At 34.8% G+C, this 57,671-nt stretch carries 56 protein-coding genes (2 of these 56 running past the window's edge); 42 read left to right on the top strand and 14 right to left on the bottom strand.

The genetic code is table 11. The features are described from left to right. Both AC806_RS10780 and AC806_RS10775 read left to right on the top strand, forming a co-directional pair. Window positions 1–89: the 3' end of an ABC transporter ATP-binding protein gene (locus tag AC806_RS10780; RefSeq protein WP_069029309.1), read on the top strand. The gene continues 613 nt to the left of window position 1, outside the view; 89 of the gene's 702 nt are visible here — the last part of the coding sequence; its start codon lies beyond the left edge, outside the window; its stop codon occupies window positions 87–89. Window positions 90–98: 9 nt separating this feature from the next. Next, entirely contained in the window at window positions 99–3,053 is a 2,955-nt protein-coding gene (locus AC806_RS10775; RefSeq protein WP_069029308.1) for an ABC transporter permease, read from the top strand. 45 nt (window positions 3,054–3,098) lie between these two features. Here the strand turns inward: AC806_RS10775 and AC806_RS10770 are convergent, their stop codons facing one another. Next, window positions 3,099–3,650, bottom strand: a complete 552-nt coding sequence (locus AC806_RS10770) for a hypothetical protein (RefSeq protein ID WP_014125769.1) — start codon at window positions 3,648–3,650, stop codon at window positions 3,099–3,101. A gap of 148 nt (window positions 3,651–3,798) precedes the next feature. Here AC806_RS10770 and AC806_RS10765 point away from each other — a divergent pair, with 148 nt between their 5' ends. Both AC806_RS10765 and AC806_RS10760 read left to right on the top strand, forming a co-directional pair. Then, a complete protein-coding gene (locus AC806_RS10765) occupies window positions 3,799–4,434 on the top strand; it encodes an NAD(P)H-hydrate epimerase (RefSeq protein WP_069029307.1) in 636 nt (211 codons plus the stop codon). A gap of 6 nt (window positions 4,435–4,440) precedes the next feature. Then, entirely contained in the window at window positions 4,441–5,760 is a 1,320-nt protein-coding gene (locus AC806_RS10760; RefSeq protein WP_069029306.1) for a replication-associated recombination protein A, read from the top strand. A 658-nt stretch (window positions 5,761–6,418) separates the two neighbouring features. Here AC806_RS10760 and AC806_RS10755 read toward each other — a convergent pair. Together AC806_RS10755 and AC806_RS10750 are read right to left on the bottom strand one after the other, a co-directional pair. Beyond that, window positions 6,419–7,525, bottom strand: a complete 1,107-nt coding sequence (locus tag AC806_RS10755; protein WP_069029305.1) for an IS4 family transposase — start codon at window positions 7,523–7,525, stop codon at window positions 6,419–6,421. 116 nt (window positions 7,526–7,641) lie between these two features. Further along, window positions 7,642–8,487 (bottom strand): nuclease-related domain-containing protein, encoded by an 846-nt coding sequence (locus tag AC806_RS10750; protein WP_069029304.1) that lies wholly within the window; start codon window positions 8,485–8,487, stop codon window positions 7,642–7,644. A 156-nt stretch (window positions 8,488–8,643) separates the two neighbouring features. Between AC806_RS10750 and AC806_RS10745 the strand changes: the two genes are divergently transcribed. The 16 genes from AC806_RS10745 to AC806_RS10670 all read left to right on the top strand — a co-directional run bounded on the left by AC806_RS10745 (window position 8,644) and on the right by AC806_RS10670 (window position 26,655). Continuing rightward, a complete protein-coding gene (locus tag AC806_RS10745; protein ID WP_069029303.1) occupies window positions 8,644–9,621 on the top strand; it encodes a glutathione S-transferase family protein in 978 nt (325 codons plus the stop codon). Window positions 9,622–9,770: 149 nt separating this feature from the next. Then, the gene (locus AC806_RS10740) at window positions 9,771–10,715 is read left to right on the top strand and encodes an AAA family ATPase (protein ID WP_069029302.1); all 945 of its coding nucleotides are present in this window, start codon (window positions 9,771–9,773) and stop codon (window positions 10,713–10,715) included. Next, window positions 10,712–11,716 carry a DUF58 domain-containing protein gene (locus AC806_RS10735; RefSeq protein WP_014125761.1) on the top strand — a complete coding sequence of 335 codons (1,005 nt, stop codon included), beginning with the start codon at window positions 10,712–10,714 and terminating at the stop codon, window positions 11,714–11,716. The genes AC806_RS10740 and AC806_RS10735 overlap by 4 nt, the downstream gene beginning before the upstream one ends. Window positions 11,717–11,720: 4 nt before the next feature. Continuing rightward, window positions 11,721–13,880, top strand: a complete 2,160-nt coding sequence (locus tag AC806_RS10730; RefSeq protein WP_069029301.1) for a transglutaminase-like domain-containing protein — start codon at window positions 11,721–11,723, stop codon at window positions 13,878–13,880. A 323-nt stretch (window positions 13,881–14,203) separates the two neighbouring features. Next, window positions 14,204–15,157, top strand: a complete 954-nt coding sequence (locus AC806_RS10725; protein WP_231960494.1) for a CAP domain-containing protein — start codon at window positions 14,204–14,206, stop codon at window positions 15,155–15,157. A 147-nt stretch (window positions 15,158–15,304) separates the two neighbouring features. Beyond that, window positions 15,305–15,853 (top strand): GNAT family N-acetyltransferase, encoded by a 549-nt coding sequence (locus tag AC806_RS10720; protein ID WP_069029299.1) that lies wholly within the window; start codon window positions 15,305–15,307, stop codon window positions 15,851–15,853. 200 nt (window positions 15,854–16,053) lie between these two features. Then, a complete protein-coding gene (locus AC806_RS10715) occupies window positions 16,054–17,997 on the top strand; it encodes a beta-glucoside-specific PTS transporter subunit IIABC (RefSeq protein WP_069029298.1) in 1,944 nt (647 codons plus the stop codon). A 304-nt stretch (window positions 17,998–18,301) separates the two neighbouring features. Then, window positions 18,302–18,859: a LysM peptidoglycan-binding domain-containing protein gene (locus AC806_RS11775; protein WP_083207585.1), complete on the top strand. Its 558-nt coding sequence runs from the start codon at window positions 18,302–18,304 to the stop codon at window positions 18,857–18,859. Window positions 18,860–19,139: 280 nt separating this feature from the next. Further along, window positions 19,140–19,961 carry an undecaprenyl-diphosphate phosphatase gene (locus tag AC806_RS10705; protein WP_014125755.1) on the top strand — a complete coding sequence of 274 codons (822 nt, stop codon included), beginning with the start codon at window positions 19,140–19,142 and terminating at the stop codon, window positions 19,959–19,961. Between the two features lie 307 nt (window positions 19,962–20,268). Next, on the top strand, window positions 20,269–21,693 hold the full coding sequence (locus AC806_RS10700; RefSeq protein ID WP_061841248.1) for a DASS family sodium-coupled anion symporter: 1,425 nt from the start codon (window positions 20,269–20,271) through the stop codon (window positions 21,691–21,693). Between the two features lie 63 nt (window positions 21,694–21,756). Beyond that, on the top strand, window positions 21,757–22,755 hold the full coding sequence (locus AC806_RS10695) for an isocitrate/isopropylmalate dehydrogenase family protein (RefSeq protein WP_014125752.1): 999 nt from the start codon (window positions 21,757–21,759) through the stop codon (window positions 22,753–22,755). Between the two features lie 231 nt (window positions 22,756–22,986). Continuing rightward, window positions 22,987–23,568, top strand: a complete 582-nt coding sequence (locus AC806_RS10690) for a TetR/AcrR family transcriptional regulator (protein ID WP_014125751.1) — start codon at window positions 22,987–22,989, stop codon at window positions 23,566–23,568. 104 nt (window positions 23,569–23,672) lie between these two features. Next, the gene (locus AC806_RS10685) at window positions 23,673–23,990 is read left to right on the top strand and encodes a hypothetical protein (RefSeq protein WP_041591861.1); all 318 of its coding nucleotides are present in this window, start codon (window positions 23,673–23,675) and stop codon (window positions 23,988–23,990) included. Between the two features lie 342 nt (window positions 23,991–24,332). Then, window positions 24,333–24,932 carry a LysM peptidoglycan-binding domain-containing protein gene (locus tag AC806_RS11770; RefSeq protein ID WP_082786943.1) on the top strand — a complete coding sequence of 200 codons (600 nt, stop codon included), beginning with the start codon at window positions 24,333–24,335 and terminating at the stop codon, window positions 24,930–24,932. A gap of 246 nt (window positions 24,933–25,178) precedes the next feature. Next, window positions 25,179–25,820 (top strand): uracil-DNA glycosylase, encoded by a 642-nt coding sequence (locus tag AC806_RS10675; RefSeq protein ID WP_069029297.1) that lies wholly within the window; start codon window positions 25,179–25,181, stop codon window positions 25,818–25,820. Window positions 25,821–26,163: 343 nt separating this feature from the next. Next, window positions 26,164–26,655, top strand: coding sequence for a CvpA family protein (locus AC806_RS10670; RefSeq protein WP_069029296.1), 492 nt, complete (start codon window positions 26,164–26,166; stop codon window positions 26,653–26,655). Window positions 26,656–26,808: 153 nt separating this feature from the next. On the opposite strand, the gene AC806_RS10665 is transcribed toward AC806_RS10670, so the two are convergent. Then, a complete protein-coding gene (locus AC806_RS10665; RefSeq protein WP_014125746.1) occupies window positions 26,809–27,570 on the bottom strand; it encodes a MerR family transcriptional regulator in 762 nt (253 codons plus the stop codon). Between the two features lie 193 nt (window positions 27,571–27,763). On the opposite strand from AC806_RS10665, the gene AC806_RS10660 reads away from it, so the two are divergent. Further along, window positions 27,764–28,216 carry a helix-turn-helix domain-containing protein gene (locus AC806_RS10660; RefSeq protein WP_014125745.1) on the top strand — a complete coding sequence of 151 codons (453 nt, stop codon included), beginning with the start codon at window positions 27,764–27,766 and terminating at the stop codon, window positions 28,214–28,216. Between the two features lie 38 nt (window positions 28,217–28,254). Then, the gene (locus tag AC806_RS10655; RefSeq protein WP_130705985.1) at window positions 28,255–29,358 is read left to right on the top strand and encodes an alpha/beta hydrolase; all 1,104 of its coding nucleotides are present in this window, start codon (window positions 28,255–28,257) and stop codon (window positions 29,356–29,358) included. A 57-nt stretch (window positions 29,359–29,415) separates the two neighbouring features. Here AC806_RS10655 and AC806_RS10650 read toward each other — a convergent pair whose 3' ends face one another. Continuing rightward, window positions 29,416–29,976: an LOG family protein gene (locus AC806_RS10650; protein WP_061841244.1), complete on the bottom strand. Its 561-nt coding sequence runs from the start codon at window positions 29,974–29,976 to the stop codon at window positions 29,416–29,418. A gap of 86 nt (window positions 29,977–30,062) precedes the next feature. On the opposite strand from AC806_RS10650, the gene AC806_RS10645 reads away from it, so the two are divergent. Both AC806_RS10645 and AC806_RS10640 read left to right on the top strand, forming a co-directional pair. After that, window positions 30,063–30,380 carry a MazG nucleotide pyrophosphohydrolase domain-containing protein gene (locus tag AC806_RS10645; RefSeq protein ID WP_061841243.1) on the top strand — a complete coding sequence of 106 codons (318 nt, stop codon included), beginning with the start codon at window positions 30,063–30,065 and terminating at the stop codon, window positions 30,378–30,380. Between the two features lie 63 nt (window positions 30,381–30,443). Continuing rightward, entirely contained in the window at window positions 30,444–31,211 is a 768-nt protein-coding gene (locus AC806_RS10640; RefSeq protein WP_061841242.1) for an aminoglycoside adenylyltransferase domain-containing protein, read from the top strand. A 311-nt stretch (window positions 31,212–31,522) separates the two neighbouring features. On the opposite strand, the gene AC806_RS10635 is transcribed toward AC806_RS10640, so the two are convergent. Beyond that, a complete protein-coding gene (locus tag AC806_RS10635) occupies window positions 31,523–32,053 on the bottom strand; it encodes a type 1 glutamine amidotransferase domain-containing protein (RefSeq protein ID WP_014125739.1) in 531 nt (176 codons plus the stop codon). Between the two features lie 161 nt (window positions 32,054–32,214). After that, a complete protein-coding gene (locus AC806_RS10630; protein WP_069029295.1) occupies window positions 32,215–33,318 on the bottom strand; it encodes a 5-methyltetrahydropteroyltriglutamate--homocysteine S-methyltransferase in 1,104 nt (367 codons plus the stop codon). Window positions 33,319–33,521: 203 nt separating this feature from the next. Between AC806_RS10630 and yghU the strand changes: the two genes are divergently transcribed. The 5 genes from yghU (at window position 33,522) to AC806_RS10605 (ending at window position 38,858) form a co-directional block, all read left to right on the top strand. Then, complete coding sequence (gene yghU / locus AC806_RS10625; protein WP_069029294.1) at window positions 33,522–34,307, top strand: glutathione-dependent disulfide-bond oxidoreductase; 786 nt, start codon at window positions 33,522–33,524, stop codon at window positions 34,305–34,307. Between the two features lie 212 nt (window positions 34,308–34,519). After that, the gene (locus tag AC806_RS10620) at window positions 34,520–36,019 is read left to right on the top strand and encodes an ABC transporter substrate-binding protein/permease (protein WP_069029293.1); all 1,500 of its coding nucleotides are present in this window, start codon (window positions 34,520–34,522) and stop codon (window positions 36,017–36,019) included. 12 nt (window positions 36,020–36,031) lie between these two features. Then, complete coding sequence (locus tag AC806_RS10615; protein WP_069029292.1) at window positions 36,032–36,766, top strand: amino acid ABC transporter ATP-binding protein; 735 nt, start codon at window positions 36,032–36,034, stop codon at window positions 36,764–36,766. A 24-nt stretch (window positions 36,767–36,790) separates the two neighbouring features. After that, complete coding sequence (locus AC806_RS10610) at window positions 36,791–37,924, top strand: aminotransferase class I/II-fold pyridoxal phosphate-dependent enzyme (protein WP_069029291.1); 1,134 nt, start codon at window positions 36,791–36,793, stop codon at window positions 37,922–37,924. A 109-nt stretch (window positions 37,925–38,033) separates the two neighbouring features. After that, a complete protein-coding gene (locus AC806_RS10605; RefSeq protein ID WP_061841236.1) occupies window positions 38,034–38,858 on the top strand; it encodes a Cof-type HAD-IIB family hydrolase in 825 nt (274 codons plus the stop codon). Window positions 38,859–38,863: 5 nt separating this feature from the next. Here the strand turns inward: AC806_RS10605 and AC806_RS10600 are convergent, their stop codons facing one another. Then, entirely contained in the window at window positions 38,864–40,282 is a 1,419-nt protein-coding gene (locus tag AC806_RS10600) for an anion permease (RefSeq protein WP_069029290.1), read from the bottom strand. 190 nt (window positions 40,283–40,472) lie between these two features. Here AC806_RS10600 and AC806_RS10595 point away from each other — a divergent pair, with 190 nt between their 5' ends. Continuing rightward, window positions 40,473–41,726 (top strand): AI-2E family transporter, encoded by a 1,254-nt coding sequence (locus tag AC806_RS10595; RefSeq protein WP_061841234.1) that lies wholly within the window; start codon window positions 40,473–40,475, stop codon window positions 41,724–41,726. An 89-nt stretch (window positions 41,727–41,815) separates the two neighbouring features. Beyond that, a complete protein-coding gene (locus AC806_RS10590; protein ID WP_014125729.1) occupies window positions 41,816–42,643 on the top strand; it encodes an exodeoxyribonuclease III in 828 nt (275 codons plus the stop codon). 429 nt (window positions 42,644–43,072) lie between these two features. On the opposite strand, the gene AC806_RS10585 is transcribed toward AC806_RS10590, so the two are convergent. Further along, window positions 43,073–44,104, bottom strand: a complete 1,032-nt coding sequence (locus tag AC806_RS10585) for a D-alanine--D-alanine ligase family protein (protein ID WP_069029289.1) — start codon at window positions 44,102–44,104, stop codon at window positions 43,073–43,075. A gap of 154 nt (window positions 44,105–44,258) precedes the next feature. Here AC806_RS10585 and AC806_RS10580 point away from each other — a divergent pair, with 154 nt between their 5' ends. The 3 genes from AC806_RS10580 (at window position 44,259) to AC806_RS10570 (ending at window position 46,623) form a co-directional block, all read left to right on the top strand. Further along, window positions 44,259–45,365, top strand: coding sequence for an IS4 family transposase (locus AC806_RS10580; RefSeq protein WP_069029288.1), 1,107 nt, complete (start codon window positions 44,259–44,261; stop codon window positions 45,363–45,365). A 357-nt stretch (window positions 45,366–45,722) separates the two neighbouring features. Next, complete coding sequence (locus AC806_RS10575; protein WP_041591859.1) at window positions 45,723–46,001, top strand: autorepressor SdpR family transcription factor; 279 nt, start codon at window positions 45,723–45,725, stop codon at window positions 45,999–46,001. Beyond that, complete coding sequence (locus tag AC806_RS10570) at window positions 45,991–46,623, top strand: SdpI family protein (RefSeq protein ID WP_014125725.1); 633 nt, start codon at window positions 45,991–45,993, stop codon at window positions 46,621–46,623. Before AC806_RS10575 ends, AC806_RS10570 begins: the two co-directional genes overlap by 11 nt. A gap of 140 nt (window positions 46,624–46,763) precedes the next feature. On the opposite strand, the gene AC806_RS10565 is transcribed toward AC806_RS10570, so the two are convergent. Both AC806_RS10565 and AC806_RS10560 read right to left on the bottom strand, forming a co-directional pair. Beyond that, a complete protein-coding gene (locus tag AC806_RS10565) occupies window positions 46,764–46,979 on the bottom strand; it encodes a hypothetical protein (RefSeq protein WP_041591858.1) in 216 nt (71 codons plus the stop codon). Window positions 46,980–47,282: 303 nt separating this feature from the next. Next, a complete protein-coding gene (locus tag AC806_RS10560; protein ID WP_002331383.1) occupies window positions 47,283–47,963 on the bottom strand; it encodes an IS6-like element IS1216 family transposase in 681 nt (226 codons plus the stop codon). A 141-nt stretch (window positions 47,964–48,104) separates the two neighbouring features. On the opposite strand from AC806_RS10560, the gene AC806_RS10555 reads away from it, so the two are divergent. From AC806_RS10555 to AC806_RS10535, 4 genes are all read left to right on the top strand, one after another. Beyond that, a complete protein-coding gene (locus AC806_RS10555; RefSeq protein ID WP_014125723.1) occupies window positions 48,105–48,281 on the top strand; it encodes a hypothetical protein in 177 nt (58 codons plus the stop codon). 997 nt (window positions 48,282–49,278) lie between these two features. Continuing rightward, the gene (locus AC806_RS10545; protein WP_069029287.1) at window positions 49,279–49,896 is read left to right on the top strand and encodes a CadD family cadmium resistance transporter; all 618 of its coding nucleotides are present in this window, start codon (window positions 49,279–49,281) and stop codon (window positions 49,894–49,896) included. An 18-nt stretch (window positions 49,897–49,914) separates the two neighbouring features. Next, on the top strand, window positions 49,915–50,262 hold the full coding sequence (locus AC806_RS10540) for an ArsR/SmtB family transcription factor (protein WP_014125720.1): 348 nt from the start codon (window positions 49,915–49,917) through the stop codon (window positions 50,260–50,262). A 224-nt stretch (window positions 50,263–50,486) separates the two neighbouring features. Continuing rightward, window positions 50,487–51,206, top strand: a complete 720-nt coding sequence (locus AC806_RS10535) for a protein rep (protein WP_083207584.1) — start codon at window positions 50,487–50,489, stop codon at window positions 51,204–51,206. A gap of 22 nt (window positions 51,207–51,228) precedes the next feature. Here the strand turns inward: AC806_RS10535 and AC806_RS10530 are convergent, their stop codons facing one another. Next, the gene (locus tag AC806_RS10530; protein WP_002331383.1) at window positions 51,229–51,909 is read right to left on the bottom strand and encodes an IS6-like element IS1216 family transposase; all 681 of its coding nucleotides are present in this window, start codon (window positions 51,907–51,909) and stop codon (window positions 51,229–51,231) included. An 87-nt stretch (window positions 51,910–51,996) separates the two neighbouring features. On the opposite strand from AC806_RS10530, the gene AC806_RS10525 reads away from it, so the two are divergent. Continuing rightward, window positions 51,997–53,034, top strand: a complete 1,038-nt coding sequence (locus AC806_RS10525) for an IS4 family transposase (RefSeq protein WP_231960493.1) — start codon at window positions 51,997–51,999, stop codon at window positions 53,032–53,034. Window positions 53,035–53,223: 189 nt separating this feature from the next. Further along, window positions 53,224–53,889 (top strand): class I SAM-dependent methyltransferase, encoded by a 666-nt coding sequence (locus tag AC806_RS10520; protein WP_014125693.1) that lies wholly within the window; start codon window positions 53,224–53,226, stop codon window positions 53,887–53,889. 114 nt (window positions 53,890–54,003) lie between these two features. Here the strand turns inward: AC806_RS10520 and AC806_RS10515 are convergent, their stop codons facing one another. Next, window positions 54,004–55,296, bottom strand: a complete 1,293-nt coding sequence (locus AC806_RS10515) for an acyl-CoA thioester hydrolase/BAAT C-terminal domain-containing protein (RefSeq protein WP_069029286.1) — start codon at window positions 55,294–55,296, stop codon at window positions 54,004–54,006. Window positions 55,297–55,353: 57 nt separating this feature from the next. Beyond that, the gene (locus AC806_RS10510; protein ID WP_069029285.1) at window positions 55,354–56,367 is read right to left on the bottom strand and encodes a phosphotransferase; all 1,014 of its coding nucleotides are present in this window, start codon (window positions 56,365–56,367) and stop codon (window positions 55,354–55,356) included. Window positions 56,368–56,761: 394 nt separating this feature from the next. Between AC806_RS10510 and AC806_RS10505 the strand changes: the two genes are divergently transcribed. Both AC806_RS10505 and AC806_RS10500 read left to right on the top strand, forming a co-directional pair. Next, entirely contained in the window at window positions 56,762–57,280 is a 519-nt protein-coding gene (locus AC806_RS10505) for a helix-turn-helix domain-containing protein (RefSeq protein ID WP_069029284.1), read from the top strand. A gap of 289 nt (window positions 57,281–57,569) precedes the next feature. Further along, window positions 57,570–57,671, top strand: partial view of a serine hydrolase gene (locus tag AC806_RS10500; protein WP_014125683.1) — the start only. Its footprint extends 780 nt past the window's final position; only the first 102 of its 882 coding nucleotides appear in the window; the start codon lies at window positions 57,570–57,572; its stop codon lies beyond the right edge, outside the window.

The raw sequence follows: 57,671 nt of genomic DNA, 5'->3' as shown, positions 1-57,671 counted from the left end.
CTGATCGTGTTGTTCGTATGAGTGACGCTAAGATCAACGAAGTTGAAACAAATGAACAACCAAGCGATATTGCAGCTATTGAATGGTAGGTGAAAAGGATGCATAAGAAAAAACTTTGGAAAGACATTAGGCGATCAGTTACCGGTTCTTGGGGAAGATTTTTTTCCATTTTAAGTTTAATGGCTTTGGGAACATTTGCCTTTGTAGGCTTAAAAGTTACGGGTCCTGATATGCGAGCTACAGCTGAGAATTTTTACGATCAAACGAATTTAGCTGATATGACGCTAACTTCGACCTGGGGGTTAGATGATTCTGATCAAGATCTTTTAGCTAAAGCTGATAAGCTAGACAAGGTAGAATACGGTTATCTAGAAGATGTGACAGTTAAAGATACGGATACAAGTATGCGCATCTTTTCGGCACCAGAAGATCTTTCACAATATGAAGTTGTCAAAGGAAACATGCCCCAAAATAAAAACGAAATTGTTTTAGACTACCAACAACAAGGGAATTATAAAATAGGGGATGAAATCAAGCTCAGTCAAGAGGAATCAGAAGACTCCGATGATAACGAAGAATCTGCACAAGATATTCTAGATAGAACTTCTTATAAAGTTGTAGGTTTTGTGAAATCCAGTGAAATCACAGAAACATCAAACATTGGGCAAACCACAGTTGGTACAGGACAGTTAGACAGTTATGGTGTGGTACCAGAAGAAAACTTTGATTCTGATGTTTATATGATCGCTCGAATGGATTTTTCTGATACACAAAATTTAAATGCCTATAGCGATAATTATGATCGATTGATTCGTAAGCATCAAAAATCTGTGGAAGAGTTATTTGCAGATCAAGATGAAAAACGTTTAAACGACGTTAAAGAAGATCAACAAAAAGAAATAGATGACGGCTGGGACGAAATAAATGATACAAAACAAGAATTAGCAGACGCCCAATCACAATTAGAAGATGCCAAAGACCAGATCCAAGACGCACAAGCCGAAATCGATGATAATCAAGCAGAACTAGATGAAGAGGTTACACAAGCGCAAAGCCAAATTGAGGATAGTCAACAACAACTTGAGCAAGGAAGATCGTCTGTTGCCACAGCACAAAACCCAGCGGTTGCAGAAGAAGAACTCAGAAATAAAGAAGCAGAATTGACGCAAGCCAAAAATAATTTGGCGAATGAACAAGCTCAAGGCCAACAACAACTTGATCAAGCGCAAGAAGAATTAGCTGATCAACAAGAAGAATACGAAGAAAACAAAGCAGACTATGAAGATCAAAAACAAGAAGCAGATGAAGAGATACCTGATAAAGAGCAAGACTTAAGAGACGCTCAAGATGAACTTGATGACTTAGAAGCACCGGATTATACTTTTGAAGACCGTAAAGATGGGAATCCAGGTTATAAGCAATATCTAGAAAACTCTCAACGGGTGGACATTTTATCTAATATATTCCCAGTATTCTTATTTGCTATTGCAGTTTTAGTAAGTTTAACGACAATGACGCGTTTTGTAGATGAGGAGCGCATTAATTCAGGAACATTAAAAGCGCTAGGTTATAGTAATTGGGATGTTAAGAAGAAATTTGTTGTGTATGGCATCATTTCTAGTGCCCTTGGTGCATTAATAGGAACAGCTTTAGGTCATACATTACTACCGACAGTTATTTTTGAAGCATATGCAGCTTCTTCTACTTTTGACCAAGTCACACTAAACTTTTCACCCTTTTATACATTCATCGGTTTTGGAATTGCGATAATATGTACAACTTTACCGGCATATCTAGTGGCAAATCGAGAACTAAAAGAAAAGACAGCGCAATTATTAGTCGCTAAACCACCTAAAAAAGGTTCTAGAATTTTATTGGAACGTATTACACCGATTTGGAATCGTATGAGTTTTACTTATAAAGTGACGGCTCGTAATTTATTCCGTTATAAAAAACGTATGTTTATGACGATTTTTGGTGTAGCAGGTTGTGCCGCATTATTGGTCACGGGTTTTGGAATCAGGGATTCTTTAACGGGTATTGTGGATCATCAATTTGATGATTTAGTTAAATACGATTTAATTGTTAGTAAAACTGATGATTTATCTGATGATGAACAAGAACAATTAGATGAAAAATTAGATCAATCTGACATCAGTAATGATACTGACGTGCATTATGAGGAATTAAATGTACGAGCTGGCGAAAATAATGACACACAAGATATTACAATGTTAGTTCCTGATGATGAAAGAGCCTTTGATCAAGATGTTGAAATGGTTAATCGTCAGTCACAAAAACAATTATCCTTGCCTGATGATGGGGCCATTTTCTCTGAAAAACTGGCCGATTTACTAGGGGCCGAAAAAGGTGATACTGTAAGCTTGGATGATGAAGACGGACAAAGTCATAGCGTAAAAGTCGCCGGTGTTACTGAAATGTATATGGGACATTATATATATATGAATCAAGAAGCTTATCAAAACTCTTTTGATTCTGCTGGTGATCCTAATGGTTATCTGGTAACCTTAAATAATACGACACAAGATAACATTGATGAACAATCATCCTCATTTATGGATTTAGATGGTGTTCAAGGTGTAGTTCAATCTAGTGCGATTAGCGAACAGATAGATAATGTGATCGATGGTTTGAATAACGTGATATTAGTATTGATCACTTGTGCTACTTTACTTGCTTTGGTGGTTATTTATAATTTAACAAATATCAATGTTTCCGAACGTATCCGTGAATTATCCACGATCAAAGTATTAGGATTTTACGATCGAGAAGTTACGATGTATATTTATCGGGAGACTATCCTACTTTCTATCTTAGGGATTCTAGCCGGCTATGTTGTGGGTTATTACTTACATGGCTTTATTATGCAGACACTACCTCCAGATGATGCAATGTTTAGTCCTGGCTTACAGCTTTCTAACTTCATTTTATCTGCCGGTATTACACTATTGATTACTTTCATTCTAATGTTTGTTATCCATAGGAAATTAAAAAATATCGACATGTTAGAAGCACTGCAATCCGCAGATTAAATATGAAAAATGCCGCATTCTCGAAATTGAGAATGCGGCATTTTTTTAAAATAATCCCCAAGGATGTAATTGCTTACTATATTTTTTATATAGTTTGTCATTAAATTTACCTTCTACTAAGTAGCTATAAATCAATACATTGGGGAAATAAATACCTAAATTAAGTAATTTTTGATAATCTTCAGGGGCTAATTCTTTGGCAATCGCTAAAGCTGTAGCAGAGCTGCGGCTTACGCCGGCATCGCAATGAACCACAAAATGACTATCTTTGTACTTTTCGATAAAATCATGTGTTTTTTTGAAATCATCTTCATCAAAAATATGATAGTTATTATCAGGGTATAGACGATCAAACATTGCTCGGATTTTTCCACTTTTTTGATCAATATCATCGATCGGAAGTTCTAAAACAGCTTTATAACGGTTTTTTACACTATCAGGCATCGGTGTTGCCATCTGTCCTCGATCGTATCCGGCGTAAGAAATCAAAACAGAATTTGATAAAGGCTCATAATCAAGAGCTTCTGGATGCGATAGTGCGATAGCCTTCATATCTTTATTGATTTGATGGCCACGAAGGTTATAAGTTGTATCCATAAAAATCGCTCCTTTCCTAAATTGAAAACGTATCCTATATTTCTATGGTATCTGTTTCTAAACAATTGTTCAAATTTGTGAATTAAATGGCTCTTTTTGGCATTTAACTTATGGCCGTGATAGGATAAAAATAAAGGAGATGAAGAGAATGAAAACCTTAACGGCAGACGAAATGTACCAATACGAAAACAAAGTCATAAATGAAAAGGGCGTTGCCTCTATTGTGTTGATGGAGTGTGCTTCGCGTGCAACTGTGGTGCAGATGAAACAAAGGATAACTAAAAAAGATACTATCGTTATCGCTGCCGGAGGTGGAAATAACGGCGGCGATGGTATAGCAGTAGGACGAATTTTACATAACGAAGGATTTCAAGTGGAAATTTTGCTAGTAGGAAATCCTGATCATTATTCTGACCAAAATCGTCTGCAGCAAAAAATAGCGAAAGAATATGGGGCTATGATTAAAACGGATTTGGCAGAAGTTGATTTTACCAAGGGAACAGTGATTGTTGATGCATTATTTGGTATTGGCTTAAACCGACCGGTAAAAGGCCAGGCGTTAAAAGTTATAGAGAAAATAAATGCGAATAAACAAGCTCGTATTTACGCTATTGATGCACCATCTGGTATTTCTTCTGTAGAGGGAAAAATCTTAGGGACTTGTGTGATAGCAGATGAGACGATTACCTTTGGTTTTTATAAATATGGCATGGAGAAAAAAGAATTAGAGAATTATTTTGGCCATATCACTGTGGATGATATTGGATTTTTCTATGAGGAGTGAGCAAAGATGGAACAAGGATCACTTTTTTCAAATCGAAAAAGCACAACCCCTTTAGCTAGTAGCGTACGTCCTAAAACAATTGGTGACTTTGTAGGGCAAGAACAACTATTGGGTCAAGGAAAAATTTTACGTGAAATTATTGAACAAGATCAAGTCTCTTCCATGATTTTTTGGGGCCCTCCTGGTGTCGGAAAAACCACCTTAGCAGAAATTATTGCACGACAAACTAAAGCAAATTTTATTACAGTCAGTGCAGTCAATAGTGGCATTAAAAAGATAAAGGGCTTGATGGAACAAGCGGAAACAAATCGTGACTACGGCGAAAAAACGATTATTTTTGTAGATGAGATTCATCGTTTTAATAAAGCGCAACAAGACGCCTTTTTACCTTATGTAGAACAAGGAAGTATTATCCTAATAGGTACAACAACGGAAAACCCGTCTTTTGAAGTGAATTCTGCTTTATTGTCACGTTGTAAAGTATTCGTTTTAAAGGAATTAACTGTTTCTGATATTGTTAGATTATTAAAGAATGCTATCAAAAATCCCGATGGTTTTGGTAACTATCAAATAACAATTGATGATGATGCGATAGAAGCCATTGCTCGTTTTGCTAACGGCGATGCAAGAAATGCTTTAAACACCTTGGAAATGGCAGTTTTGAATGGCGAAAAAGACGGTAAAAGTATCACTATAACAACAGATGCTTTGGAACAAATTATCAACAAAAAGTCACTACTTTATGATAAATCCGGGGAAGAGCATTATAATATTATTTCTGCTTTGCATAAATCGATGCGTAACAGTGATGTTAATGCAGCGATTTATTGGCTAGCGCGTATGCTCGAAGGCGGAGAAGATCCTCTTTATATTGCCAGACGTCTCGTTCGTTTTGCCAGTGAAGATGTCGGATTAGCAGATACCCATGCATTAAACCTTGCGGTAAATGTTTTTCAAGCTTGTCAATTTTTAGGAATGCCTGAGTGTGACGTTCATTTGACAGAACTTGTAATTTATTTATCGCTTGCTCCTAAATCAAATGCTGTGTATAAAGCTCGGTTGAATGTCGCACAAGATATCAAAGAATCTGTCAATGAGCCCGTTCCTTTACAAGTCAGAAATGCTCCTACTAACTTGATGAAGGATTTAGGCTATGGAAAAGATTACCAATACGCACACGAACAAGAAGATAAATTGTCGACAATGAAGACGATGCCTCCTTCATTAGAAGGTCATGAATATTACTTTCCAACAGAGGAAGGAAAAGAAGATCGTTTCAAAAAACAACTAAACTATATCAAAAAATGGCATGAAGAGCATGATTAAGAGAATATAAACTAGTTTATTGGCCTAAAGTCAGTTGAAATAAAGGCCAAAGGCAAAGCAGTTGGCCCAAAGTAGTACTAAGTTTAGGACAATGGTAAAGCAAATGGCCCAAACTTAAGGTAGGGAAGGGCCGTAAGTTAAGTATTTGGCCCAAAGCTGGCTTAAGGAAGGGCCTGTAATTACTTTATTGGCCCAAAGTTAGCCTGAAAAAAGGCCAAAAGCCAAGTCATTGACCTTAAATTAAACCTAAAAATTTAAAAAAATTGCTGATCCTAAATTATACCAAGTAAAAAAGTAACTCCTCCGATGCTTTTACCACCGGAAGAGCTTAGTATAGTTTTATCATCATTACTTCCAATACTTTCTTTGTTCAAGTTTTTCGAAGTAGTCTATTTTATTTTCAAACCAATAAGGAAATTGGCAGCCTTTATTGACATATCGTATATGTCTTTTACCAAAATTTTCTTCTGGTTCGAAATGTTTATTCAATATATTTTTAATCACTAGTGGTGCATTAATATAATCAGAATATTCAGATTTTAACTTTTTCTAAAAAATGACAAAAAAATCAAATGCTTACGCAAGGGATGACTTTTCCAGAAAAAATTTTTTCATTATTTATCTGAATACTGTTGCAACGACGACAAATGCTATTTCGTCACGTAGGAACGAGTAATACCCACAATTCTTCAAAAGGTTGAAAAAGCAGATGTTTTAATAGGCGCTTGATTTGGAACGGGGATTTCTTACTTCCTGTCTCTACTTTGAGTAAATACGTCAATAGACTGGCAATCATGGCGAGAATGATTTGATTGCTTACCCCTTTTTCACTGTGTGAAAATAGCTTTTTAATCGTCATATGTTGCTTGATATGCTTAAAAAATAGTTCAATTTGCCATCTCGCTTTGTACATGTCGGCCACTTCTTGGGCGGTCACATCAAAACGGTTGGTGACAAAGCGTAATTGTTTTCCTTTTTCATCCTGAATCGTGACCAAGCGAAACGGGGAAGTGAAATAAACCTGAGTGCCTAACACTACCATTTGGTCACGCAAAATGTTTTTACTCTGAGAAGGTTCATAAGTTTCTAGGACATGAACTTTGGCATTTTTCTTCACTCTTGTGACGAAAAAGTAGCCGTCAGCTTCCATCTCGTCCAGTCGCTCGTAATCAATATAGCCACGATCAAAGATATAGGTCGCTTCCGGTTGATTGACAAAAACTTCTAAGTGATTGTCATCATGTTCTACCGCATTCGTGACTTCAAACTGATCCGGATACAAGTGCTCTTTATCCATAAAACAGAGTTTTAAGTGAAGCTTGATCCCCGCTTTGGTTGAGCGAAAGTCTGCCCAAGGGTACCGAGTGGTATTTAACGAAAAAGTGGAAGAATCCACGAGATAGAGTGCGTTTCGTTTGGTCACCGGTATTTTTGACCGTGCTTTTTCCAGTAACTGTGCGAAAATCGCCCACAAAATTTCGTCGTCCATCTGGGCGAGCTCACGGGAAAGCTGCGAATGACTAATGGCATCTAACTCCATGGTCTGTTGTAGATCAGGGGAAACAAACGCTGTATCTATTTCACGTAAACTTTCGCACTCATTGTCGATGCCATAGAGAAACACTTTCAAAAAGTGTTCAAAATCAAACTTTTTATGATACTTGTCGGCTTGAGAAATTTTCTCACGAATAGAAAAAGGTAATTTTTTTAAAATAATATTCGAAAACCATTTATTAAAAGCTGAAATTGTTTTATACTTATCCATGTGTTTGTCCTTTGTATTGGTCTTGGATAAGTCATCCAAGACCAGTATAAAGGATTTTTTTATGGATGGAAATAGTGTGAAACATAATGAGTGAATTTAAAATGTTTCATGCACCACTAGTGATTTTTAATATATTTTTCTTTATAGTTATCACCCACAAATGCTAGTATGTCTGATCTTTTGAGTGAACGATTATGCATAATTGTGCCATATTCACAAATTGTTCGAGCATAGGCTGTTTCTTTTGGTTCAATAAAGCTGCAAGAAGCGCAAATTAAGGTATAACGTTTGTGTATTATATGAAAACTGCCGCAGTTTTGACATCGAATGCCTTTTTTTAATTGTGCTAGTCTTTTTTCTGAACAGATGTAATCAGTCCGATAGGAAGGGATGGTATGATTTTGTATCACAGTGTGCCAACCGTTTGTTGGACATTTTCGGTAATTCTCATTTAAATTCATTAACCATAGGGGAATTTTTTCGTAGGTTAATGTTGTTTCAGTTACTTCGTCTTCGATCGTAATTTCTGATTGGGGATTCATAAATATCAAGACACCTTCAACTTTCATATTAATATGAAAGTCATCCAACAATCGTTTGGTGATTCTCTTAGCGCGATGCAGCTGTTCATAAATATTATGAGATAAAAGTTTTTGTTGTGTATACCATGCGTTATTAACGTAAGTGTATTGTCCATGATAATTTTTAATATCAATAAGGATAATCGTGTGATCGTTGACGACTATTTTATCCATTTGCAAAATATTTTCTTGATAACTTAATGTTATATCATCAATAATGGGAAAGGGTTTGTCTAAAAAGTAAGAACATAATTTATCAAAATCCGTTTCCCCCTTGTGGCCAAGTTTCGATCGGTGATAAACATTTGCTTCTTCTTTTGTTAATTCACCTCGATGATTCACTTCTTCCAACCATTGTAGTTTATGACTCTTTTTGCGCATAATATCCTCTCCTAACAGGGCTTTATTTACTAGTACGCAAAAAATGTCAGTTTCTTTTTATAAACTTTTTTCAATTCTAATAAAAATAAGACGATTTTTTGGGATTTGACCAAGGAAATCGCTATAATAAAAGAAAAGAGAGGAAAGGAGATTATTATGGGATTATTAGTAGACGGCAAGTGGTATGACCAATGGTATGATACCGAAAGTACAGGGGGGCGTTTTATTCGTAGTGATTCGCAGTTTCGTAATTGGGTAACCAAAGATGGCAGCGCAGGACCAACAGGCGAAAGTGGCTTTAAAGCAGAGCCAGATAGATATCATTTATATGTTTCTTTAGCTTGTCCTTGGGCAAGTCGTACGTTAATTATGCGTAAGTTAAAAGGTTTGGAAGAGATGATTCCACTATCTGTCGTAAATCCATATATGGGAGAAAATGGCTGGACTTTTGCAGAAGATAAAGGTGTTATTAAAGACCCGATAATCAATGCGGACTATTTATACCAAATTTATACCCATGTAGATCCGAATTATAGTGGTCGTGTTACTGTTCCTGTTTTATATGACAAAAAGCAAAATAAAATCGTTAGTAACGAATCTTCTGAAATTATGCGAATGTTCAATTCAGCTTTTGACGATATCGGAGCTGAAGCTGGCGATTATTATCCTAAAGAACTGCGAGCAGAAATTGATGCGATCAATGATAAAGTTTATAACAATGTAAATAATGGGGTATATAAAACAGGATTTGCGACAAAACAAGAAGTTTATGAACAGGAAGTCAAAAATTTATTTACTGTTTTAGATGAACTAGAAGAACGCTTGAGCCAACAGCCATATTTAGTAAGTGATCAATTAACAGAAGCTGATTGGCGTTTGTTTACCACCCTCGTTCGTTTTGATAGTGTTTACTTTGGTCATTTTAAATGTAATATCCATGCGTTGACGGATTATAAAAATCTATGGCGCTATACCAGAGAATTATATAATTATCCAGGAATTAAAGAGACAGTAGATTTTTATCATATTAAAAATCATTATTACAGAAGTCATCCAACGATTAATCCGAATGGAATCGTGCCTGTAGGTCCTAAATTGGATTGGCGTTTGTCCGAAGAAGATAGGAAAAAATAGAAGATGTAAAAGCGCACCGGCATTTTTTTGTTCGGTGTGTTTTTATTCTTAAACTTTTAGAAAGCGTTTGACACGAACCCTAGTTCATACAGTATAATAAAAAGACTAGAAGAGATCTCTATCTTTTTTGTAAGGAAGAAGGTGTTATTATGCAAGAAGAAGTAACAGGTAAAATTCCACGTTTAATTGATGAGGTCGAAAAGATCATTTTTGGCAAACGGGAATCTATTCGGCTAACGATTGCTGCTTTATTAGCAGGAGGACACGTTCTTTTTGAAGATGTTCCAGGTGTAGGTAAGACGATGATGATTAAAACATTAGCTAAGGCAATAAGTGGTACGTTTTCGCGCGTTCAATTTACCCCAGATTTGTTGCCTAGTGATATTACAGGAGTGACCATTTTTAATTCACAAACGAATCAGTTTGAATTTCGACAAGGTCCGATTTTTACTACAATTTTATTGGCAGATGAAATCAACCGGACGACGCCTCGCTCCCAGGCAGCTCTTTTAGAAGCCATGTCAGAAAGAGCAGTAACTATTGATAATCATACCCACCTACTTTCTTCACATTTTTTTGTTCTAGCGACGCAAAATCCGATTGAATTTGAAGGGACGTATCCTTTACCAGAAGCACAATTAGATCGTTTCTTATTTCGTTTATCGATTGGTTATCCTTCTTTTGATGATGAATTAAATTTGATGTTAAAACCTCAGCAAGAAGAAGTTGAAATCAATCAAGTGATTACATCAGAAGAAGTTGAGGAACTAAAAAATATCGTTGCTCAGGTATATGTGGATAAGCAAGTCGCTAAATACGGGCTAGAACTCATTACTGCTAGTCGTAATCATCCAGAAATTGTTTTAGGTATTAGTCCTAGAGGAAGTTCAGCTTTTATTCAAGGGGCACGCGCTTATGCATTAACACAAGGGAGAAATTATGTTACGCCTGAGGATTTACAAAATATTTTACCTGCGACATTTGGTCATCGATTACGATTAGAAGGTGGCTATTATGATGAACAGCGGCTTAACTCTGTGATGGAGCAATTGATAGAGGAAGTGCCTGTACCTATACGGCAGGTGAGAAGATGAAATACCTTCAGCAAACTTGGCACTTTTTAGCTTTTTTATGTGTCTATTTATTATTTGTTAGTTATGCTTTAGCTTTTCCTTCTGACACTGCATGGACCTTACTTCTGTTTTCTACATTGGTGGTTTTATTAGAGGTTTTTAGCCTAATAGGAAGTCTTCAAAATCTTGAATTTAAAGCGTCGCATTATCTATTGGCTCATGTAGACGAAATAGTTCCAGTAGAAATTACGATGAATAAACAGCCAAAAAAATTACTCTGGCTAATGGTCTGTAAAGTGTCTTCACCTCAGTATTTAGAAGATTTTACTTATTCATTTTATTATGGTCAGAAAAAGTCATTACAGATAACTTGGCAACCCTATACACGTGGTATCGTACAAAAACAGACGATGCATATTACAGCTTCCGATTTGTTTAGTTGGTTAAAAAAAGAAAGCACAAATTCATTTACGGTACATTGGTTGGTATTGCCGGCTGTTCATCCTTTAGGAAAAGTAGCGGCAAATTTTTTTCAAAAACAGTTAATACTTAATAAACAAAATTTTGGCGAACCTTCCTTTAAAATTAAGAAATTTCGGCCCTATCAATCAGGAGATCGACTAAACCAAATTGATTGGAAACTTTCAAGTAAGCAGCAAGAATTAGTTTTACGCGAATACGAACAAGAACAACCAATAGAAACTATTTTTTTATTTTACGGCAAGAATAGCGCCTCCTTTGAAGCTATGTTAAGTTTATTTTATTCTTTTTGGCAAGAGTTTCAAAAGGATAAAGCGCGATTTGTCCTTTTAGGAGAACAAGGAGCTAGCTCAACTAATTTAACACAAGAGGACTTTTCAACTATTCAACCTTTAAATGAGGAAGTTGAACTTCCTGATTTTGGAAAAAAACAGATCATCCATTTTATTCCAGAAATGAACCAGCAAGCAGAAGTTTTTTCTGCCAGTCGTTGGGTTCAAGTGTATGATTACCAGCAGCTGTTGCAACAACTGAAGGAGTGAGGCGATGCGTAGAAGAATTTATGACAAAATAGCTCCAATGGTTCTTTCTTTTCTTACCTTCTCATTGGCGTTTTACCAACTTTTAAAGATTTACCATATGGAAAGCTTATTTAGTCAGAATCTTGTGATTATTGCTCTTTTTTGTTTAGTTGCGGGATTACTTTCTAAATGGTTTATAAAACTTCCTCTTTATTTTTTTATATTATGTGGGGGATTGTTTTTAAATTTTTCGCAAAACTTAGTGTTTTCGGTGACATGGGCAAATGTTTTTTGGCAACGTATAGTAAATTTGAGTGGATTATTTTTAGATGGAAGGATTGGTTATCTCCCAAAAGAAATTGCTATTAGTTTAGTCCTTCTAGTTGTGAGTTTATTAGCAGAACTACTCATCGAATACGAACGTGTAGTGATCAGTTACCTAATTATTATTGGCTACATGTTATTTTTAATTATTTATAATGACATCGAATTACCTTTAGAGATTATACTATTTGCTAGTTTTGGGCTGTTACATCGCTTTTTGCTTATTCACAAGAAAAATAAAAGAAATTATCTCATTGTTGTTACGTTGTTAGCTCTATTTTTACTAATTACGTGGGGAACTCCTAGTGAACTTATAGAAACAAAAATGCTTGCTCCCAGTGCTAGGTTTAGAAATTACCTAAATGAGAAGGGTTTTTACCAATTTATCGAAGAAACAGGAGCAGGGAATCTAACGCGAAGCGGCTTCAGCGAAGATGATGAAACGCTAGGGGGTCCTCTTTTAGATGATAATCAAGTTGTTTTTGAGGCCCAACAACAATCGCCGCATTATTGGCGAATAGATAGTAAGACTTACTATTCAGGTTCTGGGTGGGAAAGTCCAGCACCTGGCAATACACGGATAGATTCTTATAGTGGAGAAGAAATTGACTTGGTTGATACTGATTATCAGGCAGAATTTGCTGAAGAAGAGGAAATTAATTTTAATCGTGAAGTTATGGATTCTTATCTTCCCTTACCTTATGGCAATAAACAAATCAAGCTTGAAGAATCGACAGCTGAACTATTTGTAAATCAAGAAACCCAGCGTGTTGACTTCCAAAATAGCGAACAATCTCGTTCATTTCAACTAGCTTGGCAAGATTTTAATTATACATTAGAAGAACTAGCAGATGTTTCTTTGTCAACACCTGAGACCTCAGTTGATTATTTACAGCTGCCTGACCAATTACCTCAACGAGTGGTAGACTTGGCAGAAGAATTGACAGCTAAAGAGGAAACGTTAATTGGAAAAGTGACAGCTATCGAAGATTACTTGAAGGACTCAGAAAATTTTCGTTATTCTAAAGTTGATGCAGGTTTTCCTACAGAAAATCAAGACTATGTGGATCACTTTTTGTTTGATTCTCAAGTGGGTTATTGCGATAATTTTTCTTCTGCGATGGTGGTGATGTTACGAGTTGTGGGAATACCCGCACGTTGGTCTAAAGGCTTTTCTACCGGCGAAAAAGTAAAAGAAAACCAATTTGTCGTACGAAACAGTGACGCTCATTCTTGGGCGGAAGTCTATTTTGAGGGATACGGTTGGTTGCCTTTTGAAGCGACGCCTACATTTAGTCAGCCTTTACAACAAACGACTACATCTTCTGAAACCACAGAGAGTTCTTCTTCAGAAAGTACAACAACTCAAGAAACATCAGATACTACGACAGAAGAAAGTAGCAGCACCACAGAAGAAGACAGCAGTATGATAAGCACTAGTACTACAGAGACACCAGCAAATCATCGTTCTTTTGCCATTTCTCCTGTAGTGAAAAACGCTCTTTTTATTCTTTTGTTTGTTATCTCTTGTGGATTTATCTATATATTATGGCGTTGGTATTTTTATTTGTATATTTTCTTTCTTGTTAAGATTAGTCAGGCCAATATTTTAAAAGTCTATCCTATTTTATTAAAAAAGGCCGAAAAATTTGTCTTTCGAGCTTCCAAACAGCCGTTAAGCCATTATACACAAATCTTTGAAGCAAACTATCCTGAATTTCAACAGACTTTTATTTATTTGACTTCAAGTTATGAGCAAGTCTTGTATGGTGGTAAACAGGAGGATAAACAGTCATATGGTCAGTTGCTTCTTGCTGTTGCTTGGCATTTGTCTCAGGCAAAAAAGCGGAGAAAAACGTAATCGACACTATTTGTTTTGATAACGCTTCTGATTTATTTATATTTTATTAATATCCTATAGAAAACTGTAAATTCAAAATGAAAAGTATTGCCTTAAAGTAGACATTAAAGGTTAAAATACAAAATAAGGTATAATAGTAAGTGACAAAGTATTTTTGAGAAGATGGATCGATTTGTAATAGTAGAAGGTGAGGAACTATTTTTAAAAAATTAGCGAAATTAGCAGTGATCGTTCTCATTGCGTTTTTTACTAAACCTCTTTGGGAAGAGCCTGTAGAAAATTTTACCACACAAGTTTTTGATCAGGGGTTAAACTTTAATTCTATGAGAGAACAGGCAGTATCGCTGTATGATTCGATCACTGGAAATGAAGAAACTGACGAGCAAAGCCAAACAAAAGCATTAGAACTCTCGCAACCTGAAGCGCAAACTTTTTCAATAGGTAATATTGAAATCGGCGACCAAAGAGAACAGCTAGAAGAAAGCCTTGGAGAACCTGCGCGCGAAACGACCAACGAATACGGCCTGCAATGGTCGAGTTATCATGACAATTATCAAAATTTTTTGATGGTTACTTATGATCAGCAAGATACAGTTCAAGGACTATACACCAATCAAGATTTAGTGGCGGCGCAAAATGATATTGCTCTGGGGACAACAAAATCAGAAGTTCATGAAGAACTAGGTGAAGCGGAAAATGCAATCCGCCATAGTGGTTTTAATATGCAGACAAATAATGACGGAGAATATGATATTTATCGCATTGACGGCAACTATGTAACGATTTTTTACGACATACATGAAAATGATGAAGTGACAGCCATGCAAATCGTAAAGGAGCCATTAGAAACAGAAAAAAGTTCTCCTTACGCAGAGGCTAGTGACGATTTAAAAGAAGGATTTGAATATCAATTGTTTGATATCACGAATGCTGAACGTTTAAAACGAGGGTTAAATGTATTGGATTGGAATGAAGAGGTAAGACAAACTGCTAGGAAACATAGTACAGACATGGCAGAAAATCATTATTTTGATCATACCAACCCAGAAGGTCAATCACCATTTGATCGGATGCAAGCAGACGGTATTACTTTTATGAGTGCCGGTGAAAATTTAGCTCAAGGACAAACCAGCAGCATTTTTGCTCATCAAGGGCTTATGAATTCTGCAGGCCATCGTAAGAATATTGTCAATGATGGTTTTTCTGAGCTAGGAGTTGGCGTTGATTTTAACGAAGATAACCAACCTCTTTATACTGAAAATTTTCTTACGCAATAAATTAAAAAATGTCTTTTTTGTGGGGATCACAGAAAAGGCGTTTTTTCTTTTAATATAAACAAGTTTATTTTTATATGGTAAACTTAAAAAAATAATCACAGAAAACGTGTATAAAATAAATGAGAAAATTTTCAGGAGGGCAAGCATATGAATCATATGGGTACACAACAATTAATAACGAAAAGATTAAATTTGCGCAGATTAAAACTGGAAGATTGTCACTCGATGTTTAACAACTGGGCGAGTGATGAAAAAGTAGCAAAATATACTACTTGGTATGCACACCAATCTGAAAAAATTACCCAAGAATACTTGAAAACGATTGTTCACTCTTATGATCAATTAGATTATTATTGTTGGGGAATTGAGTATCAAGAAAATTTGGTTGGTATGATTTCAGTTATCCCTGTTGAGGAAAAAGCTGAAGTATGCGGTATTGCTTATGTTTTAAGCAGAGATTATTGGAACTTAGGATTGATGACTGAGGCAGCAGATGCCGTAATTAGGTTCTTATGTAAAGAAGTAGAATATCGTCGTATTATCGCTTGGTGTGATGTCGCTAATGCGGCTTCTGATCTTGTTTTAAGAAAAATTGGCATGCGATTAGAAGGCAAACTACGTCAACATATCGCGCGAAAAGACGGCAGTTATGGCGATGAATATCTATATGGCATTTTAAAAGATGAAATAGGGTGAACGTGAAAGCATTAGAAGGGATTTTATTTCCAAGAAATAGTGTCTAAACAAGACAAAATTAGCTGTGTTATGCTATGATTTTGTTTGTCTTATTTAGGCTTTTTTTTATGAAATATGGGAGCAAATAAAGGAAGGTGACATTTAAAAGTTGCATAAAAAGAAAGACTAATGAAACTACGATGAATGAGGGAAGAAAGATAATGGCAAAAGATTATAAGAAGTTGGCAAAGGATATTATTGAACATATAGGAGGAGAAAGTAATGTAGCGCAATTACAATATTGTATGACACGCCTGCGTTTCTATTTAAAAGATGAAAGCAAAGCGGATACAGAATACCTGAAAAATTTGTCAGGGATTGTGACTGTAATGAAAGCAAGTGGGCAATATCAAGTGGTTATTGGAAGTGACGTTGGTGAAGTTTACGAAGCAATTCTGAATGTTTCTAATATCAACGGTGAACAAACGTCAAACACTAATAAACAAAATGGGCAAAAAAAGTTACTTAATAATTTTATTGATTTGATCTCTAGTATCTTTCAACCATTCATCCTAGTGCTAAGTGCCACAGGAATGATTAAAGGTTTAGTTGCTTTACTAGGTGTTTTTGGATTAGATGAAGCAAATAGTGGTTTTTATGCAGTGTTGAATGCGGTCGGAGATGGCTTTTTTCAATTTCTACCTGTCATTATTGCACTAACTGCAGCTAAGAAGTTTCGTATGAATGTTTATACGGCTTTGGCCATTGCTTTTGCTTTAGTATATCCTTCATTGAGTGACATGGCAGAGGGAGCGCCGCTTTATACTTTGTTTGAAGGAACGCAATTTAGTGCAGATGTATTTACAACTTTTCTGGGTATTCCTGTCTTATTACCGCCTGGAGGCTATTATGCTACTGTGATCCCAGCTATTCTAGCGATTTGGTTGGGAGCAAAAGTTGAAAAAGGATTTAAAAAAATTATTCCTTCGGTAGTTAATTCATTTTTAACCCCCTTTTTTACAGTGTTAGTTACTGCGACATTAGCTATTTTAGTTATTGGTCCTATAGCTACTTGGGGCTCTGATTTGATCGGTTTAATCTTTATGGCCATTTATAAAATCAGTCCAACAATTTTTGGTGCATTGATCGGTGGATTATGGCAGTTGCTAGTGATGTTTGGCCTACACTGGGGCTTAGCGCCCATTGGTATATTACAACTCACCGAACAAGGATTTACACCAATTTTGTCTAATTCAGGAAGTGCAAGCTTTGGTGTATTAGGTGTTTTACTAGCGATTATTATAAAAAATAAAGATAAAAACGTTAGAAATATTGGTGTTCCTGCCACGATTGCTTCCGTGTTCGGGGTGACAGAACCAGGTATCTATGGATTATTATTACCAATGAAAAAACCTTTTATTATTGCCTTGATTTCTAGTGCACTAGGAGGCGCATATACTGGACTTTTTGATGTAGTTGTTTATCGTATAGGTGGTTTAGGTGTTTTTTCTATTACTAATTATATTACCGATAGCGGTCAACTTACGATGAACTTCTGGCATCGTGTGATTTCGTTTGTTTTGGTCACAGTCATTGCTTTTGCTATGCAAATGTTTATGAAAACACCACAGCTAGACTCCTCAGTAGATAGTAGTAAAAAGAAAAATAAAAACCAAACGCTAAACAATAATGAACTTGAAAAAAGTCGTAAGCAAGATATTATTGCTAGTCCATTAAATGGAGAGGTTAAAAATTTATCAAAAGTCAATGATGAAGTGTTTTCTAGTGGATCTATGGGTAAAGGTATTGTGATAGTACCTAAAAAAGGAATTGTCTATGCTCCGACGAATGCGACAATCAGCATGGTTTTTAAAACGGGACATGCGATCGGTTTGACAACAGAATTGGGGACAGAAATTTTAATTCATATTGGATTAGATACTGTCGAATTAAAAGGAGAAGGATTTGAAAAATTAGTGCAAGAAGGAGATAAAGTTTTAGCTGGACAACCATTGATTATTTTTGAAATAGATGAATTAAAACAAAAGGGCTATGAATTAGATGTTCCGATTGTTGTTAGCAATATAAGTGAAAACGCCGATATATTCATTACTGATGAAAAGCAACTAGGGCATGGGGATTATTTATTTACCGTAGTGAAATAGTTCAATCATTGAAGAAAAAGTTTATTTTTATCGGGTTTATATTAGGCTTTTTCCCTATGTCAATAAAAAATTTCAGTAATGAATGAAGAAAAATGAAGGAATTCGTTGATGAAGGTTTTATAGCAAAAGATTGATTTCATGGTGTTTTGGAAATGTAAGAAAAGAAAATTTTTCAATCTGTTTTCGCATTGTCATAAAAGTAATGAATTGTTATTTCCCTTTAACACACAAAGCCTCTCTGTATGTTAAATTAGCAATCGTGGTTGGTAGCCACGTAGTTAAAAAATCTTGGAGGTATTAACTCATGAAATTTAAAAAGTTACTACTAGGAACAGCACTAACAGCAGGAACTGTTTTCGCAGTCGGCACAACAAGTGCAAATGCAGATGAAATTCATACAATTCAAACAGACGATACATTAGCAAAAATTTCTAAACAATATGTTGGAGACAAAAGTTTAATTGATTCCATCGTCGAAGCTAATGATATTAAAGATAAAAACATGATTTATGTAGGCGAAGAATTAACGATTCCAACAGACGGAAACAGTGAACAAGAACAAGCTCCTGTACAACAAGCACAACCAGCTACTGAAGAAGCAGACAATTCTGGTGATTCATCTGTTGAAGTTAACGACCATTTGAAACAAATCGCGCAACGTGAATCAGGTGGAGATATCCATGCAACTAACCCATCTTCTGGCGCATCTGGTAAATACCAATTCTTGCAAACTACATGGGATTCTGTAGCACCAGCAGAATATCAAGGTAGCCCTGCTGCCAATGCTCCTGAAGAAGTTCAAGACGCAGCAGCACAAAAATTATATGATACAGCTGGCGCTTCCCAATGGGTAACTGCATAAACCTAGTAAGTTTTTCACGAATAAATTAGTATTAAATGAACGACAATTTCTAAAATAGAAAATGTCCGAAACGAAGACAAATCGAATGTTCTCTTCTAAAATTGAAGAGTTTGCATCGATTTGTCTTTTTTTAGTTTGTTACCTCATTCTTATATTGTGTTTTACTTATATTTTTTTAATTTATGCAATTGCCTAGTGATATCGAATTTCAAATAAAGTACAATATCATTAGATTGTTTGATTAATCTATCTAAGACATGTAAGAAGAAAGGAATTAAAAATGGCGTCTTTAACTAATTTGTGGACATTGTTCCAGTATTTTATTCTTGGGATTGTTCAGGGGGTTACCGAACCTATTCCGGTGTCTTCTAGTGGACACTTAATTATTGCAAGAGAGTTGTTTAACATTGAAGCTAGGGGACTTTCTTTTGAAATCTTTGTGAATTTTGCTTCTTTGCTAGCAGTTATGCTAATTTATCGGCAAGATATCGTACGTTTAATCGTGAATACTTGGAAGTTTTTATTTAAAGGAGATAAAACCGTTAAAAGTGACTTTATGTTTGTCGTTTATCTTATTATAGCGACTATTCCAGTTGGGATCATTGGTGTATTGTTTGGAGATGTCCTTGGTGAGGTGTTAAGTGGAACAAATGTTGTTGGGATTACCTTGTTGATTACGGCACTTTTCCTTTGGTTGATTCGTAATCTACAAGGACGTAAACAAGATGGGGATCTATCAGCAAAAGATGCTGCTATTGTCGGTCTTGCACAAGCAGTGGCCACAACGCCAGGGATAAGTAGATCGGGCGCTACAATTGTTGCTTCTATGTTGGTCGGAATGAAAAAAGAGACTGCTTTGCGCTTTTCTTTCCTTCTTTATATTCCCGTAAGCCTGGGGACAGGTATTCTTGAAATTCCTGAAATTGTTCAAGATCCGGCAATGGGCCAATTATGGGCACCATACTTGCTGGCATTTATTACTACCTTTGTTGCTAGCTATTTTGGGTTGAAATTATTCATGAACGTCATGCGTCAAGGAAAATTAGAATATTTTGCCTATTATTGCGTCGCTGTCGGTCTTTTGGTATTGTTCTTTTTGTAGAATGAACGAATCATGATCTACGTAGACCAAATGGAATAGAATACAAAAAAGACTGGGGATTTCCAGTCTTTTTTTAAGAAGGATTCCATGAACGTGACAGACTTATAACAGAAAAAGCTAGTGTTACAGCGCAATCATTTGCTAAAATAGAAAAAGTAGTTTTAAATTTCAATAGTTAGAACCGATGGAATAATAGTAAACATTGTTGTGAAAAAGCAGCTTATAAAATCGGCAATTTATTAGAGCATGATATAAAAAGGTAACTGCTTAAGTATGAGCAAAACTAACTGAAAGTAGGTTTGAAAGTATGGCAGATTCAAAATTTAACAGGCAATTTTTTATTCATTTAATGATTCCTGTAGTCGTTGGTTTCATCATTTGGTTTTTCCCTTGGAGGCCTGAAGAAGTGCCAGTAGAGGGCTGGCAAATGCTAGCGATATTTATTGCTACAATTGTGGCCATTATTTTGAAGCCTTTACCGATGGGCGCAGTAGCTTTAATAGGGTTAACAGTAACAATATTGGTTGGCCCATTAAGTACAGAAACTGCATTGGACGCGTTTTCAGGTACAAGCGTCTGGTTGATCGTTTTAGCTTTTTTCTTATCTAAAGGGATTATCAAAACCGGGCTAGGACACCGAATTGCCTACAATTTAATTGAACGTTTTGGGAAGAAAACGATTGGTTTGGTTTATGCTATGATGGGAGTAAATATTGTTGTTGGCCCTGCTATTCCAAGCAGTACTGCGCGAACTGGGGGTGTAATGTTACCCATTGTTCAAGGATTAGCGGATATATACGATTCAAAACCACAAGATGGAACCCGTCGAAAGCTAGGGGCTTTTTTGATTACTTGTCTTTATCATATAGATACTATTGTAGCGACGATGTTTTTAACAGCAGGAGCAACTAAGCCCTTAGCACAAGAATTAGCCGCTGGTTTTGGCATTGAAATTACTTGGATGAACTGGTTTTTAGGCGCTTTGGTTCCGGGCATTTTGTCATTAATTGTGATTCCACTTATTTTATTTAAAATTTATCCGCCTGAAATAAAAGAAACACCTGGTGCGCCAAGTTGGGCTAAAGAAAAGAAAAGTGAAGTGGGTCCAATGACGTTTGATGAAAAAAATATGTCCTGGATTTTTATTCTGGCTATTATCTTATGGATATCCGGACAATTTATTGCTTTAAGCGCGGTGACTGTCGCGTTAATTGCGATTTCATTGCTCTTAATACTTAAAATCTTGGCATGGAATGACATCACACAAGAAAAAGGCGCGTGGAATACCTTAATTTGGTTTGCTATTTTGGTGATGATGGCAGGACAATTAAATGAACTCGGTTTTATCTCTTGGTTTAGTGAGGCGATTGCTTCTGCGGTTACTGGGTGGAGCTGGGTTGCGATTTTTATAACCCTTTGTTTAGCATTTTTCTACAGCCATTATTTCTTTGCCAGTCTAACAGCACATGTTACAGCGATGTATCCAGCCTTTTTAGGGGTTGCGTTAGCTTCTGGGACACCGCCTTTATTTGCCGCTTTAATGCTGGCTTATGTTACTAACATTTGCGGAGCTACGACACATTATGCTAGTGGACCTGCAGCTGTTCTCTTTGGCGAAGGCTATGTGACGCAAAAGGAATGGTGGAAAATATGCTTTATTATGGGACTGGTTTACTTATTTATTTGGTTAGTTATTGGTTCTGCTTGGTTAGGCTTTATCGGCTTTATGTGAGAAAAGATTTATTTATATATAGAAGTACGTGGAAAGTAAAATTTTCAAGAAAGAGGTTAGCATATGAAAGTAACAATGATTACTGGAGATGGGATCGGTAAAGAAATTTCACAAAGTGCAATGGATGTAATTGATGCCTCAGGTGCTGATATTGTTTGGGATATTGTTCATGCAGGAGAAGACGTTTATGAAGAAACGGGAACGCTTATCCCGGATGGTGTTTTTAAAAGTTTAGAAAAGAACAAGGTGGCTTTAAAAGCGCCTATGACTACCCCTATAGGCAAAGGTTTTCGTAGTGTAAATGTAAGTTTACGAAAAAAATATGATTTATACGCAAATATCCGTCCGGTGCAATCTATCGGTACTATAGAAACATTATTTGAAAATTTGGATTTAGTTTTATTTCGAGAAAATACAGAAGATTTATATGCAGGTGTAGAGAAAAAAGTTTCTGATGACGAAATGCATAGTATAAAAATGATCACTCGAAAAGCTTCTGAACGAATTATCCGTCGTGCCTTTGAGTATGCCAAAGAAAACAAGCGGAAAAGTGTTACAGTCGTGACAAAAGCCAACATCATGAAGCTTTCTGATGGTATGTTTTTAGAAATAGCACGAGAAATTGCAGAGGAATTTCCAACGATTGAGTTTAAAGAAATTCTAGTAGATAATATGGCGATGCAATTAGTGATTAATCCATACCAATTTGATGTGGTAGTGACAGAAAACTTATATGGAGATATTTTATCTGATGAAATGGCAGGACTTATCGGTGGTTTAGGGCTTGTTCCTGGCGCAAATATTGGAGATGACATGGCGATATTTGAAGCTGTCCATGGTTCTGCGCCAGATATTGCTGGTAAAAATTTAGCCAACCCTACTGCGATTATTTTAGGTGGTTGTATGATGTTGGATTATTTAGGAAAAACAAAGGAAAGTAACAATATTCGGCACGCTTTGAATGAGGTATTAAGTAAGCCGGAAAATTTTACACACGATTTAAAGGGAACAGCTACAACAAGCCAATTTACGCAAGCAGTGATCCAACAGATGAAGCGATAATCATTTTGCCTTACTTAATAAATGTTATAAAAGACCAGAGACAGTATCAAAATTGTTTCTGGTCTTTTATTTTGAAATCATTTATTTTAATAAAGTTATAACAGCTAAAAGGTTAAAAAAATGTAACACGGGTAGTTTTTATATTTACGCATTGACAAATCCTTAGAAAGAATGTATTATAATGAATGATTATAAAAATAATTCATTCATTGTTTGAGAGGTGAAAATTGGATGCAGATAGATAAAGAACAGACACTTTTTGCTGCAGCTAGAGAGCTCTTTTTAGAACAAGGCTTTAAGAAAACGAATATTGCAGCAATAACAAAACAAGCAAATGTGGCAGTGGGGACGTTTTATAAGTACTATTCCTCTAAAGAAGAGATTTTCTATGAAGTTTATCAAGCAGAAAATGAAGCAGCTAAATATAAAATTGTGTCACAAATCGATACAAGACAACCACCAAAGGAAATCATCAAGCAATTTATCACGACAATCATTCAAACGAGTAAGCAAAATCCGATTTTAGCAGAGTGGTATCGAAATTCCGAAGTGAGTCAACTAATTACAAATCATGATAAAAATAAAAATGCTTGGCAAGATAGCTTGGTTTATAGTTTTTTAATTGAAAATATTGAACGTTGGCAAGCAAGCGGCGAGTTTCGACAAGATATTGATAGGAAGACTACATTAGCTTTGTTTAATGCTCTAGTGGTTGTTGATAATCATAAAGAGGAAATTAGAACAAATAATTATCCGCAAGTTTTAGAAATATTGGCTGATATGATCGTGGATGGACTTAGCGCAAACAAATAAACGCCACTAAAAACAGTGGTGAATTATTTTAAACTTAAATGAATGAATTTATAAAATATTCATTCAAAAAGAATTGGATTTAAAAAATGAAAGGGGTGAATATAATGGGACTACAGATACTAGGCTGGACTATGGTGGTTGTTGGTTTAATTGTAGATGCCTGGGGTTTTGTCGAATTTCCAGTAAATGAGTTTCTAAAATCCGATTTCTTGAGTTTAATAGTAAGTGGTGCCGTACTAATCGCTGGCGGTTTAGCTGTTTTAAAAATGCCCGCATGGCTTACTATAGCAGCAATTATTGTCGCAACAATTGTATTAGCGTTATATATTTGGAGCTTTCGTATGGGTATCGCTAATACACTCATCAGCTATATTATAATGTTGGCCATTGTCGGTTGGTTGATTAGCTTGTTATTGAAGTGAAAATGGGTAGTATATGAATGAAAAGGAATGAATAAAAATCCTCATTGCAATGATTTTAGTGAGGATTTTTTTGCCGTAAAAACTTTTATTTTTATCTTTGTAAAGGAAAATTTCTAAAAAAAATAATTTTTTTCATTGGAAAAAAAGATACAAACTACATAGGTAGATATGTGGGAAATGCTGAATTGACAATGTTTATATACTGAAATATTTCAATTTGTTTTCATTTCGTTATAAATGTAATGAAATGTTATTGACGCTTAACACACGAAAACTCAATTTATGGTAAATTAATGAGCGTGGAAAGACCACATAGTTAAAAAATCTTGGAGGTACTATTTAATGAAACTTAAAAAATTATTACTAGGAACAGCACTAACAGCAGGAACTGTTTTCGCAGTTGGTACAACAAGTGCAAATGCAGATGAAATTCATACAATTCAACAAGACGATACATTAGGTAAAATTTCTAAGCAATATGTTGGAGACAAAAGCTTAATTGATTCTATCGTCGAAGCCAATGACATTAAAGATAAAAATATGATTTATGTTGGCGAAGAATTAACGATTCCAACAGATGGTAATGGTGAACAAGCGCCTGCACCTGCACAAGAAGCACCCGTTCAAGAACAACAAGCTCCTGCACAAGCAGAACAACCAGCAGCAGAAGAAGCTTCAAGTTCTAATGGTGGATCTACAAAAGATCAATTCTTAGCAGCAGGTGGTACAGAAGAAATGTGGAGCACTATTGTAATGCCAGAATCTGGCGGTAACCCTAATGCAGTGAACCCACTTGGATATCAAGGTTTAGGCCAAACAAAAGAATCTTGGGGAACTGGTAGTGTAGAAGAACAAACTAAAGGTATGATTGAATACGGTACTAGTCGTTATGGTTCTATGGCAGAAGCCATGAGTTTTAGAGCGCAAAACAACTGGTGGTAATTCGGCAATAAATAAATGGTATAGTAAAAGGTCCTTGTCTGTGTGATGAGGGCTTTTTTATGCTTTATTAAAATAACAAATGAGATTTTCATAGTTTATTTTGTATATTAGAAGAAGCTATGATAGGTTGGTTTGTTTAATTATATTGGGTAGATATTGCTTTAGGTGGAATAGTTTGTATAGTTTATGTTGTTTTGACACTAAAAATGAAAATAAAAATAAGTAGTAAATAAGAAGGTATCTAAAATGGAGTATCCAACTAAATTAAAAAAAGAAATTATGGAGCAAAGCAAAAAGTTTCAATTAGAAGGGTTTTTACCTGGTAGAGGAGCAGAAGATGCTGCGATTATGCTCGTAGCTGAAGCGCCTGGTCAAACAGAAATTAAAACGCAAATCCCTTTTAGCGGTCAAGCGGGAAAAGGTTTGGATAAAGCCCTTGCAAAAATTAATTTATATAGAGAAGATATTTACATGACAAGCGTAGTTAAAAGTCGACCTTATAGTGTAAAGCAAAGAACAAATAAGAGTGGGGAGGAAAAAAAGAGTTATCCGAACCGAACGCCTAATAAAACAGAAATCAAACTTTTCGCGCCATTTTTGGATTTTGAAATAAAGAGTATAGCGCCTAAGATTATTGTTACATTGGGAAATAGCGCAATGAATCGCTTATTAGGAAATCAGTATACCGTCTCTAATTACCATGGACAAACGCTTCAACAACCGATCTATAAGTTATCAAAAGACCGCAAGAATTATGAGAAAACAGAAGAAAATTATTATATTTATCCAATGTATCATCCTGCTGCAATGCTTTATAATCGTGATTTAGAAAAAACAATTGATCAGGATTGGGATAATCTATCTGCACTTATTAAGAAAAAGAAGTAGGATGATTGGCCCTAGATTTAGCTAGTGAGAGACCAAAGGCAAAACGATTGGTCCAAAGGTAGCTGAAATAAGGGACATAAGTGGATTGCTTGGCCTAAGGTTGACCTAAGGAAGGGCCATAAGTGATGCTATTGGCCCTAAATTAGTTTAAGAAGGGGCTAAAAGTCTCGTTGTTGGTCCTAACTCAGTAAAAGTAACGTCCGTATTAAATTATAAAAACTATAAAAATTTGTGATTTTTGTCATAATAACAGTATAAGCATGTAAAATGTGATTTATAGAAATAAAATTTTAAAAAGAAGAGATGAAAGCCTTGGCAATAAATAGGAAAGGAAGAAACTAGAATGATATTAACGTTGCTCATTTTACTTATTTTAGTTGGTGGTTTCTTTATTGGGCTGAGAAGTGGGTTGGTGTTACAAGTTGTCGGATTAACCGGTTTTATTGTTGCGCTTGCTGTTTCGTATTTATATTTTGATAGACTATCTCCATATTTACGATGGATTCCTTTTCCCGGCTCAAGCGGTGGAAATTCAGAGTTATTTTATTATCAAGCACTTGCTTTTGTGATTTTATTTATTGGTATAAGAATCTTATGGAGTATTATAGGATCGTCGCTCAATTTTTTGGCCAGCTTACCTTTGTTGAATATTTTAAATCGCTGGTTAGGTGGTGCGTTTGGTGTCGTAAAAGTATATTTAGCTGTCTTTTTATTATTAAATTTATTTGCTTTTGTTCCCAATGCGTTTGCGCAACAAACTGTTTCAGATTCAACACTAGCTCAGAAAATTGTGGAAGACACCCCAGTTCTTTCAGAAAAAGTAGAAGAACTTTAAACAACTTTCGTATAAAAAACGACTTGATAGTTCATATCAAGTCGTTTTTTAGCATGTACAAGGGCGATAATAGAAAGAATTGCGATCATTTTCCAATTGAATGTTTGATCGTTTCTAGCCTTAAGATAGTAAAAATTTTATCATACTTTTGTATTAATCTTTAGCATACTTAACAATGGCATCATGTAAAATTGAAACGACATTTTTTCCTGCGCGGTTATTGTAATAATCGACAAAACGGTTATCGGCAAGGTACATATCTACTAAACCTTTGTGTGCTTCTGCTGAATAGTTTGACCAGGAATACATAAGCCATTGTCTATGCAAGCTGTATACTTCTTTAGCTTCCTGTGAAATTAAATCTTGTGAAATAGCTAGTTGATCTAGTTTTTCGAATAGTTCATCTTCTACTTCTTGCATTTTTTGGAAATCTGCTTTGCTAAGATTCATGAATTTTTTGTTAGATTTTTCAATTGTTTCTTCGCCATACTTCTCCCTAATTTCTTCTCCGTATAGTTTTTCATTTTCAGTTAGACGTTCTTTTTTAAATCCCTCAAATTTTTCTGCTGTGTTCATATTAATTTCTCCTTTTGTATACTGGATCGTTTTTTTAACGGTAGTTAGTAATTGGTTAATCTTTTCTCTTTCCTCTTCTAAATTACTTTGGTGTTCTTTTAAAGCAGCTAGCGTATTGAATGTTGGATCATCCAATATGGATTGAATTTGTGCTAATTTTAAACCCAAAGAACGATAAAGAAGTATCTGTTGTAAACGATCAATTTCTTTTTCTCCATAAAGGCGATATCCTGAAGCTGAAATTGTTGTCGGCTTTAATAAAGCGATTTGATCGTAATATCGAAGTGTTCTTGTGCTGATATTGGCCATATCAGCGATGTCTTTAATGGTATACGACATTATTTGTCCTCCTTTCAATTTTGACTATAAGGCTTTACGTAACGTAAAGGTCAAGTTATTTTTTATTAGATGCTCTTTTATTATTTTTAGAACAATTAATTAGTTAACTTGAATTAACAATAATTGTAAAGTGTGGTTGCTTGCTTTATTATTATTTTAATTTAGACTAAAGCTAGGAAAGAAGTGTAAGGGTATGACGGAATATGTAAATAAGTCAATTCACATCCATAAAAATTTAATTTTTTTACGAAAAAGCCGTGATCTGACAATTGAAGAATTTGCAGAAAAGCTAGATGTTTCTAGACAAACAGTCGCAAAATGGGAAAAGGGTACAACCGTTCCAGATATTATCAAGTGTGATGCAATTGCAGCTTTTTATAACATAACTATTGACGATTTACTACATTATGATGGAGAAACTTCAGTAATGCCAATTGCTCCAAGAGGGAAATATTTCTTTGGTACAGTTACTATAGATGAAAAAGGACAAATTATTATTCCCCAAAAAGCAAGAGAAATATTCAGCTTAAAAACAGCTAGCCAGTTGGTTGTTTTAGGAGATGAAACGCAAGGAATAGCATTAGTGACCGACGATACTTTTATGGATTCAATGCAAGATTTATTGGATCATTTTTATCCGAAATAAGATGCAAGAGAACTAAAAATTTTTTTTGGGGGGATAAAATGACAATTTTATTTTTTATCTTGGCGATAATTATTGTCTTACTTCTTTTTTATGCTTATCAAAATATGAATTATGATAAAAAGAAGGATAAACTTATCAAACAAGCAAATATGTCTGAAAAACAAGTGAATTTACCGGATGGATCTGTTTTAAATTACGGAGAAAATTCCAGCAATAATACACCTTTATTATTATTACATGGTCAGATGGTATCTTGGGAAGATTATGCAAAAGTCCTTCCTGCCTTAGCCAAAGAATACCACATTTATGCAGTAGATTATTATGGACATGGTGGCTCCAGTAAGGATCCCAATAAATATTTTGCTAATGCTATTGGGAATGATCTTATTTGGTTTATCGAAAATGTGATCAAAAAACCTGTTATTATTTCGGGACATTCTTCCGGTGGTCTTTTAACTGCCTGGCTTTCTGCGAATTTTCCGGAAAATGTGCTAGGTGTTGTGATTGAAGATGCGCCCTTTTTTTCAACCGAACCAAATCGTGCAGAAAATACTTATGCAGGTAAAGGATTTAAAGTTAACCATGATTTCTTGTACCAAGAGGCAGAAAAAAATTATACAAAATATAGTCTTGAGCATGATTACATGCAAACTTTTTTTAATAAAAATGGAAAAGACAATTGGGCAAAGATTGTAAAAAAACCTGCTTTTTCTTACATGAAAAAATATCCGAATCAGCTTCCTCGTATTTGGTATTATCCGCCTCGACTAGCTGTGAACCTTATCTATGACTTAACTGCTAATATACAAGATGGGACAGGGGAATATGATTTGCGTTTTGGCGATGCTTTTTATAATTATTCATGGTTTGATAACTTTGACCAAGCCGAAACTTTGTCTCGTATTCGCGTCCCGACAACTTTACTTCATGTTGCCCCAAGTAATGAAAGTGCCCCAAGTTACTATGATAATAATGGCATTTTACTTTCAGCAATGGATGAAAAAGATGCTACTTATGCAACAGAACTCATAGAAGGTGCAGAATTGATCGATGGTTTTAAATCAATGCATAATATCCACCAAGACCAACCACAACAGTTCGTAAAAGTTTTAGTTGATTTTAAAAAACAATTGACTAAATGAAGACTGCTTCTCCTATAAAATAAAAGAGAAGCAGTCTTTATTTTTATAATTTATTCTTTAATATTGTCTGACTAAAGGAGGCTCATAATTTTCTATAAAGGAGTTGATTTCATCAAAAGAAGAGGAGAAAAGAATTTTGCTGCGGTCTTCTTTTGTTAAAAATTCATTGATTACCATATGATCGTAAAAGTTTTCAATTGCACCATAGTAATTATTTACATTATAAAAGATACATGGATTGGGATTTTGTCCAATTCTTGCCCAAGAAACCATTTCAGTAATTTCTTCCAGAGTCCCAGGACCACCTGGTAAAGCGATAAATGCCTCGGCTAAGGAAGCCATTTTATCTTTTCTTTCAGACATGGACTCAACGACATATAATTTCGTTAAATTTTGGTGTGCCAGTTCTCTATTTTTTAAAAATGTAGGAATAACACCAATAGCTTTACCGCCAGAATGAAGAACTGTATCAGCTAAGCTCCCCATTAAACCTGCCTTTCCGCCACCATAAACCAGTGTATTATTATTTTTAGCGATCCAACTTCCTAATTCAATAGCAGATTGTTCAAAAATCGCTTGGTTTCCTCTATTTGCTCCGCTGTATACCGTGATATTCAAATAAAAACTCCCTTCTATTTCCATTAAAAATAGTATATCATAGAAGAAAATTTAGATTGTAAAAAACTAAAAAGTAGGTGTTAAATTTGGATATTCGTGAGTATCAGTTATTTATTAGCGATTTTTATAAACAAAGGAAATGGTATCAGTATGGTCCGTTCATACGTTCTAACTTTCTTTCTGAAGAAGTTGGAGAGGTCAGCCGAGCGATTAGGACATTAGAAATTGGACGTGATAGACCAGATGAGAAAACTTCTGAATACAACGAACAATTAGAAAACTTGATAGAAGAATTAGGAGACGTATTAGATAATATTTTTGTAATAGCGGATAAGTATGATATTTCCTTGGAAAGGATTATGCTAGCTCATAAAGAAAAATTGCTTTCAAGATATGAAAAATAATATATCAAAGATTTACGATTATATGCTTTAAACAATTTTTTTTTTAAAGGAGCGGACCTTTATTTGTATTATCAAAGCTTAATTGATGAATTTTCTGCTAAGTGTAAAGAGGTATTTAATAGCCATTTAACGGGTGTATATTTACATGGTTCTATGGCGATGAATTGTTTTAATGCAGAAAAGAGCGATATTGATTTAATTATCATAGTCGAAAACAATATCACGAATAGCCAAAAAATAAAATTTATGGATGATGTAATGAAATTAAACGAACAAGGACCAGCAAAGGGACTGGAATTTAGTGTTGTACGAAGAAAATACTGCCATCCATTTGTTTATCCAACGCCTTTTGAATTACATTTTTCTCAAATGCATGTTAAGCAGTATAAACATAATCCAATAAAGTATATAGAAAATATGAAAGGTAAAGATAAGGATCTTGCAGCTCATTTTACCATGATAAATCATTGTGGAATTGTTTTATATGGAGAACCGATTAAAGAGGTGTTTGGTAAAGTACCAACAAAAGATTATGTAGATAGTATCTGGTGTGATATAAAAAATGCTAGAAAAAATATAGTCAATGAACCAATGTATATGGTGCTAAATTTGTGTAGAGTACTGGCATTTCTAGAAGATGGTTTATATCTTTCAAAGCAGCAAGGTGGTAAATGGGGGTTGACGCATATTTCTACAAAGTATCATCCCTTAATTGCAGAAGCATTGTATTGTTATAAAACAAAACATGCGATGCAAGTGGATAAGGCATATGCAAAAGACCTTGCAGATCAAATGTTGCACAATATCGAGTACAAGAGGGGGGCAGTTTAAAAATTGATGTGAAGAAAAAGTTGAAATTTTGATGAAGTGTCTGTAAATATTTCTTTACTTTCAGCTGGAGCTCCATTTTTTAAAATAAACCCATGCTCCATCCAGTAATGGTTCATTCATTCAGTTATCGACAGTTCTTTACAGTAAATCATATAAGATGAAATAGCACTTAACTGCATGGCCAACTGATTATCTAGTACTGTTCTTCAACAACTTCAGCTTTCTTTTGGTCGCTGAATCGCTGTGAATTACAGCAAAAAGCCGGTTCTATTTGAATTAGAACCGGCTTTTTAGCTTGAGATATTTGTATTTTAACGGTGATATTTTTCCATCACTTGAATAAGCTCTGGTAAATACTCTGGTAAATCAGGGGGTCTCCTACTTGAAACAAGTTGTCCGTCGGTCACAACGGCTTCATTGACCCAAGTTGCACCAGCATTTGTCATATCGTCTTTAATCCCAGGTGTACTTGTGACTGTTTTTCCTTCCAAGATACCAGAGGAAATTAATACCCAACCAGCGTGGCAAATTTCACCAATGGCTTTGTTGTTATCTTTCATATGTTTTACAATCTTTTTAACTTCAGGAAAGCGACGAAGTTTATCCGGCGCCCATCCACCAGGAACAATAACTGCATCGTATTCTTCAGGGTTAACATCGGCAAAAGCATAATCAGATTCAGCTGGAACACCATTTTTCCCAATGTAAGTTTGTTTGGCTTCTTGTCCAACTAAATCTACTTGAGCACCTTCTTCACGCAAGCGAAGAACTGGATACCATAGTTCTAAATCGTCAAAATCATGATCGACTAGCGAGATAACTTTATGATTTTCTAAACGCAAGCTAATCCCTCCATTTTTATTTAATAAGTTGTATATTAAACTTAGCAAGTCTAAAATTTAATATCAACCCTATTAAACTCAGTCTAACAGAGGATGGAAAGAACAACAATTGAAAAGCTTTTGACAAAAAAGTATATTGGACTTATCCTACACTGATAAAGTTATAGAAAATCTTGGCAAGAAACTAAAAGATCGATTTTTTTCCATTGTACTTCTTCATCAATCGAATTTCCTTCTTCAACTGAAGCAAAACCACATTGTGGCGATAAAGCAATATTATCACCTACGACAGATTTGGCTTCTAGGAAACGCTCTTTAATTTCATCGTGTGTTTCCAGGCGAGGATTTTTCGTTGAGATTAAACCTGCGACAAAAGTAGCGTCACTTTTCTTTAAAACTGCCCAGGGTTCAAAAGACCCAGAGCGTTCATCATCGTATTCAACAAAGAAGCCATCATAAGGGATGGTACTAATCACTGCCGCCACTGAGTCGTAAGAACCTGCAAATAGTGGATTTCCTTTGAAGTTTCCCTTACAGAAATGAGTAGCAATCGTCATGTCAGCAGGCTTATTTTCTAGGGCTTTTGTCGAAACTTTTCTAAACCATTCCAATATTTCATCTTTGGTATAACCGAGTGAAGATACTTTTTTCATGAATTCATCATCAATTAGATAAGTCCATGACGTATCATCAATTTGTAAATAACGACAACCATGTTCATATAAGTCTTGAATAGCAGTTTGATAAGCTGTCGCAATATCTTCGATCACCGCATCAATATCTTCGCCATAGTAAGGTGTATCTTTTATCCCTAATTGTAGATAATGGTCAACTAAAATCATATTAGGCCCAGAAATAGATTTTTTTGCCTCGATGCCCTCATATTTATTAGCTAATTGATGTAGGTAGTCCCAAGCTGCGATTTCTGGGTGATGTTTATTTTTATCGTAAAAGATTTTTCCTTTTATATATCCCAATTCAATATGATTATTCACGCCGTTGATTACTTTATCAAAGTGCTTTGTAGAGAAACCATCAAATTCTTTTAACCAATCAAGATGCCACCACCTACGTCGAAATTCACCATCTGTTACAAACTTTAAGCCATGGCTGACTTGTCGATCCACCAAATTGGCGATCGCTTGATCTTCTACTTGTCTCAATTCTTCTAAGCTAATTTCATCATTAAAATAATTAGCGCGGGCGATTTTAATTTCTTCAGGACGTAAAAAAGAACCCACTACGTCGTATTTTATATTTAACATTGCTACAACCCCTTTATTTTTCTCAATATCGTATCTGTAAATTATATTCATTATATGGTAATTGAAGATGTCTGTAAAATAGCTAAAGACTATCAAGGATTATAAGTAAAATCAGTATCCTTTTGAAAAAGTTGATTATAAAGAACTTCTTGCTTTAAAATATAATTAATAGTCGATAGACTAAAAGTATAAGGAGGAGTAATATGTCAGATTATACAATTCCAAAAGTATGGGAATGGCATCAAAATGAGAAAAATCAATTTGGCAATCAACCAGTAGCAGGGAGTCGATTTGAACAAAAACTTCCGGTAGGTCAACAACCGTTACAAGTTTATTCATTAGGGACACCGAACGGGATGAAAGTTGCAATTATGTTGGAAGAGTTAAAAGAAGCTGGCGTTAAAGATGCCCAATATGACCTATATAAAATTAATATTGGTGAAGGAGATCAGTTTGGTAGTGATTTTGTCAACATTAACCCAAATTCTAAAATTCCAGCGATGGTGGATTATTCACACGAAGAACCTATTCGAGTATTTGAATCAGCTTCTATTATGTTGTATTTAGCTGATAAATTTGATAAGTTCATTCCTCATTCGCTCGCTGAAAGAACAGAACTTATGAATTGGCTATTTTGGCAAACTGGGGCAGCGCCATTTGTAGGAGGTGGTTTTGGACACTTTTATTATTATGCACCATTTGCCCAAGAGTATCCAATCGACCGTTATACAATGGAAACCAAAAGACAGCTTGATTTACTTGATAAACATTTGGCAAATAAAGATTTTATTATGGGTGATGAATATACGATTGCTGATATGACTATTTGGCCATGGTACGGACGTCTTGTTCAAGGCGAATTATATGGAGATGCTGACGAGTTTTTAAAAGCTAAAGAATATAAAAATTTAAAAGCATGGACAGATCGTATTGCTCAAAGACCTGGGGTTCAACGTGGTATAAACGTAGAATATCAAGCGATTAAATAATTAAAAAAATACAATCAACCAACTATGAATAGATTAAATAAGTGGTTACTTACATAACGCTTATTTAATCTTTTTTTGTCGTAATAAAATAGAAATGGTGCATAAAAATTCAAAAAAATTAAACTTTTCAATTGTAAATTATTTAAAAGATGGTAGAATAAATGCTAAACAATCTGCATATTTATACAAAAACAAAAAGCTAGGAGGATCCTATGAAAAATAAATTTTTAATAGGAGTGACATTGTTTCTATCATCTATTTTTTTTATTTTTACAACATCGGCACAAGCGCAAGAAGACAATTCTTTACAAAATGTATTAGACAGCGGGACGTTAACTGTTGGTACTTCTGCGGATAATCCGCCGAAAGAATATATCCGAATGAATAATGGTGAAGAAGAGATTGTCGGTTTTGATATTGATATGGCCGAAAGGATTGCGGAAGAACTAGGCGTAGAATTAGAAATTACTAATATGAAATTTGATGGATTAATTCCAAGCGTACAAGAAGGCGAATTCGATATGGCTTTAGCGGGTTTTAATCCGACACCGGAAAGAGAAGAAGTGGTTAGTTTTTCTGATAGTTATCATGACTTACCCTTTGTGATTTTAACGACGAAAGATAAAGAGGATACTTTTAACTCTATTGAATCTTTAGCAGGTCAGGAAGTCGCTGCGCAAAAAGGTTCAACACAGGAAACAATTTTAAATGATTATATTGAAGAAGCCCGACCTGTTGCTTTAGGAAAATTGCCTGAAGTGATTTCCGAAATCAATGCAGGAACGGTAGATGCAGGGGTGGTTGGTTATTTATCTGCTCGTAATTATTTAGATACCTACCCGAATTTGACCATTGCAGATATTGACATTGAAGTGCCAGCAGAGGAAACAGCGCAAACGATTGCTTTTCCAAAAGAAAGCCAAGCGCTAATTACAGAAGTCAATCAAATTATCGCTGAGATGCAAGAAAGCGGCGAAATAGACGATTTATTAGAAAAAAATATTGAAGAGGCGCAAGCAGGAGATACGGACTCACGAAATACCTTAGAAGTCTATGGACCTTTGTTTTTAAAAGGGGCGGCTACGACTATTGGCGTTGCACTTGTCTGCGTGATTGTGGGGACGTTACTGGGAGTCTTTGTTGCGATGCTGCGCCTTTCTTCCAATAAGTTTATCAATACCATCGCATTTTTCTATATTCAAGTATTACGAGGGACGCCAGCCTTGCTACAAGTTTTTATTTTCTATTTTGGACTATCCGCTATTTTGACAATTCCGGCGATTCATGTTTGGGATATCAATCTTGCGCGTTTAATTCCAGGATGTATTGCATTGGCCATTAATTCCAGTGCTTATGTTGCTGAAATTATTCGTTCCGGGATTAACGCAGTAGATAGTGGTCAAATGGAAGCTGGCTATTCTTTGGGTTTAAACCGACGAATTACCATGAGAGAGATCATTTTGCCACAAGCAGTTCGTAATATCTTACCGGCCTTAGGAAATGAATTTGTCTCAATGATTAAAGAAACATCTTTACTTTCAGTGATCGCTGTATCAGAGTTAATGTTTGTGGCTGATACGGTCAAAGCAGCGACTTATCGGACAATGGAATCTTTATTTATTGCAGCAGTTATATACTTTATGATCACGTGGTTTGTTTCATGGCTAGTTTCGCTCCTTGAAAAAAGGCTTGAAAGATCGGCGAAAGGTTAAGGAGGAAATGATATGACAGAATTAATGAAAATTGTGAATTTACACAAAGCTTTTGGCACAAACCAAGTGTTAAACGGTATCAATACAACCATTCAAAATGGCGAAGTTGTCGTAGTTATAGGACCTTCTGGCTCAGGAAAGAGTACCTTTTTACGCTGCTTAAATTTACTCGAAGTACCGACAGAAGGATCCATTATATTTGAAGGAATCGATTTAACCGATCCTAAAACTGATATTTTTAAAGTGAGAGAGAATCTAGGCATGGTGTTTCAATCTTTTAATTTATTTCCGCATAAAACGGTAATGGAAAATATCTGTCTTGCTCCGGTCAAGGCCGGATTGAAAAAAGAAGATGCGGCAAAAGAAAATGGCATGCGTTTGTTGCAACAAGTCGGACTAGCAGATAAAGTAGAAGCCTATCCCAGTTCCTTGTCAGGAGGACAAAAACAGCGGATTGCAATTGCTCGTGCTTTGGCGATGGAACCTGACGTGATGCTATTTGACGAACCAACTTCAGCGCTTGATCCTGAAATGATAGGAGATGTTTTGAAGGTGATGAAGGAGCTAGCTAAAAAAGGGATGACAATGGTGATTGTGACCCATGAAATGGGATTTGCTAAAGAGGTTGGCGATCGTGTTTTATTCATGGACGAAGGGAAAATCGTGGAAGAAGGATTACCGATAGAACTTTTTGATCACCCGCAAAATCCTCGTACGATTGATTTCTTAAGTAAAGTATTACATTAATAATAAAAGGAAAGAAGTGAAAGAATGTATATTAAACCCTTTGGCGTTGAACGTTGGTTGTCAAAATATGAAACAACGGTCGACTATAATCTGACAAGCACATCAATTATGCCGCTTTCTATCAATGAGCTATTGGAAATAACTGGAGAAGACGAAGAAAAAGTGAAAGAAGATGTATTTTCTTTAAAATTAAATTACGGGTCAATTGAAGGACGTCCTGAATATCGTTTGGGAATTGCCAGTTTGTATCAAACAATACAAAAAGAACAGGTGATTTCAACTAATGGTGGTGTAGGGGCTTCTCACCTTACCATGGTGACGATCGTTGAACCCGGAGATCACGTAGTGGCAATACTGCCAGCTTATCAACAAATTTATTCTGTGCCAGAATCGATTGGCGCGAAGATGGATTACGTGTTTTTGGAAAAAACAGCAAGCGGGTATGTACTTGATTTAAATAAATTAGCTACTTTGGTGACACCCCAAACCAAAGCGGTTGTCTTTAACAATCCGAATAACCCAACCGGAGATGTTATGACGGATGAAACGTTGGAAAAAATGGTAGAAATCGCCAGAGTAAATGATTCCTATTTAATTTGTGATGAGGCCTATCGAGGTCTGACTCATGATGTAGGCTTTTCAGCTTCTGTCGCTGACTTATACGAAAAAGGCATCAGTTTAGGCAGTATGTCTAAAGCATTTGCGATGGCAGGTGTTCGTTTAGGCTGGATTGCTTGTCGTGATGCAAAATTTATGCAAGATGTACATATTTATCGTGATTACACGATGATCAGTAACGGCGGTATTGATGAATATGTCGCATCCCTTGCCTTAAAACACAAAGATGCTGTACAACAACGAAATATGGGGATAACACAAAAAAGAGCGGTCTTATTTAAGAAATGGCTAGCTGGAGAACCTAAATTAAGTTATGCACCTTTTAAAGGCGGGACAGTTGCTTTGCCTTATTTCGAAAGTAATTTATCGTCAGAAGAATTTTGTGCAAAGATTATTGAAGAAAAAAGTGTATTACTAATGCCAGGGTTTGTATTTGATTTAGAAAAATGTTTTCGGATGGGCTACGCTCGTGAACCTGAAGAAAAAATGATCGCAGGATTGGAGCGCGTTTCCGACTTTTTGGCAAAATTAAAGCAGTAGGGTCTAGATTTTTAAAAATTTTGTTTCTGTCTTTTTTGTTTTTTTAATCATGTTACAGTGGGAATGAAGGTAAATAAAAAAGTATTTTAAAAAGAAAGGTTTTTTATTGATGAATTTTCCTGGAATCCAACTGGTGATGAGTGATATCGATGGTACAGTTTTGAATGACCAGCACCTTGTTGATGAAAATTTAAGTGAGAATATTCAACGCTTGAAAGCAAAAGAGATCCCTTTTGTTTTAGCTTCCGCAAGGTCTCCTCTTGGTATGTTTCCTTTAACTGAAGAACTTGATATAGGAAAGAATCCTATTGTTTGTTATAATGGGGCACTTATTTTAGAAGGAACTAAAAATAGCTATCGAATCATTAAGCAACATCTGGTAGACCAAGAGGAAGTAAAATTAATCTTAGAGGGCATTGAGAAACAGTTTCCTCAAGTATCCATCAATTTATATTCTGGTAAACAATGGTTTGTTGCAAAACGGGACAAATGGGTTGATATTGAAGCAGCAATTACCAATGAAACACCAAAAAAACTAAATTTACAAACCCTTTTATTAGAAGAAAATGTGCCCATTCATAAATTGTTATTAGTGGAAGAGACAGAAGTCATTCAAGCGTTATATGAATTTTTACAAAGTTTGAAATTAAAACATAGCTCGTTTTATTTATCTAAGGATAACTATTTAGAGTTGACGTCAAAAGAAGTTTCTAAAGAAAGAGCGTTGAATGAAATTGTTAAGCATTATGGTATTTCTTTAACTAATACTATGGCTATTGGAGATAATTTTAACGATATCCCGATGTTAGCCCTGGCCGGGATCGGCGTGGCTATGGGCAATGCACCACAAAAAGTTAAAGAAAGCGCCGATGTCATAACTTGTAATAACAATGAACATGGCGCTTCTCAAGCGATTCGAGATTATGTTTTATAAAAGTCTTACCAAATGCCGATGACCTTTGTCCATGCGGTTCCTACACCAAGCCAAATGATAATATAAACGAGTCCTAAAATGAAGTTCATTTTCCACCATTCGGATTGGGTCACAAATTTTGAACCGAAGTAAATCGGTGCGGGTCCTGATGAATAATGGGTCGTAGAGCTAACCAAGCTACCAAAGAATCCAAGCATCAATGCTGCTAGTTGCCCCGGGACATCAGCTGCTAAAGCTACACCTAGTAAAGCCGCATACATTGCACTAACATGGGCTGTTGCGCTAGCAAATAAGTAATGGCTATAAAAATAAATCACACATAATAAACATAAAACAAGGAACCAATTCATATTGCCTAGATTAGAAACGATTAAGTGACTAAACCATGGAATAAATCCTAACTCATTTAATTGGGTGGCCATCATAACTAAAACAGAGAACCAGGTTAGCGTATTCCACGCCCCTGTTTCTTGTAAAACATCTTGCCAGTTTAAAACGCCTGTGAGTAATAATAAAGCTAATGCAATAAAGGCTGTTAAAGTAGCGTCTATGCCAGTCAGGCTACTGGTCATCCATGAGATAAGTGCTAAGATAAAAATGATACTCATCATTTTTTCTGGCAGAGAAAATTTCCCCATATCTTTTAACCGTTTATCCGCCCATTGTTTCGCATTAGGCGTTTCTTTGATTTTTGGCGGATATATTTTATAAATTAAAAAAGGGATAACTATTAGAGAAACAATACCTGGAAGTAAAGCAGCTAAAAACCAAGTGATCCAACTAATATTAATGTTAGCGTCGCTGGCAAATGCTTGTGCCAGTGGATTTCCAGCCATCGCAGTCAAAAACATAGCTGAAGTGATGGTATCCCCATGAAATTCTGCAAACATCAAAAAAGCCCCTATATCTTTGCGGCTTTCATCGTTTGGACTAGAATGAAACGCGTCGGCCAAAGATTTAATAATTGGATAAACGACGCCACCAGCACGTGCTGTATTACTTGGTGTTGCTGGCGCTAAAACTAAATCAACGCCAATAATTGAATAAGCTAGTCTCAGTGTTCTTTTACCAAACAAGGAGACGAAATTAAGGGCGATTCTTTTTCCAAGCCCTGTTTTAATAAATCCTCGTGAAATAAAAAACGCCATCGCAATCAACCAAATACTACTATTACCAAACCCGGCAACCGCTGTATCAATATCAATTACCTTTGTCAAAGTGGCAGCGACAAAACCAATAATAGAAACTGCTCCGATAGGTAAAGGTTGTGTAATACAACCGACAATTGTAGCGACAAATACTGCAAACATTTGCCATGCCGAAGCAGTTAAAGCTTCTGGACGTAAAGGCGTGCAAGACCATAAAATGACGCCTACAAGCACTGGCCATAGAAATTTTTTGTATTGCTCTTTACTCAATAACAACGACAAACTCCCTTCCTTCAAACAAAAATTTTCCTTTTAAAATCAATATAACACTTTTTCGTGTTACATTTAACTTATATGAATTTATAAACTTATTATGTTATGGTTTTTGAAAATAGTAACAATATTAGCATACTAAAATTATGATGCGAAAAAGAACGATTGTTTTCAACTAAAAGGAGTGCAAAGAATGAAAAATACGCGTTGGATTAAGTTTCTTGGGGGAAGTAACGTTTTATACACCCTTACTGTTGGTTTATTATTATGCATTTTTATTATCACAATGACCAAGTTGGATTTTATCTTTGGAACATTAGCCGTTATCATTTCTAATATTCTTATGCCGATTATTATTGCTTTATTGCTTTATTATTTATTTAATCCGGCGGTCGACTTTATGGAAAGGCATAAGATCAAAAGAGTTTGGGGGATCGTGATACTATTTGCGAGTGTGGTTTTACTTCTAGCAGGAGGCATTGTTCTTGTTATCCCTTTATTAGACAGCCAAATTTCCAATTTAACAGAAACATTTCCGCTTTTTATAAATAACTTTATTGATTCTACCCAAGCTTTTGTTGATGATTTTTCTGGCAACGAAATAGCAGATAATGTGATTTCTCAAGTAAAAGGATTCGTAGATAACTTCAGTGCGGATATAGGAAATTATATATCCGAAGGGCTCACACGGTTTTCCTCGGTCGTTACGAGTATTACAAGCGTGGTAATGACCATTGTGATTGCGCCTATTATTTTATTTTTCTTACTAAAAGACGCCAAAAAGTTTACGAATGGCGTATTAGCCGTAACGCCTCCTAAGTGGCGGGCAGATTTAATCCGTGTAGCGACTGAAATCAATGTCAAAGTAGGTTCATATATCAAAGGACAACTGGTTATTGCAGTGGCAAATGGCGTAATGATATTTATCGGCTTTACGATTATAGGGTTAGATTATAGCGGTATTCTAGGGCTTGCCGGAGGAATTTTGTCCCTTGTGCCCTATATTGGTCCAACCTTAACATTTATTCCAGCACTTATTATTGCGTTACTTACTTCATGGACTGAAGTGTTTTTACTAATTGTGGTATGGATTGTGGTTCAATTTGTGGAAGGCAATTTTGTCGAACCGAATATTATGGGAAGACAGTTAAATATCCATCCATTAACTATTATTATCATTTTACTCATTATGGGAGATTTATTAGGCTTATTCGGACTGGTTTTCGGGGTTCCTATTTACGCCATTTTACGTGTGATCGTCAATTATATTTTCCAAAAATTCAAATTGCGTTATAACAAATATTACGGCGATGTAGCTGGAAGATACCATATTGATACGTCTGAGATCACAGATTTTGGCGATGATAATATATATGAGGCTAGAGATAAATTAGTGGAAGAACTAGTCGAAGAACGAAAAAGTGAGCCTAAAAAAAAGCATAAATAATGATTCAAAGTGTAATCAATTGATGTCCCGTGTTAGTATGATATGTAAATAAAGTTTTTTTAAAATTTTATATACAGGAGAGAAAAATCATGAAATTAATTTCGTGGAATATTGATTCTTTAAACGCTGCTTTAACAAGTGATTCAAATCGTGCTCAATTATCAAGAGATGTTTTAGACACAATCGCTGAGTATGATGCAGATGTTATTGCTATACAAGAAACTAAATTATCTGCTAATGGACCCACTCAAAAACATATAGATATTTTAGCTGAAAGACTGCCAGATTATGAGATCGCTTGGCGAAGCTCAGAAGAACCTGCCCGTAAGTCTTATGCTGGCACGATGTTTTTATATAAAAATATGCTTGAACCAACGATTACTTTTCCAGAAATCGGAGCTCCCGATACCATGGATCAAGAGGGTCGCATTATCACATTGGAATTTCCAAACTGTTTTGTGACCCAAGTTTATACGCCAAATGCTGGCGGTAATTTAGATCGCTTAGAAAAACGAGAAGCTTGGGATGAAAAATATAGAGAATATCTAGTCGCTTTGGATGAACAAAAACCGGTGATTGCTTCTGGTGATTACAATGTGGCTCACACAGAAATTGATTTGGCCCATCCCGATCGGAACCATTTTTCCGCCGGATTTACAGATGAAGAACGCACTAATTTTACAACATTATTAAATAATGGCTTTGCGGATACATTTCGTTATGTTCACGGTGATATTGAAGGGCACTATTCATGGTGGGGGCAACGTGTAAAAACAAGTAAGATTAATAATTCTGGTTGGAGAATTGATTACTTTTTAGTTAGTGACCGTTTAAAAAATCAAGTAATCACTTCTGAAATGATCGATTCAGGAAAACGGCAAGATCATACACCTATTTTCTTGGAAGTTGATGTGTAAGAATTATAAGAAAGATTTGAGAATATAGCTAAAAAGTAAGGAAGTAACCGAAACTTCCCTTCATTTTTAATAAAAAGGAGGGAAGTACAAGAAACAAGCCTTCTTTCTGTGTAAAAAGAAGGGAAGTATAAGGAGCTAACCTTCTTTTTTGGCAGAGTAAAGGGAAGTATAGCGTATTTCCCTTCTTTTGTGTTTTTTTACATTAATGAGAATAAATAAACTCTGCAATGCTAAACCAATTATTAAAGCGATAGTAATGTTTAATTTTATATTTTCTATAATGAAAATATTTTAAATTGTTATTTTCTTCAATAATTGCCTTTGTTTTCATTCCTTAGAAAGCACAATTGAATTGTAAATTATAAAAAAGTAGCAAAACTAGCACTTAACAAGAAATCGAGTGCTAGTTTTATTTATCTTTTTTAGAAGTTATACATTGTATTTATCTAAGGAAAATTGGACGATTTTCTCACATAAATCAGAAAAATGAATACCATGAGCTGCAGCTTCTTGTGGAAGTAAACTAGTAGGTGTCATTCCAGGTAAACTGTTGGCTTCAATGCAATAGATCTTAAATTCAGAAGTTACCATAAAATCGATTCTAGAATAAACGGACAATCCTAAAGTATTATGGGTTAAAAGGGCTAGATCGCTCAATTTTTTTGTTAATTCCTCAGAAATTTCTGCAGGAGTAATCTCGGTAGTTGCACCTTCTTGATACTTATTTTCATAGTTATAAAAACCGTGTTTAGGGATGATTTCAATGACAGGTAAAACAGAGTCACCTAAAATACCTACAGAAAACTCTCTTCCAGTAATTTTTTCTTCAATCATTATTTTACTTTGAAACTTTTCAGCTGCTTTTACTGCTTCATCTAAATGAGTATCTTCTTCTAACATTTCTACGCCAATACTTGAACCATTATCAATCGGCTTTACTACGCAAGGAGCAGAAATTTTTCTTTGATAGAATGAATCGATCATTTCCCAATTAGGCGTTAATATATGATTTGATACCATCAATTTTTTTGAAACTTCTTTATCCATCGCTAATAAACTACTCTTATAATCACTGCCTGAATACTTAATATTATAAATATCAAAAAGGGCTTGTAGTTTTCCATTTTCGCCAATACCGCCATGTAATGCTAAAAAGCAAAAATCAGCACTTTTACAAATAGAAATGACATTATTTCCAACTAAGTCGTTTTGTTGTTGACTGAACTTAGTTAAATTTTCTAAAGCTGGTTCTTTTTTACCAATAGAATAGTCTCTGTTTTTATTATTTTTTGTTTGCTTTTGTAAGGCTTCTTCGAAATTATTTGCATCCATGCCTAAATAAATATCTAACAGTAAAACGCTATGACCTTTTTCTTCTAAAGCTGTTGCTATTTTTCCACCTGAAGATAAAGACACGTCTCTTTCATAACTCAAACCGCCTGCAAGTACCACGATATCCATCTTTTCTATCTCCTCTCGAGCTTATATAAACTCACTAGTGGTGCATGAAACATTTTAAATTCACTCATTATGTTTCACACTATTTCCATCCATAAAAAAATCCTTTATACTGAGCTTGGATGACTTATCCAAGACCAATACAAAGGACAACAACATGGATAAGTATAAAACAATTTCAGCTTTTAATAAATGGCTTTCGAACATAAATTTCAAAAATTTACCTTTTTCTATTCGTGAGAAAATTTCGCAAGCCGACAAGTATCATAAAAAGTTTGATTTTGAACACTTTTTGAAAGTGTTTCTCTATGGCATCGACAATGAGTGCGAAAGTTTACGTGAAATAGATACAGCGTTTGTTTCGCCTGATCTACAACAGACCATGGCGTTAGATTCGATTAGTCATTCGCAGCTTTCCCGTGAGCTCGCCCAGATGGATGACGAAATTTTGTGGGCGATCTTCGCCCAATTACTGGAGAAAGTACGGTCAAAAATACCGGTGACCAAACGAAACGCACTCTATCTCGTGGATTCTTCCACCTTTCCGTTAAATACCACTCGGTACCCTTGGGCGGACTTTCGCTCAACCAAAGCGGGGATCAAACTGCACTTAAAACTCTGTTTTATGGATAAAGAACACTTGTATCCGGATCAGTTTGAAGTCACGAATGCGGTAGAACATGATGACAATCACTTAGAAGTTTTTGTCAATCAACCGGAAGCGACCTATATCTTTGATCGTGGCTATATTGATTACGAGCGACTGGACGAGATGGAAGCTGACGGCTACTTTTTCGTCACAAGAGTGAAGAAAAACGCCAAAGTTCATGTCCTAGAAACTTATGAACCTTCTCAGAGTAAAAACATTTTGCGTGACCAAATGGTAGTGTTAGGCACTCAGGTTTATTTCACTTCCCCGTTTCGCTTGGTCACGATTCAGGATGAAAAAGGAAAACAATTACGCTTTGTCACCAACCGTTTTGATGTGACCGCCCAAGAAGTGGCCGACATGTACAAAGCGAGATGGCAAATTGAACTATTTTTTAAGCATATCAAGCAACATATGACGATTAAAAAGCTATTTTCATACAGTGAAAAAGGGGTAAGCAATCAAATCATTCTCGCCATGATTGCCAGTCTATTGACGTATTTACTCAAAGTAGAGACAGGAAGTAAGAAATCCCCGTTCCAAATCAAGCGCCTATTAAAACATCTGCTTTTTCAACCTTTTGAAGAATTGTGGGTATTACTCGTTCCTACGTGACGAAATAGCATTTGTCGTCGTTGCAACAGTATTCAGATAAATAATGAAAAAATTTTTTCTGGAAAAGTCATCCCTTGCGTAAGCATTTGATTTTTTTGTCATTTTTTAGAAAAAGTTAAAATCTGAATATTCTGATTATATTAATGCACCACTAGTGATATAAACTGTATTTTATACTTTTTAATCAATCAGAGCAAACGCTTTTTGGGTCTTTAACAGATTCAAACGTACTCGGATTTTTTATGAACTTCTATTTATTTTTTAAGGGAATAGATTGACAAAGCGATAAATTAAAGTTACTCTTTAGAAAAGAATCTAATTAGATATTTTTCTAAATAGTTGATTGGAGCTAAACAAATGAGTTTTGAAGCTAGTTTTAAGGCGCTTTCGGATCCTGTGAGAAGAGAAATTCTACAAATGTTAAAAGATGGGCGTTTATCGGCTGGAGAGATCTCCCGTCATTTTGATATGACAGCTGCTACTGTTTCTTATCATTTGAATATTTTAAAAAAAGCAGGTCTTGTCTGGGAAGAAAAAGAAAAAAATTTTATTTACTATGATCTAAATACATCTATTTTGGAAGAATTAATGTCGTGGTTGATCGAGTTAGAGGGGAGTCGAAAGAATGAAGAGTGAATACAAAAGTACAATGACTATTACAAGCTTGATTATTTTATTTCCATTAATTATCGGATTGATACTGTGGGGGGAGCTACCAGAACAAATAGCGACCCATTTTGGCGCAAATAACGCTCCTGATGGATGGAGCAGCAAAGCTATGACTGTTTTGGGTCTACCTTTTTTAATGCTTTTTATCCAGTGGTTAGTTTTTCTACTGACAAGTTATGATCCTAAGAAAAAGAATATTAATGATAAAATATTTAAAGCCGTCTTATGGATTATTCCTTTAGTTTCCTCTGCTGTTTTTTTAGCAACATATGTGACTGCATTGGGTTATAATTTAAATGTCGGTTTGCTGGTTAACTTACTTGTTGGTCTTGTGTTTATTGTTTTAGGAAACTATCTGCACAAGGTAAAACAAAATTATAGTGTCGGGATCAAACTTGCTTGGACATTAAATAGTAAAGAAAATTGGAATCGTACGAATCAAATGGCTAGCTGGCTATACATTTTAGGTGGTTTATTATTCATTTTAAATGCATTTTTACAACAGATTTGGCTATTAATAGCGATTATCGCTATGGTTATTATCTTACCTGTTTTATTTTCTTTTGCGTTATTTAAAAAAGAAATCTAAAATCTATGTAAACTGAATAAAAATCAGAAAATTATTCAATGACAGCATTTAAACCTATTGATCAATAAAAGTTAAAAAATCCGCGTATGTTTGAATTTGTTAACAACAAACATACACGGATTTTTATGGAGTTTTTATTATTATTTATGTCTTTGGTCAACTGTATCCATACCTTGTTTGCTAAGTTTATAACTACCTTTGTTACCACTTATAGGCATTAAATCGCCGCTTTTTACCAGTTTATTTAAATTATCTGAAGTATTAGGTTTCTTTTGGCGAGCTTCGTCAAATAATGCGTTAATCTTTCCTGTAATAACTGGAGAGTCTTGTTGTACGCAATCAATGAAATACGCCATTCCCAAGACCATTTCTTTTTGAGTAGAGAAGTCATGAGAATTTAGGAATTCTACAATTGATTCATATACAAAGACATTTTCTTTTTCTCCAGCAGAAAAATCTTTTTCAGCTTTTATTTCGGTATCAGAAATGGATGTATCAGAATCAACTGGTTGAGCTGTTTGCAGCTCAATTAGCTCAGGTAATTTTTGTAAAAAAGCTTCCTTTTCTTTATCAATAAATTCTTGAGAGCCCTTTAACTTTAATTCGGTTCTGTTGCAAAGTTTTAAATAAAGAATAAAACCCCTTACGGTATCTATGATTTAAGCTGGGATTCCCAATAATACCTTGATTTCAGTACAGACCGAAAACCCGAAGAGAGTGCCTTCTTTTCGGGTTTTCTTATATAATCCTCGAATGGCTTCCATGCCTTTAATCGTGGTAGAGGCAGTGCGTAAACTTCGATAGAATTTATTGCGTCTCTTTACTGGACGATGGTCTTGTTCAATCAAATTATTCAGGTATTTAATGGTACGATGTTCTGTCCCTTGATAAAAGCCGTATTCTTTTAGTTTCTTAAAGGCACTTGTAATAGAGGGGGCTTTATCTGTGACTACAACCTTCGGTTCATCAAACTGCTTCACTAACCGCTTAAGAAAAGCATAGGCTGCTTGTGTGTCCCGTTTTTTACGTAACCAAATATCCAAGGTTAAACCATCTGCATCGATGGCTCGATACAAATAATGCCATTTTCCTTTAATTTTGATGTACGTTTCATCCATTTTCCATGAATAAAAGGATTTTTTATTTTTCTTTTTCCAAATTTGATAGAGTAGTTTGCCATATTCTTGCACCCAACGATAAATCGTCGTATGAGAAACGTTAATGCCACGATCATATAAGATTTCTTGAACTTCACGATAGCTAAGGTTATAACGAAGATAGTAGCCCACGGCTACAATAATCACATCCTGCTGAAATTGCTTTCCTTTAAAATGACTCATCGTCATTCCTCCTGCTATCTTTTTCTATTATTCTACCTTATCTGATAGTAGATTTAAAACTTTGCAACAGAACCTTATAAATCACTCAAAGGGAAACAAATTCTTGTTTATTCTGGACTGTTTAAAGAGGCAAGAAAGAAATTGAAAAATGGAGATTTAGATTATCTTAAAGAAGTAGATCCGACAGAATATATTTATCAAATTTTTTATCATTGGAACCAAAAAGAGTACTTAGCGAGTGAAATTTTTGATTTAACCGAAGAAGAAAAAAGTAAGATTAATCATCAAATGATTGATGAAATTGACGAAGAAATTTGAGTATAAATTTTGATATTTTTTCTAAGACGTTAGCGAAAAAGCTAGCGTTTTTTTATTGAAAAGTGCTAAAAAATGTTTGGGTACATTTTGGGTACAGGCACAAGATGTAGGGGGACATTTTGGGTACAAACGCAATTTATAGGGGTACATTTTGGGTACAAACGCAAAAAAATGATTGCACTTTAGAAATCGCTGTATCCCTTGAAATGTCTGGCTTCGCCAGACCAACCTTTTTTGAAAGGTTGCAAATTTCCCTTATGCTCTTACAAAGCATTTGGGACAAAATCAAGATTTCGGTATTTTTTACAGAAATTTGCCCCTGCAGGAACTAAAAAACGTTATTACTTTTTAAAGGATTTTATGCAAAATTTTAGTTTGCATGTAACTGGGCAGTGTCTAAAAATTGTCACTGGTTTTGATAAAAAATTGTGATGTGAAATCAAAATATATTTATTTGGCTCTTATTTGCGTTTTAAGCGCTTATATAGAATTTTGGATATAAAACTATGTAAATATTTAGTGTTTCTTCAAAATGCCCCTTTAAAATTAAAAATAGAGGCACTCAAAATTTTTGTAAGAGTTATGATAAAGTTTGCTAAAAGAAAAACTTAAAGTGGATAAATTTATAAGAAAACAGGAGTTGTTAAAAAATGAGATTCAGAGAAGCATTAGAGAATTTTTTAACGAATGAATATGTATATGTTGTGTTGCTGGTGCTAGCTATTTATCAAATTTTTATGTTGTTTGGATGAACATTTGAAGAGTAGGACACGCATTTATGCCGAGAAAATTTATTGAAGTTGAGAAGAACCCTTAACTAAACTTGGAGACGAATGTCGGCATAGCGTGAGCTATTAAGCCGACCATTCGACAAGTTTTGGGTTTGTTAAGGGTTCCGAGGCTCAACGTCAATAAAGCAATTGGAATAAAGCAACTATGATTATTTAAAAAAATAAGCTATAATACATTCAAAAATATTTTTGAATGAGGTGTAATTATGATTCAGACTATTGTAACTGCTGCTATTCTTTATATTGCGACAGCATTAGACTTATTAGTGATTTTATTAATGTTCTTTGCTAGAGCAAAGACTAGGAAAGAATATCGAGATATTTATATTGGTCAATATGTAGGATCTGTGGCATTGATTGTCATAAGTTTATTCTTTGCCTTTGTCTTAAATTATGTTCCTGAAAAATGGATATTAGGATTATTAGGGTTAATACCGATTTATTTAGGAATTAAAGTGGCTATTTATGGTGATAGTGACGGAGAAGAGAGAGCTAAAAAAGAATTGAATGAAAAAGGATTGTCTAAATTAGTTGGTACGATTGCAATTGTTACGATAGCAAGTTGTGGTGCTGATAATATCAGTTTATTTGTTCCCTATTTTGTGACATTAAGTGTTACTAATTTATTAATTACTTTGTTTGTCTTTTTAATTTTAATTTTCTTCTTGGTATTTACTGCACAAAAATTAGCTAATATTCCAGGAGTTGGAGAAATTGTTGAGAAATTTGGTCGTTGGATTATGGCTGTTATTTATATAGCTTTAGGTTTATTTATCATTATAGAAAATGACACTATTCAAACAATTTTAGGATTTATATTTTAATTTAGGGTGTGATTTCATATGAGTTATGAAAATGCTTGTGATGTGATCTGTGTACATGAGGATAAAGTTAACAATGTTTTAAGTTTTTTAGAAGATGATAAATCTAAGAAATTACTTAACATTTTAGAAAAGATTTGTGATGAGAAGAAATTGAAAATTATATTATCTTTGATTAAAGAAGATGAGTTGTGTGTTTGTGATATTTCTTTGATATTGAAAATGAGTGTTGCTTCAACTTCACATCATTTAAGACTTTTATATAAAAATGATGTACTTGATTTTTATAAAAAGGGAAAGATGGCATATTATTTTATTAAAGACGATGAAATAAGAGAATTTTTCTCTAAAAATCAGGAGGGTTTTTGAAACGAGTTTCTTCTTGTCTTGATACTATAGGTAACTATTACAAGGTAACCTCACATTGTTCAAACCATTGATACAACTGGATTGAACACAAAAAAAGTTGCTTTTTTCAGCATACTATTGTATCGTTTTAGGTGTCTAATCTAAACGAAAATAGAAAGGAGAAAAAGCAACTTTTTTTTAGAAAATGTTTTGTAAAAAAACAGAGTTGTTTTATGTGATATATCATGGACAAGTATACTGAGAAAAAACAAAGAAATCAAGTATTTCAAAAATTTATTGAGAGACATGTGAGAGAGGGACAGATGTATTTGATAAAGGACTGTAATACATTTTTATCATTTGTTGCGGATAAAACTCTGCAGAAAAAGAAACTATATAAGTCGAATTTATGTAAAAACCGGTTCTGTCCTGTATGTGCTTGGCGTAAAGCCCGTAAAGATGCATTGGGATTATCTTTAATGATGCAGTATATCAAACAAGAAGAACAAAAAGAGTTTTTATTTTTAACTCTAACCACTCCTAATGTGAAATCAGATGATTTAGAATCTGAAATTAAACATTATAATCAATCTTTCAGACGCTTAAGCAATCGTAAAAAGTTCAAATCGATAGCTAAAGGTTATGTAAGAAAATTAGAGGTTACTTATAATCAAAAACGAGATGATTATAATCCACATTTTCATGTTTTGATAGCTGTTAATAAATCATATTTTAAAGATACAAAGTCATATATCAGTCAAAAAGAATGGTTGAATTTATGGAAAGATGTGACAGGAATTGATGAAATCACACAAGTACATGTTCAAAAAATCAAACAGAATAACAACAAAGAATTATACGAAATGGCGAAGTATTCTGGTAAAGATAGCGACTACTTAATTAATCAAAAAGTGTTCGATACACTTTATAAATGGTTCTGTTGCAAAGTTTTAAATAAAGAATAAAACCCCTTACGGTATCTATGATTTAAGCTGGGATTCCCAATAATACCTTGATTTCAGTACAGACCGAAAACCCGAAGAGAGTGCCTTCTTTTCGGGTTTTCTTATATAATCCTCGAATGGCTTCCATGCCTTTAATCGTGGTAGAGGCAGTGCGTAAACTTCGATAGAATTTATTGCGTCTCTTTACTGGACGATGGTCTTGTTCAATCAAATTATTCAGGTATTTAATGGTACGATGTTCTGTCCCTTGATAAAAGCCGTATTCTTTTAGTTTCTTAAAGGCACTTGTAATAGAGGGGGCTTTATCTGTGACTACAACCTTCGGTTCATCAAACTGCTTCACTAACCGCTTAAGAAAAGCATAGGCTGCTTGTGTGTCCCGTTTTTTACGTAACCAAATATCCAAGGTTAAACCATCTGCATCGATGGCTCGATACAAATAATGCCATTTTCCTTTAATTTTGATGTACGTTTCATCCATTTTCCATGAATAAAAGGATTTTTTATTTTTCTTTTTCCAAATTTGATAGAGTAGTTTGCCATATTCTTGCACCCAACGATAAATCGTCGTATGAGAAACGTTAATGCCACGATCATATAAGATTTCTTGAACTTCACGATAGCTAAGGTTATAACGAAGATAGTAGCCCACGGCTACAATAATCACATCCTGCTGAAATTGCTTTCCTTTAAAATGACTCATCGTCATTCCTCCTGCTATCTTTTTCTATTATTCTACCTTATCTGATAGTAGATTTAAAACTTTGCAACAGAACCAGATTATCTATCGATGATTTATGAAAACCGTGCGAGCTCTTTAGTAAAATTCAATGGGTATATTCTAACCGCTATTGACGGTTCCACACTTACGTTACCTTCTTCATCAGAAAATATGGAGAAATATGGCGTAACTAACGATGCTCTAGAGAATAGTCCTGTGATGGCAAGAGTGTCAGTACTTTATGATTGCATCAATAAGTTAGTCATTGATACGTGCGTCGGTGCGTACGCTTCTAGCGAACGAACATTTGCCGCCAAACATATAGATGAGTTAAAAGAAATGATGAGATATCCTACCATTACCACATTTGATCGTGGCTATTTTTCCATGCGACTCGTGGATCAATTAATAGAAAATAAACAGAAGTTTGTCTTAAGAATGGACAAGCGCAACTTAAAACGTTATTCCCAACAGTTATCTTCCGGTGAGGATCAAATGTTTGATATGACTTTTGACAGGAAACAAACCAACTACTATCGGAAAGATCAGCGCTTCCGAACAAAGTTGATGAATACCTCGTATCGCTTACGTTTTGTGAAGATTCCTATTCTACGAAAGGATACGAACGAATGGTACAATGAGGTACTATTGACCAACCTTACACAAGAAGAATGTTCTTTAGAAGGGCTGCGGGAAATCTATCGTTTGCGGTGGGAGATTGAAACAGTCTATAATGTGTTGAAAAATCGTATGAAGCTAGAAGAATTTAGTGGATTTCGAGAACGGCTGATTTTTCAAGACATCTATTGTTGTGTGTGGTTATACAATCTAACGATGCTTCATATTATGGAGGTAAATGAATCCAAGGCGATCCCTCAAGAGCGCTATAAATACGAAATGAAACGAAATATTAGTATTTCAATTGGCATTATCAAAACCTATTTCATCCAATCAATCATGGGGGAAACCTATGAAAAACGAGAAGAAAGTATCATACAAATGGAGAACTTATTAACAGCGTACCTTGTCCCCATTCGACCCGATAGAAAGGCCAGGCGACAAGAAAGTAAAAACAAATCGAGACGCTCTTATCGTTATACTTACTGAACAGAAGGCTTTTTGTCTTTAGCTGGTGTATTTAAGTCGTTCTTTTTTACAAAAATTAAAAAATCCAAAACAAAACACAGTGATAGCTTGTGTTTGTTTTGGATTTTATTTTGTCAACACGCTTAAGTTAATGACATTGCCTTAGAAGGTTGGAATTTTTCTTATTTAGATGATAGTGGTAGATGGGAAATGGACACACTACCTTGGGATTATTTAGAAATAGTAAGGCAATATTTAAAAGAAACTGATCAATTGTTAGACATGGGGACAGGAGGAGGAGAGGTCCTTTTAACTCTTGAGCATCCCGGTCATAAAACTTCTGTCACTGAAGGTTATCTACCTAACTATCAACTATGTAAAGAAAAATTGGAGCCTCTAGGAATTACTGTGAAGTTTGTTAAAGAAGACGATGTTCTTTCTTACAAAGAGAATACCTTTGATATCATCATTAATCGGCATGAAGCTTTTAGATTGGACGAAGTATACCGTACATTAAAGCGTGGAGGCATATTTATCACGCAACAAGTCGGCTGTGAAAATAGTCGTGTTCTCTCAAAACGATTGCTGAAGAAAGAATTAAAAGTTGATTTGCGCAACCAATTAAGCTATCAGTTAAAACAAGCGGAAAAAATCGGTTTTGAAGTATTAAATAGCGATGAGTTTTATGCTCAACTTAAGTTTTTTGACGCCGGTGCTATTGCCTATTATGCGTCTATTATCGAGTGGGAATTTCCTGATTTTTCAGTTGAAAAATGTCTTGAAGGACTAACAGAATTACATTATGAAATTGTGAAAAAAGGATTTGTACCTTCGATTGAACATCGCTATATGATGGTACTTGGCAAATCACGATAATTGTTAAATAAAAAATGTAAAAACGAATTGCTTCTACGAAGAGAACCAGCTCGTTTTTTAAACAAAATAATATAATTTAAAGTAGTCATTGTCTTATGTTTAAATTATTTTAGCTTATATTTCGTCAATATTATTTTCATCAAGGAAAGTAAGAATTTGTTTCCAAGAGTCCTTGGCGGCTTCGGCATTTCCTCGCTTTGAACCACCAAATGTCATTGTCATTTTACCGCCTATGTTCATAAAAACATTCGCAGGTAAGTTAACTAAGCTATAGGGAAATGATAAAAAATGGCCTGCATTTTCATAGTATAAATAACGATTACTTTTAGACCATTTTGTATTTTGAAGGTTAGCTTCCATTATTTTTACATATTGACTTGAGGGCCACAATTGGTCACCTTCTCCAGCGATCAATAGCATAGGCGAATGAATATTTTCTACCGGAATCCTTGCTTTTTCTAATGCTTTTTGCTTTTTCAATGTATCATCCCAAATAGATAGATAAGAGATTGGTTTTTTTAGTATCCAGTTTTTTAACATAGACGTGATAGTTTTGAAGCGAAACTTAAATGTAACGTTTACTAGCGTTTGTTGGTTAAGGGTCCATGAAGGTACTGAAGCAAAAACACCATTTTTCATTCCAGGAGTCATATAAGCACTAGGCGCACTGGCTATAATGGATTGGTAATCATCAAAAGTTGCTCCCAAAAGCAGCGCGAGTTCTCCACCTCTTGAATGCCCCATTAAGTTTATATCTCCATTGACATATGGATGATTTTTTAACCACTTTGTCGCTTCTTGAAAATACTCTAATGGAATGTTTTCAAGGTTTTTTGGAAGTCCTTTGACGCCGAAATAAGCCAATGCAAGAGTGGTATATCCTTTGGAAGCTAACAAAGCTGCCGCGTGTTCTTGCGCTCCACCATCTGAACCACTCAATATCAAAACAGCAGGATATTGTCCTTTACGTTTGGGATGAAATAGTGTTCCAATTGTTTTGCCATGTTGCACAGTTTCTTTTATAGTATCCTCCATATAAAAATATCTATTAATTGTTACTGCATCAACCTCTTTTCCTTCTACTTGCAAAATTAAGTCAATAGAAATTTTATCAGCATTATTTTTTTCATAATAATCACCTAACTTGGAACCGCTATGTTCCATAGACCAGAACAAGCCTGAAGGGTCAGCTTCGACATAAGTCCCTGCTATCGGTTGTTGTGATACGTTAGCAGTACCTTCCTCATTCGTAACAAAGTTTGCATAAGAGCTAAACTTTTTGTGCTTTTCATCATATGTTGAGGCATGAATCGTTACTTTCGTATTTTTCTTAGCCCCAACAACTTTGATTATTAGTTCTTCGTCGACATATGAATGAATTGAACTAACTTGCAATGTTGCAGTCATAGATTCTCCTTCAATACTTTATAAATATCTTTATTATATCAGTGTTAGATTTTTAGGTTAAGTCATTAATGGAAGAACTTTACGTTCAAAGTTCTCTATCTCTTCCTGTTTAAATTTAAAGGCAATCCGGTCTGTATCATTAAGAATAGCGTTAAGGAAAAAATAACAAAAATAAGATTGTTTAAGCTTTGGTTGAAAATCTAGGTCAAAAATAGAAAAAAGATGACGTAATTCATTGTCAAATTCTCCTGCAATGTATTTTTTGTAAAAAGAAGCATCTTGATGAACATCTAATTCATTCCAGATAAATTTAAAAAAATCGTAGAAGAAAACATAATTATCTGCGGTTTCCCAGTCGATGTACCATAATGTTTTCCCGTTTTGTTCATGGCTTAAAAGAATGTTATCCGACCACATATCTCCATGTAGGTTAATGAATGGAAACTTCATAGAAAACAATTCTGGAGCAATTTTTTTCGTTATTTTTTCAAATTGTGGGCTATAAACAGTGTGCGAACTTATTTCCCATAATTGATTTAATGTTTGATAACCAATTTTTGTAAGACGTGTCAAGTAGGTAAAATAATCACGGTAATTGTTATACATCCTTTTAAAAATGAAGGGCTCGTCGTCGGCTGTTTTTTCATCGAAGTTGATAAATTCTTCGACCAACATGTTGTGTTTAGTATCTTGTTTGCTTAATGTAGGAATACGAAAGAAAGGAGAAAAATAAGCGTAGTTCTCTATTTTCCTCTGATAGCTTTCTTTATCCGAACAGATCGTAAGAACTTTATCATCTGAAAAAATTTTAATATCACCATTAATACAGAACCATAAGATACTCCCATTGAAATACTTCGTTTCAGAATGCTTAATTTCAGTGATAAATTGTTTCTCTTTTTTTGGCATGTTGAGAGTATTGATCATAGGATGATTGGGTCTTGTTGTTTTAAAAGCCATTCTAAAGTCTGTATCAAAAACGTAGATTCCGTTTTCCAAGTAAGAGCTCATGTCCAATAGTTTGGCTTGTTTTTCTAGGGCTATTTCGGTGTATTCTTTCGGTTCTTTCAACTTCTTATCTCCTATTCTATATTATGATTTTGCTATTAGATTAAAAAAGTTGTTTTATTTAAGTGTTTTGATTATTTTAAAAGTCTTTTCTTCTTTTCTTCATATCCCAAATATTTATAAAAATTCACTGCATGTCCATTTACTTTAAAAATGCCTAAAACGAGGAGGCGTACATATAAAAAAGCAGAAGAAGGTCAGAAACAGCAAATTTCTAACTGTATGAAACAGTTAGATAAAAAGACACCTTAGTTTACCTAGGTATTACCCTTATCTTCTTACTTTTTTAAGAAGTTATTGTATAAGAATTCCTCTTCGTAATTTTTTACTTGCAACCATGCAGTGCTATGCTTTATTAAAGGACAATGTTTAACTAAGAATGAGAGGAGGAATTTTTGTGAAGATAAGTGAGCAGATAAAAAAACAACGCGAAATGAAACATTGGTCTCAGCAAGAACTAGCTGATAAGTTGCATATTTCACGACAATCTATTTCTAAGTGGGAGCAGGACGTTGCGTTACCTAGTTTCGCTAACATTGTTGCTATTAGTGATCTTTTTGCAATTTCACTGGACGAACTTATCAGAGAAGATGAAAAACTTATGAATAAATTTAAAACCATTCAAAAATTTACCCCGGTAGAAAAAAATGTAGGGGTAAGTTTCGTTATAACGGTACTTATTTTTGCTATTTTATTTGTTTTTAATACCAATTTCCAAGAAATTATGCCTTGGTTACACCTAGGTGGAATGATTTTCTTTATAGCTTTACTTTTTTCACTTGATTGGCAAAAGATCAACCAAGCACTTTCAAAAAAAGCTGTAGTGTTAAGCATTATTACGCTAATTTTATTATTAATACCGTTTCTACATGAAGAAATCATTAGTTATTTTCAAACGATATCAGAGCTTTCGTAGAAAAATCTTTTGTTTTTTTATTAGTTAAACGGAAAGAAATGATTTTCTTTTAAGCTTTATTAGAACTTATTTTTAAATATAACAATTAGTTCTTTTTTGTTTTGCATTTTAAAAATGTACTTCTTCTCGTTATTTAAAAGATAATGGCTTTGCCTCTATTCTTTCGTGTGATAAATTAGTGTTATTGCTGTGAATTAATTTAGTCAGTGAAAATTCAGAAAATAAAAATAATTCTTAGAAGTCATTTTTTGTTAAACCTTTGAAAAGGAAAGGACTTGTAAATAGAAAAATGAAAACATTTATAAAAATTTTTCCTCTCCTATTAGGAGCGATTTTCTTTTTAGTATTAGGCTTTTGGTTAGGTGAGCATACGACAACTAAACCAGAAGAA

Source organism: Tetragenococcus halophilus (assembly GCF_001712815.1).
Lineage (GTDB): Bacteria > Bacillota > Bacilli > Lactobacillales > Enterococcaceae > Tetragenococcus > Tetragenococcus halophilus.
This window is presented reverse-complemented; position numbering and strand designations above follow the sequence as displayed.

Excerpts from the sequence above, each read along its gene's own strand:
- AC806_RS10530 (WP_002331383.1), bottom strand. The coding sequence starts at position 51,909 with ATGAGTCATTTTAAAGGAAAGCAATTTCAGCAGGATGTGATTATTGTA.
- AC806_RS10595 (WP_061841234.1), top strand. The coding sequence starts at position 40,473 with ATGAAAAATACGCGTTGGATTAAGTTTCTTGGGGGAAGTAACGTTTTA.
- yghU (WP_069029294.1), top strand. The coding sequence starts at position 33,522 with ATGTCAGATTATACAATTCCAAAAGTATGGGAATGGCATCAAAATGAG.
- AC806_RS10585 (WP_069029289.1), bottom strand. The coding sequence starts at position 44,104 with ATGGATATCGTGGTACTTGCAGGCGGTTTGAGTTATGAAAGAGACGTG.
- AC806_RS10705 (WP_014125755.1), top strand. The coding sequence starts at position 19,140 with ATGGCGTCTTTAACTAATTTGTGGACATTGTTCCAGTATTTTATTCTT.
- AC806_RS10730 (WP_069029301.1), top strand. The coding sequence starts at position 11,721 with ATGCGTAGAAGAATTTATGACAAAATAGCTCCAATGGTTCTTTCTTTT.
- AC806_RS10755 (WP_069029305.1), bottom strand. The coding sequence starts at position 7,525 with ATGGATAAGTATAAAACAATTTCAGCTTTTAATAAATGGTTTTCGAAT.
- AC806_RS10535 (WP_083207584.1), top strand. The coding sequence starts at position 50,487 with ATGGACAAGTATACTGAGAAAAAACAAAGAAATCAAGTATTTCAAAAA.
- AC806_RS10540 (WP_014125720.1), top strand. The coding sequence starts at position 49,915 with ATGAGTTATGAAAATGCTTGTGATGTGATCTGTGTACATGAGGATAAA.
- AC806_RS10775 (WP_069029308.1), top strand. The coding sequence starts at position 99 with ATGCATAAGAAAAAACTTTGGAAAGACATTAGGCGATCAGTTACCGGT.
- AC806_RS10580 (WP_069029288.1), top strand. The coding sequence starts at position 44,259 with ATGGATAAGTATAAAACAATTTCAGCTTTTAATAAATGGCTTTCGAAC.
- AC806_RS10725 (WP_231960494.1), top strand. The coding sequence starts at position 14,204 with ATGAGAGAACAGGCAGTATCGCTGTATGATTCGATCACTGGAAATGAA.
- AC806_RS10690 (WP_014125751.1), top strand. The coding sequence starts at position 22,987 with ATGCAGATAGATAAAGAACAGACACTTTTTGCTGCAGCTAGAGAGCTC.
- AC806_RS10675 (WP_069029297.1), top strand. The coding sequence starts at position 25,179 with ATGGAGTATCCAACTAAATTAAAAAAAGAAATTATGGAGCAAAGCAAA.
- AC806_RS10740 (WP_069029302.1), top strand. The coding sequence starts at position 9,771 with ATGCAAGAAGAAGTAACAGGTAAAATTCCACGTTTAATTGATGAGGTC.
- AC806_RS10660 (WP_014125745.1), top strand. The coding sequence starts at position 27,764 with ATGACGGAATATGTAAATAAGTCAATTCACATCCATAAAAATTTAATT.
- AC806_RS10545 (WP_069029287.1), top strand. The coding sequence starts at position 49,279 with ATGATTCAGACTATTGTAACTGCTGCTATTCTTTATATTGCGACAGCA.
- AC806_RS10575 (WP_041591859.1), top strand. The coding sequence starts at position 45,723 with ATGAGTTTTGAAGCTAGTTTTAAGGCGCTTTCGGATCCTGTGAGAAGA.
- AC806_RS11770 (WP_082786943.1), top strand. The coding sequence starts at position 24,333 with ATGAAACTTAAAAAATTATTACTAGGAACAGCACTAACAGCAGGAACT.
- AC806_RS10525 (WP_231960493.1), top strand. The coding sequence starts at position 51,997 with ATGATTTATGAAAACCGTGCGAGCTCTTTAGTAAAATTCAATGGGTAT.
- AC806_RS10735 (WP_014125761.1), top strand. The coding sequence starts at position 10,712 with ATGAAATACCTTCAGCAAACTTGGCACTTTTTAGCTTTTTTATGTGTC.
- AC806_RS10695 (WP_014125752.1), top strand. The coding sequence starts at position 21,757 with ATGAAAGTAACAATGATTACTGGAGATGGGATCGGTAAAGAAATTTCA.
- AC806_RS10560 (WP_002331383.1), bottom strand. The coding sequence starts at position 47,963 with ATGAGTCATTTTAAAGGAAAGCAATTTCAGCAGGATGTGATTATTGTA.
- AC806_RS10745 (WP_069029303.1), top strand. The coding sequence starts at position 8,644 with ATGGGATTATTAGTAGACGGCAAGTGGTATGACCAATGGTATGATACC.
- AC806_RS10605 (WP_061841236.1), top strand. The coding sequence starts at position 38,034 with ATGAATTTTCCTGGAATCCAACTGGTGATGAGTGATATCGATGGTACA.
- AC806_RS10615 (WP_069029292.1), top strand. The coding sequence starts at position 36,032 with ATGACAGAATTAATGAAAATTGTGAATTTACACAAAGCTTTTGGCACA.
- AC806_RS10515 (WP_069029286.1), bottom strand. The coding sequence starts at position 55,296 with ATGACTGCAACATTGCAAGTTAGTTCAATTCATTCATATGTCGACGAA.
- AC806_RS10665 (WP_014125746.1), bottom strand. The coding sequence starts at position 27,570 with ATGTCGTATACCATTAAAGACATCGCTGATATGGCCAATATCAGCACA.
- AC806_RS10750 (WP_069029304.1), bottom strand. The coding sequence starts at position 8,487 with ATGCGCAAAAAGAGTCATAAACTACAATGGTTGGAAGAAGTGAATCAT.
- AC806_RS10715 (WP_069029298.1), top strand. The coding sequence starts at position 16,054 with ATGGCAAAAGATTATAAGAAGTTGGCAAAGGATATTATTGAACATATA.
- AC806_RS10570 (WP_014125725.1), top strand. The coding sequence starts at position 45,991 with ATGAAGAGTGAATACAAAAGTACAATGACTATTACAAGCTTGATTATT.
- AC806_RS10700 (WP_061841248.1), top strand. The coding sequence starts at position 20,269 with ATGGCAGATTCAAAATTTAACAGGCAATTTTTTATTCATTTAATGATT.
- AC806_RS10765 (WP_069029307.1), top strand. The coding sequence starts at position 3,799 with ATGAAAACCTTAACGGCAGACGAAATGTACCAATACGAAAACAAAGTC.
- AC806_RS10565 (WP_041591858.1), bottom strand. The coding sequence starts at position 46,979 with ATGGCGTATTTCATTGATTGCGTACAACAAGACTCTCCAGTTATTACA.
- AC806_RS10630 (WP_069029295.1), bottom strand. The coding sequence starts at position 33,318 with ATGTTAAATATAAAATACGACGTAGTGGGTTCTTTTTTACGTCCTGAA.
- AC806_RS10655 (WP_130705985.1), top strand. The coding sequence starts at position 28,255 with ATGACAATTTTATTTTTTATCTTGGCGATAATTATTGTCTTACTTCTT.
- AC806_RS10590 (WP_014125729.1), top strand. The coding sequence starts at position 41,816 with ATGAAATTAATTTCGTGGAATATTGATTCTTTAAACGCTGCTTTAACA.
- AC806_RS10770 (WP_014125769.1), bottom strand. The coding sequence starts at position 3,650 with ATGGATACAACTTATAACCTTCGTGGCCATCAAATCAATAAAGATATG.
- AC806_RS10520 (WP_014125693.1), top strand. The coding sequence starts at position 53,224 with ATGGACACACTACCTTGGGATTATTTAGAAATAGTAAGGCAATATTTA.
- AC806_RS10720 (WP_069029299.1), top strand. The coding sequence starts at position 15,305 with ATGAATCATATGGGTACACAACAATTAATAACGAAAAGATTAAATTTG.
- AC806_RS10685 (WP_041591861.1), top strand. The coding sequence starts at position 23,673 with ATGGGACTACAGATACTAGGCTGGACTATGGTGGTTGTTGGTTTAATT.
- AC806_RS10610 (WP_069029291.1), top strand. The coding sequence starts at position 36,791 with ATGTATATTAAACCCTTTGGCGTTGAACGTTGGTTGTCAAAATATGAA.
- AC806_RS10620 (WP_069029293.1), top strand. The coding sequence starts at position 34,520 with ATGAAAAATAAATTTTTAATAGGAGTGACATTGTTTCTATCATCTATT.
- AC806_RS11775 (WP_083207585.1), top strand. The coding sequence starts at position 18,302 with ATGAAATTTAAAAAGTTACTACTAGGAACAGCACTAACAGCAGGAACT.
- AC806_RS10760 (WP_069029306.1), top strand. The coding sequence starts at position 4,441 with ATGGAACAAGGATCACTTTTTTCAAATCGAAAAAGCACAACCCCTTTA.
- AC806_RS10670 (WP_069029296.1), top strand. The coding sequence starts at position 26,164 with ATGATATTAACGTTGCTCATTTTACTTATTTTAGTTGGTGGTTTCTTT.